Origin of the sequence: Comamonas fluminis (assembly GCF_019186805.1) — a bacterium.
GTDB classification, from domain to species: Bacteria; Pseudomonadota; Gammaproteobacteria; order Burkholderiales; family Burkholderiaceae_C; genus Comamonas; species Comamonas fluminis.
On sequence record NZ_CP066783.1, the window covers coordinates 3,558,597 to 3,614,728 of the forward strand.

Annotated in this window: 54 protein-coding genes and 1 riboswitch (1 of these 55 only partly in view); of the genes, 23 read left to right on the top strand and 31 right to left on the bottom strand. The window is 59.1% G+C overall.

Annotated elements, in window-relative coordinates; all coding sequences use genetic code 11:
• Positions 1-3: 3 nt before the first annotated feature.
• Positions 4-828 (bottom strand): DMT family transporter, encoded by an 825-nt coding sequence (locus JDW18_RS16510; protein ID WP_218243952.1) that lies wholly within the window; start codon positions 826-828, stop codon positions 4-6.
• Positions 829-1,061: 233 nt separating this feature from the next.
• Between JDW18_RS16510 and JDW18_RS16515 the strand changes: the two genes are divergently transcribed.
• Together JDW18_RS16515 and JDW18_RS16520 are read left to right on the top strand one after the other, a co-directional pair.
• On the top strand, positions 1,062-1,991 hold the full coding sequence (locus JDW18_RS16515) for a LysR family transcriptional regulator (protein WP_218243953.1): 930 nt from the start codon (positions 1,062-1,064) through the stop codon (positions 1,989-1,991).
• Positions 1,992-2,060: 69 nt separating this feature from the next.
• Positions 2,061-3,068, top strand: coding sequence for a DUF2931 family protein (locus JDW18_RS16520; RefSeq protein WP_218240497.1), 1,008 nt, complete (start codon positions 2,061-2,063; stop codon positions 3,066-3,068).
• A 417-nt stretch (positions 3,069-3,485) separates the two neighbouring features.
• Here JDW18_RS16520 and tenA read toward each other — a convergent pair whose 3' ends face one another.
• The 3 genes from tenA to JDW18_RS16535 all read right to left on the bottom strand — a co-directional run bounded on the left by tenA (position 3,486) and on the right by JDW18_RS16535 (position 6,499).
• A complete protein-coding gene (gene tenA, locus JDW18_RS16525; RefSeq protein ID WP_218240499.1) occupies positions 3,486-4,157 on the bottom strand; it encodes a thiaminase II in 672 nt (223 codons plus the stop codon).
• Positions 4,158-4,494: 337 nt separating this feature from the next.
• Complete coding sequence (locus tag JDW18_RS16530; RefSeq protein ID WP_218240501.1) at positions 4,495-5,469, bottom strand: Bug family tripartite tricarboxylate transporter substrate binding protein; 975 nt, start codon at positions 5,467-5,469, stop codon at positions 4,495-4,497.
• 10 nt (positions 5,470-5,479) lie between these two features.
• Positions 5,480-6,499: an aromatic ring-hydroxylating dioxygenase subunit alpha gene (locus JDW18_RS16535; RefSeq protein ID WP_218240503.1), complete on the bottom strand. Its 1,020-nt coding sequence runs from the start codon at positions 6,497-6,499 to the stop codon at positions 5,480-5,482.
• A gap of 170 nt (positions 6,500-6,669) precedes the next feature.
• Here JDW18_RS16535 and JDW18_RS16540 point away from each other — a divergent pair, with 170 nt between their 5' ends.
• Entirely contained in the window at positions 6,670-7,605 is a 936-nt protein-coding gene (locus JDW18_RS16540) for a LysR family transcriptional regulator (RefSeq protein ID WP_218240505.1), read from the top strand.
• A gap of 188 nt (positions 7,606-7,793) precedes the next feature.
• Here JDW18_RS16540 and JDW18_RS16545 read toward each other — a convergent pair whose 3' ends face one another.
• The 7 genes from JDW18_RS16545 to mhpA form a co-directional block, all read right to left on the bottom strand.
• A complete protein-coding gene (locus tag JDW18_RS16545) occupies positions 7,794-8,654 on the bottom strand; it encodes an alpha/beta fold hydrolase (RefSeq protein ID WP_218240507.1) in 861 nt (286 codons plus the stop codon).
• Between the two features lie 102 nt (positions 8,655-8,756).
• Entirely contained in the window at positions 8,757-9,788 is a 1,032-nt protein-coding gene (gene dmpG, locus JDW18_RS16550) for a 4-hydroxy-2-oxovalerate aldolase (RefSeq protein WP_218240509.1), read from the bottom strand.
• 11 nt (positions 9,789-9,799) lie between these two features.
• Complete coding sequence (locus tag JDW18_RS16555; protein WP_218240511.1) at positions 9,800-10,750, bottom strand: acetaldehyde dehydrogenase (acetylating); 951 nt, start codon at positions 10,748-10,750, stop codon at positions 9,800-9,802.
• A 19-nt stretch (positions 10,751-10,769) separates the two neighbouring features.
• On the bottom strand, positions 10,770-11,747 hold the full coding sequence (locus JDW18_RS16560) for a Bug family tripartite tricarboxylate transporter substrate binding protein (RefSeq protein WP_218240512.1): 978 nt from the start codon (positions 11,745-11,747) through the stop codon (positions 10,770-10,772).
• 90 nt (positions 11,748-11,837) lie between these two features.
• Complete coding sequence (gene mhpD, locus JDW18_RS16565) at positions 11,838-12,626, bottom strand: 2-keto-4-pentenoate hydratase (protein WP_218240513.1); 789 nt, start codon at positions 12,624-12,626, stop codon at positions 11,838-11,840.
• Positions 12,627-12,652: 26 nt separating this feature from the next.
• Positions 12,653-13,579, bottom strand: coding sequence for a 3-carboxyethylcatechol 2,3-dioxygenase (locus JDW18_RS16570; protein ID WP_246610009.1), 927 nt, complete (start codon positions 13,577-13,579; stop codon positions 12,653-12,655).
• Positions 13,580-13,620: 41 nt separating this feature from the next.
• A complete protein-coding gene (gene mhpA, locus JDW18_RS16575) occupies positions 13,621-15,408 on the bottom strand; it encodes a bifunctional 3-(3-hydroxy-phenyl)propionate/3-hydroxycinnamic acid hydroxylase MhpA (RefSeq protein WP_218240518.1) in 1,788 nt (595 codons plus the stop codon).
• Positions 15,409-15,634: 226 nt separating this feature from the next.
• On the opposite strand from mhpA, the gene JDW18_RS16580 reads away from it, so the two are divergent.
• Positions 15,635-16,456: a DNA-binding transcriptional regulator gene (locus JDW18_RS16580; RefSeq protein WP_218240521.1), complete on the top strand. Its 822-nt coding sequence runs from the start codon at positions 15,635-15,637 to the stop codon at positions 16,454-16,456.
• 96 nt (positions 16,457-16,552) lie between these two features.
• Here the strand turns inward: JDW18_RS16580 and JDW18_RS16585 are convergent, their stop codons facing one another.
• Positions 16,553-17,491 (bottom strand): LysR family transcriptional regulator, encoded by a 939-nt coding sequence (locus tag JDW18_RS16585; protein WP_218240522.1) that lies wholly within the window; start codon positions 17,489-17,491, stop codon positions 16,553-16,555.
• 195 nt (positions 17,492-17,686) lie between these two features.
• Here JDW18_RS16585 and JDW18_RS16590 point away from each other — a divergent pair, with 195 nt between their 5' ends.
• The 3 genes from JDW18_RS16590 (at position 17,687) to JDW18_RS16600 (ending at position 21,462) form a co-directional block, all read left to right on the top strand.
• Positions 17,687-18,877 (top strand): acyl-CoA dehydrogenase, encoded by a 1,191-nt coding sequence (locus JDW18_RS16590; RefSeq protein WP_218240524.1) that lies wholly within the window; start codon positions 17,687-17,689, stop codon positions 18,875-18,877.
• A gap of 251 nt (positions 18,878-19,128) precedes the next feature.
• A complete protein-coding gene (locus JDW18_RS16595; protein ID WP_218240525.1) occupies positions 19,129-20,379 on the top strand; it encodes a CaiB/BaiF CoA transferase family protein in 1,251 nt (416 codons plus the stop codon).
• A 114-nt stretch (positions 20,380-20,493) separates the two neighbouring features.
• Positions 20,494-21,462, top strand: a complete 969-nt coding sequence (locus tag JDW18_RS16600; protein WP_218240528.1) for a tripartite tricarboxylate transporter substrate binding protein BugE — start codon at positions 20,494-20,496, stop codon at positions 21,460-21,462.
• Positions 21,463-21,581: 119 nt separating this feature from the next.
• On the opposite strand, the gene JDW18_RS16605 is transcribed toward JDW18_RS16600, so the two are convergent.
• The 3 genes from JDW18_RS16605 to JDW18_RS16615 all read right to left on the bottom strand — a co-directional run bounded on the left by JDW18_RS16605 (position 21,582) and on the right by JDW18_RS16615 (position 24,733).
• Positions 21,582-22,631, bottom strand: a complete 1,050-nt coding sequence (locus JDW18_RS16605; RefSeq protein WP_218240530.1) for a porin — start codon at positions 22,629-22,631, stop codon at positions 21,582-21,584.
• Positions 22,632-22,729: 98 nt separating this feature from the next.
• The gene (locus JDW18_RS16610; protein WP_218240531.1) at positions 22,730-23,938 is read right to left on the bottom strand and encodes a sugar transporter; all 1,209 of its coding nucleotides are present in this window, start codon (positions 23,936-23,938) and stop codon (positions 22,730-22,732) included.
• Positions 23,939-24,073: 135 nt separating this feature from the next.
• Positions 24,074-24,733 carry an NAD(P)-dependent oxidoreductase gene (locus JDW18_RS16615; protein ID WP_218240533.1) on the bottom strand — a complete coding sequence of 220 codons (660 nt, stop codon included), beginning with the start codon at positions 24,731-24,733 and terminating at the stop codon, positions 24,074-24,076.
• A 122-nt stretch (positions 24,734-24,855) separates the two neighbouring features.
• Here JDW18_RS16615 and JDW18_RS16620 point away from each other — a divergent pair, with 122 nt between their 5' ends.
• On the top strand, positions 24,856-25,773 hold the full coding sequence (locus JDW18_RS16620; RefSeq protein ID WP_218240535.1) for a LysR family transcriptional regulator: 918 nt from the start codon (positions 24,856-24,858) through the stop codon (positions 25,771-25,773).
• A 164-nt stretch (positions 25,774-25,937) separates the two neighbouring features.
• Here JDW18_RS16620 and JDW18_RS16625 read toward each other — a convergent pair whose 3' ends face one another.
• The 3 genes from JDW18_RS16625 to JDW18_RS16635 all read right to left on the bottom strand — a co-directional run bounded on the left by JDW18_RS16625 (position 25,938) and on the right by JDW18_RS16635 (position 29,072).
• The gene (locus JDW18_RS16625; protein ID WP_218240537.1) at positions 25,938-27,074 is read right to left on the bottom strand and encodes a branched-chain amino acid ABC transporter substrate-binding protein; all 1,137 of its coding nucleotides are present in this window, start codon (positions 27,072-27,074) and stop codon (positions 25,938-25,940) included.
• A gap of 235 nt (positions 27,075-27,309) precedes the next feature.
• Positions 27,310-27,852: a 6,7-dimethyl-8-ribityllumazine synthase gene (locus JDW18_RS16630; RefSeq protein WP_218240538.1), complete on the bottom strand. Its 543-nt coding sequence runs from the start codon at positions 27,850-27,852 to the stop codon at positions 27,310-27,312.
• A gap of 89 nt (positions 27,853-27,941) precedes the next feature.
• A riboswitch (FMN riboswitch) is annotated at positions 27,942-28,113 on the bottom strand.
• Positions 28,114-28,412: 299 nt separating this feature from the next.
• Positions 28,413-29,072 (bottom strand): hypothetical protein, encoded by a 660-nt coding sequence (locus JDW18_RS16635; RefSeq protein WP_218240539.1) that lies wholly within the window; start codon positions 29,070-29,072, stop codon positions 28,413-28,415.
• 27 nt (positions 29,073-29,099) lie between these two features.
• Here JDW18_RS16635 and JDW18_RS16640 point away from each other — a divergent pair, with 27 nt between their 5' ends.
• The 5 genes from JDW18_RS16640 to JDW18_RS16660 all read left to right on the top strand — a co-directional run bounded on the left by JDW18_RS16640 (position 29,100) and on the right by JDW18_RS16660 (position 34,777).
• Positions 29,100-29,786 carry a DUF4124 domain-containing protein gene (locus JDW18_RS16640; RefSeq protein WP_246610011.1) on the top strand — a complete coding sequence of 229 codons (687 nt, stop codon included), beginning with the start codon at positions 29,100-29,102 and terminating at the stop codon, positions 29,784-29,786.
• Positions 29,787-30,007: 221 nt separating this feature from the next.
• Positions 30,008-31,753, top strand: a complete 1,746-nt coding sequence (kaiC, locus tag JDW18_RS16645; protein WP_218240540.1) for a circadian clock protein KaiC — start codon at positions 30,008-30,010, stop codon at positions 31,751-31,753.
• A gap of 2 nt (positions 31,754-31,755) precedes the next feature.
• Positions 31,756-32,109: a circadian clock KaiB family protein gene (locus tag JDW18_RS16650; RefSeq protein WP_218240541.1), complete on the top strand. Its 354-nt coding sequence runs from the start codon at positions 31,756-31,758 to the stop codon at positions 32,107-32,109.
• Positions 32,106-32,453, top strand: coding sequence for a circadian clock KaiB family protein (locus JDW18_RS16655; protein WP_218240543.1), 348 nt, complete (start codon positions 32,106-32,108; stop codon positions 32,451-32,453). Before JDW18_RS16650 ends, JDW18_RS16655 begins: the two co-directional genes overlap by 4 nt.
• Positions 32,450-34,777 (top strand): ATP-binding protein, encoded by a 2,328-nt coding sequence (locus tag JDW18_RS16660; protein WP_218240544.1) that lies wholly within the window; start codon positions 32,450-32,452, stop codon positions 34,775-34,777. The genes JDW18_RS16655 and JDW18_RS16660 overlap by 4 nt, the downstream gene beginning before the upstream one ends.
• Before the next feature lie 34 nt (positions 34,778-34,811).
• Here JDW18_RS16660 and JDW18_RS16665 read toward each other — a convergent pair whose 3' ends face one another.
• On the bottom strand, positions 34,812-35,765 hold the full coding sequence (locus JDW18_RS16665; RefSeq protein ID WP_218240545.1) for an SDR family oxidoreductase: 954 nt from the start codon (positions 35,763-35,765) through the stop codon (positions 34,812-34,814).
• Positions 35,766-35,876: 111 nt separating this feature from the next.
• Between JDW18_RS16665 and JDW18_RS16670 the strand changes: the two genes are divergently transcribed.
• Positions 35,877-36,923 carry a CDP-6-deoxy-delta-3,4-glucoseen reductase gene (locus tag JDW18_RS16670; RefSeq protein WP_218240547.1) on the top strand — a complete coding sequence of 349 codons (1,047 nt, stop codon included), beginning with the start codon at positions 35,877-35,879 and terminating at the stop codon, positions 36,921-36,923.
• Positions 36,924-37,043: 120 nt separating this feature from the next.
• Positions 37,044-38,012 (top strand): Bug family tripartite tricarboxylate transporter substrate binding protein, encoded by a 969-nt coding sequence (locus JDW18_RS16675; protein WP_246610013.1) that lies wholly within the window; start codon positions 37,044-37,046, stop codon positions 38,010-38,012.
• Between the two features lie 28 nt (positions 38,013-38,040).
• Here the strand turns inward: JDW18_RS16675 and JDW18_RS16680 are convergent, their stop codons facing one another.
• The 5 genes from JDW18_RS16680 to hda all read right to left on the bottom strand — a co-directional run bounded on the left by JDW18_RS16680 (position 38,041) and on the right by hda (position 43,370).
• Positions 38,041-39,495: an ArnT family glycosyltransferase gene (locus JDW18_RS16680; RefSeq protein WP_246610015.1), complete on the bottom strand. Its 1,455-nt coding sequence runs from the start codon at positions 39,493-39,495 to the stop codon at positions 38,041-38,043.
• Between the two features lie 332 nt (positions 39,496-39,827).
• Positions 39,828-40,349 carry a 2-amino-4-hydroxy-6-hydroxymethyldihydropteridine diphosphokinase gene (gene folK / locus JDW18_RS16685; RefSeq protein ID WP_218240549.1) on the bottom strand — a complete coding sequence of 174 codons (522 nt, stop codon included), beginning with the start codon at positions 40,347-40,349 and terminating at the stop codon, positions 39,828-39,830.
• Positions 40,342-41,913 carry a polynucleotide adenylyltransferase PcnB gene (gene pcnB / locus JDW18_RS16690; protein ID WP_218240552.1) on the bottom strand — a complete coding sequence of 524 codons (1,572 nt, stop codon included), beginning with the start codon at positions 41,911-41,913 and terminating at the stop codon, positions 40,342-40,344. Before pcnB ends, folK begins: the two co-directional genes overlap by 8 nt.
• Positions 41,910-42,614: an HAD family hydrolase gene (locus tag JDW18_RS16695; RefSeq protein WP_218240553.1), complete on the bottom strand. Its 705-nt coding sequence runs from the start codon at positions 42,612-42,614 to the stop codon at positions 41,910-41,912. Before JDW18_RS16695 ends, pcnB begins: the two co-directional genes overlap by 4 nt.
• Positions 42,615-42,671: 57 nt before the next feature.
• A complete protein-coding gene (gene hda / locus JDW18_RS16700; protein ID WP_218243955.1) occupies positions 42,672-43,370 on the bottom strand; it encodes a DnaA regulatory inactivator Hda in 699 nt (232 codons plus the stop codon).
• 357 nt (positions 43,371-43,727) lie between these two features.
• Between hda and purM the strand changes: the two genes are divergently transcribed.
• Entirely contained in the window at positions 43,728-44,780 is a 1,053-nt protein-coding gene (gene purM, locus JDW18_RS16705; RefSeq protein WP_218240555.1) for a phosphoribosylformylglycinamidine cyclo-ligase, read from the top strand.
• 36 nt (positions 44,781-44,816) lie between these two features.
• A complete protein-coding gene (locus JDW18_RS16710; protein ID WP_218240556.1) occupies positions 44,817-45,878 on the top strand; it encodes an AI-2E family transporter in 1,062 nt (353 codons plus the stop codon).
• 20 nt (positions 45,879-45,898) lie between these two features.
• Here JDW18_RS16710 and JDW18_RS16715 read toward each other — a convergent pair whose 3' ends face one another.
• Positions 45,899-46,747, bottom strand: a complete 849-nt coding sequence (locus tag JDW18_RS16715) for a SirB1 family protein (protein WP_218240558.1) — start codon at positions 46,745-46,747, stop codon at positions 45,899-45,901.
• A 104-nt stretch (positions 46,748-46,851) separates the two neighbouring features.
• Complete coding sequence (gene murJ / locus JDW18_RS16720) at positions 46,852-48,417, bottom strand: murein biosynthesis integral membrane protein MurJ (RefSeq protein WP_218240561.1); 1,566 nt, start codon at positions 48,415-48,417, stop codon at positions 46,852-46,854.
• A 252-nt stretch (positions 48,418-48,669) separates the two neighbouring features.
• Here murJ and rpsT point away from each other — a divergent pair, with 252 nt between their 5' ends.
• Positions 48,670-48,963 (top strand): 30S ribosomal protein S20, encoded by a 294-nt coding sequence (gene rpsT, locus JDW18_RS16725; RefSeq protein ID WP_218240562.1) that lies wholly within the window; start codon positions 48,670-48,672, stop codon positions 48,961-48,963.
• A gap of 279 nt (positions 48,964-49,242) precedes the next feature.
• On the opposite strand, the gene JDW18_RS16730 is transcribed toward rpsT, so the two are convergent.
• Positions 49,243-49,566 carry a DUF3579 domain-containing protein gene (locus JDW18_RS16730; RefSeq protein ID WP_218240563.1) on the bottom strand — a complete coding sequence of 108 codons (324 nt, stop codon included), beginning with the start codon at positions 49,564-49,566 and terminating at the stop codon, positions 49,243-49,245.
• A 251-nt stretch (positions 49,567-49,817) separates the two neighbouring features.
• Here JDW18_RS16730 and JDW18_RS16735 point away from each other — a divergent pair, with 251 nt between their 5' ends.
• From JDW18_RS16735 to JDW18_RS16750, 4 genes are all read left to right on the top strand, one after another.
• Positions 49,818-51,014, top strand: coding sequence for an aspartate aminotransferase family protein (locus JDW18_RS16735; RefSeq protein WP_218240564.1), 1,197 nt, complete (start codon positions 49,818-49,820; stop codon positions 51,012-51,014).
• A 20-nt stretch (positions 51,015-51,034) separates the two neighbouring features.
• Positions 51,035-51,958 (top strand): ornithine carbamoyltransferase, encoded by a 924-nt coding sequence (gene argF / locus JDW18_RS16740; protein ID WP_218243956.1) that lies wholly within the window; start codon positions 51,035-51,037, stop codon positions 51,956-51,958.
• A gap of 38 nt (positions 51,959-51,996) precedes the next feature.
• Positions 51,997-52,260, top strand: coding sequence for a hypothetical protein (locus JDW18_RS16745; protein ID WP_218240565.1), 264 nt, complete (start codon positions 51,997-51,999; stop codon positions 52,258-52,260).
• 124 nt (positions 52,261-52,384) lie between these two features.
• Complete coding sequence (locus JDW18_RS16750; protein WP_218240566.1) at positions 52,385-52,750, top strand: YkgJ family cysteine cluster protein; 366 nt, start codon at positions 52,385-52,387, stop codon at positions 52,748-52,750.
• Between the two features lie 183 nt (positions 52,751-52,933).
• Here JDW18_RS16750 and JDW18_RS16755 read toward each other — a convergent pair whose 3' ends face one another.
• From JDW18_RS16755 to JDW18_RS16765, 3 genes are read right to left on the bottom strand one after another with little or no spacing between them, the layout of a single operon-like run.
• Positions 52,934-53,122, bottom strand: a complete 189-nt coding sequence (locus tag JDW18_RS16755) for a hypothetical protein (protein WP_218240567.1) — start codon at positions 53,120-53,122, stop codon at positions 52,934-52,936.
• A 15-nt stretch (positions 53,123-53,137) separates the two neighbouring features.
• Positions 53,138-55,108, bottom strand: a complete 1,971-nt coding sequence (gene feoB / locus JDW18_RS16760) for a ferrous iron transporter B (RefSeq protein ID WP_218240569.1) — start codon at positions 55,106-55,108, stop codon at positions 53,138-53,140.
• Positions 55,105-55,467 (bottom strand): FeoA family protein, encoded by a 363-nt coding sequence (locus JDW18_RS16765; RefSeq protein WP_218240570.1) that lies wholly within the window; start codon positions 55,465-55,467, stop codon positions 55,105-55,107. Before JDW18_RS16765 ends, feoB begins: the two co-directional genes overlap by 4 nt.
• 222 nt (positions 55,468-55,689) lie before the next feature.
• On the opposite strand from JDW18_RS16765, the gene JDW18_RS16770 reads away from it, so the two are divergent.
• Complete coding sequence (locus JDW18_RS16770) at positions 55,690-56,010, top strand: YkgJ family cysteine cluster protein (protein ID WP_218240571.1); 321 nt, start codon at positions 55,690-55,692, stop codon at positions 56,008-56,010.
• 33 nt (positions 56,011-56,043) lie between these two features.
• On the opposite strand, the gene JDW18_RS16775 is transcribed toward JDW18_RS16770, so the two are convergent.
• Positions 56,044-56,132, bottom strand: partial view of a Stp1/IreP family PP2C-type Ser/Thr phosphatase gene (locus JDW18_RS16775; protein ID WP_218243957.1) — the 3' end only. The gene runs 649 nt beyond the window's last position; the window shows 89 of its 738 coding nt (coding positions 650-738); its start codon lies off the right edge, out of view; its stop codon occupies positions 56,044-56,046.

Below are 56,132 nucleotides of genomic sequence, written 5' to 3' on the forward strand. Positions count from 1 at the left end.
TTCCTATTTTTTAGGCCTGCGATAGGCCCAGACCGCCAGCAGAATCAGCACCATGCCCAGCGCCTGCACCGGTGCGGGGTGGTGGCCAAACCACAGCAAATCCACCAGCACCGCCACGACGGGGTAGATAAAGGACAGACCCGCAATGGCCTGCGCGCTCAGGCGCTGAAAGGCGGCGTACATCAGCGTGTACATCCAGGCCGTGTGCACCAGCCCGAGCACCACCACTGCCGCCCAGGCCTTGGCTGAAAACTGCGCGCTGGTGGCCAGCTGCCAGGCCGGTGCGGCCAGCGCCAGCACACCGATCACCATTTGCAGCATGGCAATCTGCGCCGGGGCCAGACGCTTGAGGCGCTGGGTGGCCAGCGTGGCCACGGCATACAAGGTGGCGGCAGCCAGCGTCAGCAGCACACCTGCCGCTGATGCAGCATGCCCGCCCTGCAGCAGCCCGCTGCTCAGCGTCACGCCTATCAGCGCCAGCAGCAACCAGGGCAGCTTACGCACAGGCAGCGCCTCTTGCCCCAGCATCGCCGCCAGCAGCAGCAAGATAAAAGGCTGCACGTGATAGACCACGGTGGCCACGGCAATCGAGCTATAGCCATAGGCCGTGAACAAACACACCCAGTTCAGCACCAGCGCCAGCCCGCCCACTGCCAGCCAGAGCGATTCCGCCCGCGTAGGCCGCAGCCACTGGCGCGAATACGCCACCCAGGCCGCCAGCCCCAGTGCGCCCAGCAAGCAGCGCAGCCAGACCACCAGCATCACGGGCAGGCCGCTTTCCACCACCAGCAGGCCGATGGTGCCCGACAGCAGCATGGCCAGCACCATGCGCCAGCTGCCGCCCCGGGGCGGAGCTGCGGAGAGAATAGCGGGTGCTACAACCTGCGGGGTGGCCTGCGGGATGGCCTGCGTGGCGGCAGCGCCTGGGGCTTGGGTGAGTGGTGGTGTGTTCATGGCGTAAGCGTCGCGTATTGCGCACCACGCATCAATGCGTCACCATGCAAATCACCGTTGCGCCGTATTCAACAAAAACCGCTTTCAAAGCTGCTTACCCTGCCCCCATGCTCACCGAACACACCTTGGTCCCCGAAATGCTGGTCTTCGCCAAAGTGGTGGAGCTGCGCGGCTTTGCCGCTGCGGCGCGCCAGCTGGGGCTGACCACCTCGGCCGTCAGCCGCAGCGTGGGCCGGCTGGAGGCGCACTGGGGCGCGCGCCTGTTGCATCGCACCACACGGTCTGTTTCGCTGACCGAACTGGGCGCCGAGGTCTATGCTGGTTGCGCCCAGATGGCCCGCCTGGCACGCGAGGTGCACGCCACCGCCGGCCACTATGGAGACACCCCGCGCGGCACGGTACGCATCAGCGCCCCGGTGGTGTTTGGCGACATCTGGCTGGCCCCGCAACTGCCCGCGTTGCGCCAGCGCTGGCCGGCCGTGGAAATCTCCATGCAGCTGAGCGACCGCATGGTGGACCTGACCGAAGAAGGGCTGGATCTGGCCATCCGCATCACCACGCCCGCCCAGTTGCCCCCCGGCTTGGTGGCACGCGCGCTGCGCCCCGTGCGCTACATCGCCGTGGCGTCACCCGCCTGGCTGCAGCAGTTGCCCAGCCCCCTCACCCACCCGCGCGATCTGGCCGATCTTCCTTGCATCACCCTGGGCTATGGCGATTTTCAAAACCAGCTGCGCTGGGAGCCGGTGGCGGCCCATAACCCAGCCCCGGTCGAGCTTGCCGTGCACACCCCCATCACCGTGGCCAGCAGCACCGGGATCGTCACCCTGGCCCTGCAACACCAGGGCGTGGGCATTGCGGCCGACTTTGCAGCAGAGCAGGCCCTGGCCGATGGCCGCCTGGTGCAACTGCTGCCCGGCTGGCAACTGTGCGGCGGCTATGCCGAACGCACGGCCTATGCGCTGTACCCGCCCACGCGCCATCTGCCGCTGAAAGTGCGAGCCTTGATTGACCATTTGGTGCAGGGAGAGGGAAATTGACAAAAATATGCTCATAAAAAATAATTTTTGAATCATCTTTAAAACTGGATGACAAAAAAGGATACGAGCATGCAGATACGGAAAGAAATGTTTTTAACTTTTCCCTTGCAATTTTTTCTAATATTAGGGTTAATGCTGAAACCAGCCATCGCCAGTGAATATCAAGTTGATATCGGTTGGGTGCCAGGGTTTATGTCTGAATACAATAATAAACAGACATATATTGCAGATGCATCCGGCAAGGTTATTACGCATTTCGGCGGTAGAAACATTGCAGGCGGAGAATTAGGCACCGGTGTGCAGAATTCTCCCAGATCGGATTTTCAAATACCAAGTTCCATGCTGGTCACATGGCTTTCTTTTCAAGATGGCAACTTTTGGCAAGCCCAAATAAATTTACCCAAAGAAGCCATATCCAAATTATTAAATGAGAAAATTCAAGGCGTTTTTGTTTCCAAGCCCTCTCAGAAAATTCGAAGATATGACCGAATTGTGGTGAATTCTGGACCGGAAGGAAAAGTTTATATTTTTCTCGGTGGTGCAGACATCAAATTCATTGGAGCGTATCAAGGACATAAAATAGATATTCCTTGGGAAACACATATACAACAGACTTGGTCCAATTCACCAGCACAAGCCATTACCAAAGATCAATATGTGACAAGGGTTAAGGCATCCCGTAAAAACGCCCTCAAAAAGGCCGAATCATTCAATGAAAAAATATTCCACCCCGTCCAATGGAAATTAAACACAAACTCACCAAAAAAATTGATTGCATATACTGCAAAGATGATGAATGGAGAAGATCAAACCGTTTTAAATAATGTGGATAGCACCACTTTAAACTATATCCCAAAACTATTTATATTGGATGTAAAAGAAGGATCGGTCAAATCACGTTACCGCGTCACATTGGATGCGGATATTGACTCAATTTTCCATGCAAATTTTAATGCTCAAGATCTTGTGAATTTCACTATAGATTTTTCCAGCCCCAATGAAGCCCATTTATATGTAGAACAAGGGGGCAAGAGAGTGGAATTTAAAAAAATAGATATTGAGGAAATGGGCCTATAAAACGGGTCGGAAGCCACCTGGGCGCCACTCCAGCACAGATACAGCCCCGCCATGCCCTGCTTCACCTTCACCATGTCCGGTTGTCCCCATTCCCCCTGCCCAAGCTTGTGGACAAGCGCGATGCGGCATCTGGATAAGCCTCCTAAGTCTTTGTTTCGCAATGACTTCGCAGTTGCCGCTTAAATTTTAGGCAAATCCACAATCCAGCGGACCCAGCCTGTGAACTATGCAATTCATAGCAGCTCACGCAATCTGGAAAAGCGCTGCAGACCAAGTTCTCCCCAATCCGGCGCTACAAGCTTGTGGACAAGCCCTCACCTTGGTTTGAATAACTGGCTTAAGCCATTGATTCCACGCAAAAAAGCCATGGCTGATTATTTTTTTATCAGCCATGGCTTCAGATACGCAAAAGACGACTTACTTCAGCGCACCCTGCCACTCGTCCAGGCGATAAGCGCTGTCCCAGAACATCCACTCCAGCCGCGCCGCATCCTTGTAAGCGGCGTGCATGGCCGCGCGTGTGGCGTCGTTGGCATCAGCAGCCAGGCGGTCCACCGTGGCACAGACCCCGCGCACAGCGGTGTGGAATTCCTCGCTGGCGTAGGTGTCCACCCAGGCCTGATAAGGATTGTCCTTGGCCGATCGCGCATGAATATCGCGCCCCACTTCGGCGTAAATCCAGAAGCATGGCAGCAGAGCCGCCACGGCCACTGGGTAAGGCTTGCTCCAGGCCGTAGACACGAGGAAGCTGGTGTAGTGGTGGCAGGCAGGCGTCAGCGGCGTGGCCGCGAACTGCTCGGCGGTAATGCCAAAGTCGCGCATAAAGCCGCCATGCAGGGCTCGCTCCACCACTACAGCTTCATTGGCCGCATTGGCAAACTGCACCACACCTTCTGCGTTGTCGGACTTGGCCGCCGTCACCGCAAGGGCGCGGCCATAGGCGACCAGGTAGTGCGCATCCTGAATCATGTAGTGGCGAAAGCGCTCCTGGCTCAAGGTACCAGCGGCCAGCTCCTGGTTGAAGGGCAGCTCCAGCGTGCTTTGAAACAGCGGCTTGTTGGCATCCCAGAGGCTTTGACTGAAAGACATGGGCAATATCTCCGATATTCAAATTCATAGCAGCCAGCGCATGCACTGGCTGAGGAACTTGGCATTCTGGTCGATATTTTCCGCACTGCGCCGCATGGCCGTTCAGCCCATGCCAGTATTGATTCAGATGCCCCGGGTGGCACAATTCACGAGGCACAGCAAACACTTCGCACCCAGCGCAGATCGCCTTCAATTTCCCGGAATATATGCTGCACACCCGCGCAATGCCGCATCGCTCTCAAGCAGCCACAGGTATCAGCAAGCGCATTGAAAAATCCCGCTTGCGCCTTCTTCTCGTTGGTGCAAGCGGGGCAAGCGGGACCGATGTCAGGCGCCCTCAATCCATCTTGATATTGGCAATCTTGACGTAGCGAGAGTAGCGATCTTTGTTAGCCTGCAGCAGGCCTTTGAGGAAGTCTCCGCCCGGCTTCTCAATCGGCTCCATTCCAGCGGGAATCAGCACTTTTTTCGTGAACTCGTCCGAGGCAACGATCTCCTTGATCGCATCTTCCAGTTGGGCCTGAACCTGCGCGGGTATGCCTTTGGGGGCAAACACCCCAAACCAGATACGGTTGTCAAACCCCGGCAAGCCTGCTTCGGTGAAGGTCGGCACCTCTGGCATCAGAATGCTGCGCTCCCGGCTCATGACTGCCAGCACCTTCAGACGGCCGCTTTTGACATGCTCATGAATGAGGGACGGCGACAAGATCAGAAACTGCACATCTCCGTTGATCAGTGCAGGCACCACTTCCGCCGAGCCTTTGTAGGGCACGTGATTGAAGCGGCCTCCAACCGATGACGCAATCGCTTCCGCAGCCAGGTGGGCGTTGCTGCCAATGCCGATCGAACCATAGTTGATGCTGTTACGCGGGTCTTTCGCGTACTGGATGAACTCCTTGAGCGAGCTCACCGGCAAAGATGAGTTGACGATCAAAAACTCTGGCGCATGCATGACCCCGCTGACCGGCACAAAGTCACGCGCAGGCTCGTAGCTCATCTTTTTATAGATCAGCGGGTTGATGGAGATAGTGGCATCCGTGGCATACAGCAGTGTGTACCCATCCGCCTTGGATTTCGCGACCAGATCTGCACCAATCATGGTGTTGGCCCCTGGCCTGTTATCCACCACCACGGACTGTCCCAGCTTCTGACTGAGCTTTGCCGCCAGTCCACGCGCCGTCGTATCGGCGGGCCCGCCCACAGGAAAAGGAACAATCAGTCGCAGAGGTCGCGAGGGAAATTTTTCCTCGGCCCATGTCCATCCGGCGCCGCAAGCCGCAACAGCCAGTGCAAGCAAGTTTCGTCTTTGCATGGTGTGCTCCTTATGCCTGCTCTTCGGCCAGCATGGCATCAATACGTCGACGTGCGCGCAATGCGCCTGAATCGCCAGCCAGGAAAATCGGCTTCATGTCCCAGAAACTCGTCTCTCCCATGGCTCGCTGCTGATGCTCCAAAACTGGCTTGTCCTCCACGGTGAAGGCTTTCTCAAAGCCATGACCAATCACGCGCGTCATCTCGCTGTCCTCCACGCAGTAGTCGCGGGACATGCTCCAGAAATAGTGATTGCTGGTTTCAGTCTCAGGGGTGACCAAATGCAGGCTGAAAGCCACCTTGCCGTCTTCGCGCCGACCGCCTGGCTCAGTCATCCCCATCTCGATCACCATATTGCTGGGCGGATACCAGGTTGTATCCAGCCACGAGTCCGCCAGACGATGCGCAAAGCCTCGGGACGCAGCGCTTAGTGGGGCCTGAAACTGGTTAGGCATCCAGCGCTTGAGCCGCAGATGCTCCGGCTTGTCTTCAATATCAGTCTTTACCGTCGCCAGGGCTTCAGACCCCAGCGTATCTGCATGCAGATAATTGGTATGCGTCAAGTCAAGAATATTATCAACCATCAGTTGATAGTTAGATTCTCCGCGTATATATCCTTTGACACTGGCCCAAGAGTCATCTTCAATATACCAAAAATCAGGAATTTTGCTTTCATCTGCTTTTTCAGGATCACCCATCCAGATATAGAGCAATTTCTGTTTCTCCACCAAAGGGTAACTTCGCACTTCGGCACCCCGTGGAATGGATTCACCACAGGGTGTTGCCGAGCATTTTCCCTGCGCATTAAAAACCAGCCCGTGATAGGCGCACTGCACGGTATTGCCTATTTTCTTTCCCAGATGCAAGGGAACGAATCGATGGGGACAGCGGTTCCTCAACGCGACAGCCACTCCATCCTCCTGACGAAACAACAGAATGGAATCACCAAGTATCGTTCTGTAAAAAAGGTTATCAGATCCAACCTCATCCGCCCAAGCTGCCACATACCACGCATTTTTAACGAACTTCATCGTGTCTCCTTAGTTTAATCATTGGATGAAATTGCCATTCAAAAGCCACCCCTTCAAACCCATGAAGGCTTCTTCAAAGATTGAAAATTAAATTTACGATGTGTGCTCAGCAGATGAAAGATACGTATGCTTATAATGCTTATCCAAAAAATGGATAACAAGGAGGCACGATGGATACGCGTTTGCTGACTTACTTTCTGCGAGTTGCCGAACTTGGCAGCATCAACAAGGCAGCCATTGATCTCAACCTGTCGCAGCCAGCCTTATCTCGCCATATGGCGGCGCTGGAACAGGAGATGGGGAATATACTTTTTCACCGCAGCAAAGGCGGGGTAACCCTGACTAATGCCGGTCAAATGCTGGCCGACCGCGTGCGTCCTCTGCTCAAGCAATTCACGGTTCTTAAAGAGCAAGTCAGTGAACAATCTTCGGGACAGTTAATCATCGGGTTTTCACCATCCTGGCACCATGTATTCACTTCTCGGTATGTGAAATCTTTGCTGGACGAGCGAATGCAATTGTCGCTACGTGTTTACGAGGATGTGAGCCATGTTCTGCGTGAGTACCTCTCCGCAGGGCTGGTAGACCTTTGCATTGCACCTTTTGATGCATCAGCGTCCCCCGCCTACCGCCAGACCCCTTTGGTGCGGGAGCCACTGGTTCTGATCGGCTCCAAAAGCAGCGGCCTGGATACCGAAAATGCATCATCGATATCCATCATTAAAGACAAAAAGCTGGTTCTTGCAGGAAAGTCCAATGCTCTACGAAATTATGTCGAACGACAGATACTTCGTAATGGATTCAAGCTGCAACTGGCCCTGGAAACCGACACCCTGACTTTTTGCCTGGATCTTGCGACGAGTGGTCGCGCATACACCGTCTTACCCGCAGGGGTTTTAGGTGATGCAGAGATTAATAAAAATCTTTCTTGGACACATCTGCGTGGAATGTATATCACCTGGAGTCTTTATGAAAACATGCGCAGCAGCCAATCTGACAGTGTCATGACCGCCAGAGACCTTATCTATAAAAATATCATGCAATGTGAATCAAATAAACAATGGCTAGGTGTCGAACTGCTTTATGGAAAGAACACCATTGAATAAATATTTCAAAAATAAATTACATGTAAAAAATATCCATAAAATGGATGAAGCCAAGAAATCCATAGATTCCTTAGCCTCTTCCTGAATTTAAAAATAAAATTCACACTCCAAAAAGACATTAAATACTCTGACAACTATTCATCATCAATAGCCAATGTATTTAATGAACTTCTCAGAATAATGTCAATTTATCTGGTCAAAAAGTCCTGAACCATTTTATTAAAAGCATCTGCATGCTCCCATTGCGCCCAGTGCCCGCACTGGTTAAAGACATGTAACTCCGCATTGGGAATACCCCAGATCAAGCGCAGACCAATATCCAGCGGAACAAAACGATCATCCCGTCCCCAGATTACCAATGTCTTGGCCTTTATCTCCGATAAGCGGGAGCTGTAATCACTGAACTGTTTGGGATTGATCTGCAGACTTTTGACAAAATTTTCCAGATGGTCACGGCGTGCAAGAATATTATTCAAGCGCTGCTGGTAAAGCTCTTCCGTCAAGCTGCTGGCGTCATATACAAACACGCTCATCATGCGCTTGATATTTTCCACCGTAGGATCGCGATACAGCGCACCAATCAACTTGATGCCTTCGGTGGGCATGGGCACAAAGCTGCTGGGCCCGCCAGTTCCCCCGCCCATCAAAATGAGCTTTCCAACCATCTCCGGGTTCGCCAGCGCAAAGCCAACGGCACTATGCCCGCCCATGGAGTTGCCAATGATGTGCACCTTGGCAAGCTGAAGCTCGTCCAGCACCGCCTTTAAACAACGCGCATTGAGGTCAGAGCGCGAGCCTGTGCTGACGATGGTGTCGCTCTTGCTCCAGCCCGGGCAGTCCAGCAAGATGACGCGGTAGCCTGCACTGACCAGCGGCTCGATATTGCGGTGAAAGTTGGCCCAGCCACTGGCGCCCGGCCCTGAGCCGTGCAGCATGACGACAACCTGCTCTCCACTGCCAACGTCGTTGTAATGCAGTTTGAGAGGCTTTCCATCTTCAGTAATGGTGACAAATCGGCTGGTTGATTCTTCAGTAATGGCGGTGTTCATATCCGTATTTCCGTGAGTGGAAAGCAGCTTGCGAAAAGATGCTCACGCAAGCGAGAAAAAGACTTTGAAGGGTGATTACCTTGATCTGACTGAGAGGCCTGGTCAGGCCGCCACGGCCCCCTGCTGGCGCAGCAAGTCCAGAGCCACGTCCACAATCATGTCTTCCTGGCCGCCCACCATGCGGCGCTTGCCCAGTTCGACCAGAATATCCACAGCTTTGAGGTTGTACTTGGCCGCAGCCACTTCAGCATGGCGAAGGAAGGAGCTATATACACCGGCATAGCCAAGCGCCAGGGTTTCACGATCCACGCGCACGGGGCGATCTTGCAGCGGGCGAACAATGTCGTCGGCAGCATCCATCAGCTTGTACAGATCGGTGCCATGGTTCCAGCCCATGCGGTCTGCAGCGGCGATGAACACCTCCAGCGGGGCATTACCGGCACCTGCCCCCATGCCAGCCAAGCTTGCATCGACGCGGTCGCAGCCCTCTTCCACAGCCACAATGGAATTGGCCACGCCCAGGCTCAGGTTGTGGTGGGCGTGCATGCCTGTCTGCGTTTCAGGTTTGAGCACATCCTTGAAGGCGCGAAAGCGATCACGCACATCCTGCATCCCCAGAGCCCCGCCAGAGTCCACGACATAGCAGACCGTTGCCCCATAGCTTTCCATCAGCTTGGCCTGTTGGGCCAGCCCTTGCGGAGTTTGCATATGGCTCATCATTAAAAAGCCCACGGCCTCCATGCCCAGGTGCCGGGCATACTCAATATGCTGGCGCGAAACATCGGCCTCGGTGCAGTGAGTTGCCACACGCACCACACGTACACCGGCATCGTAGGCAGCTTTCAGATCATGAACAGTGCCAATGCCCGGCAGCAGCAGCGTTGTAAGCTTGGCATGCTTGACCACGCTGGCAACCGCCTCAATCCATTCCAGATCCGTGTGAGCACCAAAGCCATAGTTGAAGCTGGAGCCTTGCAAACCGTCCCCATGCGCAACTTCGATGGAGTCCACTCTGGCTTCATCAAGTGCTCTGGCAATCTGCTGGACCTGATCAATGCTGTACTGATGGCGGATGGCATGACTGCCATCTCGCAAAGTGACGTCGGAAATATAAAGTTTCTTGTTCGCGTTCATAGCCGTCTTTCTCAGGCAGATGCATGCTCGGCAGCCAGCATGCGGGCTGCCATGTGCTCGGCAGTACGAAGACCCGCGCTGGTCATGATGTCCAGATTTCCTGCATAGGCGGGCAGGTAGTGAGCAGCGCCTTCCACCTCCAGAAACACCGAGGTTTTCAGACCTGTCATTGCATTGCCAACGCCGGGAATGCGAATGGGCGTGTCGATGCGGTCGAACTGCACTTTTTGCTTCAAGCGATAGCCGGGAACGTAAGACTGCACATCTGCCGCCATGCGCTCGACAGATTCGGCAATGGCGTCCTGGTCCGCAAAGTCACTCAAGGTGTAGACCGTATCGCGCATGATCAATGGCGGCTCTGCCGGGTTCATGATGATGATGGCTTTCCCCTTGGAGGCCCCGCCAACCACCTCGATGGCTTTCGATGTAGTTTCTGTGAACTCGTCAATATTGGCGCGCGTTCCAGGGCCTGCACTTTTGCTGGCAATCGAAGCCACGATTTCACCGTAATGCACCTTGGCAACCCGGGATACCGCGGCCACCATCGGAATGGTGGCCTGCCCGCCGCAGGTAACCATATTGACGTTCAGCGCATCCAGATGCGATTGACCATTGACGACGGGAATGCAGTAAGGGCCAATGGCTGCAGGCGTCAGGTCAATCATTCGAATGCCTGGCTTGAGGCCACGCAAGAACGCATCATTTTTGACATGGGCGCCAGCACTGGTGGCATCGAACACAAAGTCGATGTCAGCAAACTCAGGCATGCGAGTCAAACCCTCCACCCCTTCATGAGTCACTGCGACGCCCATGCGAGCTGCGCGCGCCAGTCCATCGGAGGCAGGGTCGATACCAACCATGGCGCCCATTTCAATGTTTTTGCCGTGGCGCAGGATCTTGATCATCAGATCAGTACCAATATTCCCGCTGCCAATGATGGCTGCCTTGAGTTTGCGTGTCATAGCAATATTCAGTGTGAAATCATTCGATAGAGGCGCCGCTGGCTTTAATCAGCGGTGCCCAGCGAGTCAGCTCGGACTGGATGAAAGCTCCAAACTGAGCCGGAGTAGAAGGGAAAGGCTGCATGCCTTGATCGGCAAAGCGCTTGAGCACTTCGGGATCTTTCATCGCCTTCAGCAGCGCTTCATTGAGGCGGTTGACAGTGGCCGCTGGCGTACCAGCCTTTGCCACAGCGCCAAACCACACGCCAGCGTTCACGCCTTGGATTCCGAGTTCGGCAAGCGTTGGCACATCAGGCATTTGCGGAGCACGCTTGTCTGCGGCAATGGCAAGCGGTTTGAGCTTTTTGCCTGCAATCAGGGGCGCTGTGCTGATGACGGGGTCAAACATGAAGTCAACTTGACCACTCATCACGTCTTGCAGCGCAGGTGCCGAGCCTTTGTATGCCACATGGTTGAAGGTGCCGCCCGTTTTGCCACGGAAGGTTTCACCCAGCAGGTGCCCAATGGAGCCCATGCCCTGTGAAGCGAAGTTCAGGCCACCCTTGCGGGTTTTGGCTTGCTGCACCACGTCGCTGACGCTGTTCATGGGGCTATTGACCCCAACCACCATCACCAGAGGTGAAGAGATCAGCGAAGTGATGGGCGTGAAGTCCTTCAGAGGGTCATACGAAAAGTTGCGAAACAACGTGGGGTTGATGGCAAACATTTCGGTGGCGCCCACGTAAATCGTGTGCCCATCCGCCGGTTGCTGGCGCACAAAGGCCGCCGCAATCTGGCCGCCACCGCCTGGCTTGTTATCGACAACCACAGGTTTGCCAAGTTGTTCGCTGACTTTGAGCGCCAGGATGCGCGCAATGGCATCCGTGATTCCGCCTGCAGGAAATGGCACGACCATGGTCAGTGAGCGGCTGGGAAAGCTCGCCTCCGCCCAGGCAGGTGCAGCAGTGGCTGCAATGGCGAGAGCGCTAAGGCCTAGCAGGTTACGTCGATTCCACATGCGATTGTCTCCGTTGTAGTAAGTCGGTTTCCGGGGTGAAAAATGGCAAATTCGTGAGGCTTGCTGGCTAGTGCCAGTCTTGGTGCCTCTTCAAATCTGGCCGAACTGGGCGCGAACAGAGCCGACGCCACTGATATGGGCTTCGAAGCGGTCTCCCGCCTGAACAGGAACCATGGGGCCCAAGGCTCCTGTCAGCACAAGATCACCTGCGCGCAAAGGCTGACCCAGCTGTGCCAGCTTGCGGGCTAGCCAGACGGCGGCATTGAGAGGATGGCCAAGGCAAGCCGCACCTGTGCCGGTGGATACCGCCTCGCCATTGCGCTCCATTCGCATATCGCACAGCTTCAAATCCAGCGCGTTCAGCCGCGTTGGCACTGCGCCCAGCACGACGAGGCCGCTGGATGCGTTGTCTGCCACGGTATCGATGAAGCGAATATTCCAGTTGGCAATACGGCTGCCCACGATTTCTATCGCGGGCAATACATAGTCGGTCGCGTGAATGACGTCGACCAGCGTGGCATCTTTCAGATCCAGATCACGCGCCAGAACCAGCGCCACTTCTGCCTCTACTTTGGGCTGCAAAGTGCGTGACAGAGGTACGACTTCATCGTCGCCGTAAACCATGTCCGCAAACAAAGTGCCAAAGTCAGGTTGATCCACACCCAGTTGCTTTTGCACCGCCAGCGAGGTCAGACCAATTTTGCGACCGATGATGCGGCGCCCCTGTGCCTGCGCATGCTGCACGTTGGCAAGCTGCACGGCATACGCAGTCTCGTTGTCAAGGATTTCATCGCGCAGTGGAGCAATCGGTGTAGATGTCGCTTCCGCCTGGCGAAGACGTTCTGCCCACTGGGCAATAGGGAGGTTGGATTCAGACATGGTGTTCTCGTGCTGGTTATTGAGGGTTATTGCTGGGTGTGCATCAACATCAATCCATAACCTGCAATCAGGGCAGGAATGGCGCGGTAGGCCCGCACGGTGCAGGGCAGTTCTGTGTTCAATGGCAATGCGCTGCGTGCAACCAGCCAGGTTTTTGATTCGTGTGCAGAGTTACCCGCCGCTTCAGCAATGGATGCTTCGCTCATGGCACACAGACTCGACAGCTCGCCTCGTGCCAGCGCTTCCATCCACTGCAGATCCCACTGAGGATTCAAGGGTTTCATCCAGTCTTCGCCATTGGCCAGCGCCATGCCTGCCGCTTTGACGCGTTCGGTTTTTGCAGCCCGCTCCTGCACGGTCGGCATCTGCTTGACCGTAATGCGTTCGCGCACGGCGGGATCTGGATGCTGCAGGGTCGGGACCGGTGGCTCGTGCGACAGCCCCCCAGATCCAATGAGCAAAGTACGCTGGGGCAAGGTATCGAGGAACTTGCCAATGGCCTGACCCAGCTCCACACAGCGAGACATGCGCGCTATGGTCGGCTGTGCAACTGCATTGAGGAAGATGGGTATGACTGGCGGTGTCTTGAGGTCATCACCCCACAGCACCTGCAGCGCCTGAGAAAAACCGTGGTCCACCAGCATGCGCCTGGAAACAGCCATATCAAAATGGGCGTCCATCAAGTGCTCGGCCAGCGCAACCGCTGTATCACTGGGAACATTCAGTGGACCTGCGGGAGAGAGGTAGTCCCCTACGGCAGTCACTTCGCTGCCGACGCAGAACGTGGGCATCAGATCATTGAAGAATCCGTTGTAATGGTCCGGGCCAATCAGGATGATGAGCTCGGGATCAAAGGCATGAACAGCAGCCCTCGCCTGTTCCACCGCGCAGTCGAGGGCGTTCTGATCCTCTTCGCTGACAGGGTTCAGCCCCAGCAGCGGAGAGTGAGACATGCCCAAAAATGCGCGCTTCGCATTCTGAAGTGCGACCTCAATCATGCGAGCACCTGCGCTGCAGCGGGCAATTGCGCATGAAGCACACCTGCCAGTTGTCTTGTGATGCTCGACACCTCCTGCGGAGACGCCAGTGCGGCCACAAAGCGGTCCGGGCGAACGAACACAATCGATTTGGTTTGTGCCCCGAACCAGTCCTTGATACGCCCCTGCGCATCACCAATCGTCAGCACACCATCATTCGTTGACGAGGCGTGCGCAAGCTGACCTGTTGGCATCACTCGAATGAAGCGGGCTCCCAGCCCTTGCCAGAACGCACGTGCTCTGTCATCCATGCCATAGCTTGGATCGGTGCCCCAGGCGATGACGGCGAAGTTCAGGCCAATCAGGTCATCCAGACGGACTGTTTCCCCTTGTGCAGTCAGCACTCTGGGCTGAATGAACATGCGCCCGACGGGGCTGGGCTGCGGGGCTTCCAGGCCATGCACCAGACGGCCAAACAGAGACTCTTTTTTCTCGGCCATCAAGCCTAACAGTCGACTCAGAGGCGTGTCTCCGGAGCGGTCCAGCAAACCGGCCAAGGGAGTTTTTTGTCCCTGGTTGCTGGTTGCGCTCTGATGCAGAACCACGCCTTGCTCATAGCGCGGCATGGGTTTGAAGCGCATCTCCGCAAAATACTGCTTCACCGGGGGAACAGCGTTCAGCGCCAGCATCACGGTGTCACGCACCTTGGCTGCGGTATGGCTCTCCGGCGCAAAAATGTCTCCCGCAACTTCAGACAGGTGAATCATGCTGCGGGCATGGCTTCGGCGCTCTTGTTCATAACTGTCAAGCAGGCTGGAGCCCGCCTGGCCTTTGACAACCATTGCCAGCTTCCATGCAAGATTGCTGGCATCGCGCATGCCGCTGTTGTAGCCCTGACCTTGCCAGACCGGCATGATGTGCGCGGCATCTCCCGCCAGCAAAATACGGTTCACACGAAACTGATCCGCCAGACGGGCGTTGTGGGTGTAGACGCGCTTACGGATGTAATCCACCTTGTCAGGGTCTGCCACCACCTTGCGCATCAACTGGGCCAGGTTCTCAGGCTTGGAGAGTTCCTCCTCAGTTTCGCCGGGCATGACCATGAATTCAAAGCGACGAATTCCGTGAGGCAGTGCTGCCGAGACATAGGGGCGCTCGGGATCGCAGTGCATGCCGATATGCGGCGTGCCCAGCGGGTCATTGCGCACGTCAACCACAATCCACTGGTTGGGCTTGGTCCGGCCTTCAAAGCCGATGTTCAACGTGCGGCGAATCATGCTGTTGCCACCGTCGCAGGCCACCATGTATTTAGCCGTCAGCGTGCGCACCTGACCACTTCCACTTTTAATTTCTGCACTCACGCCAGAGTCTGTCTGGGAGAACTTTTGAAGCTCTTGGCCCAGCAACACCTGAACCTTGGGAAAGCGCTGAAGCCCCTGGTAGAGGATGGCATCGACCTGCGGCTGAATGAACGCGTTGCGACGTGACCAGCCAAACTCGTCTGTACGTGGCTCAATGGAAGCAAAGCACTGGCCCGATGCCGTGTAAAAGCGCATCCAGTGATCTGGCGTGATGTGCGCCTGCACTTGCTCCGACAGCCCTGCCGCCTGCAAAGTGCGCAGGGACTCGTCATCAATACCGATAGCGCGTGGGTAGTCGATGATGCTGTCGAGCTTTTCAATCACCAGCACGCTCACCCCGGCAAGGCCCAGGGTGTTGGCCAGTGTCAGGCCCACAGGCCCTGCGCCAACTATCAAAACATCACATTCGTTGATTTCAACTTGTCGTTGATCTTGGGCATTCATGGCGTTGTCTCCAATGTCGCTTCAGCACGTATTTCTTGCTGTTTTGATCATTCTCAACATCAATGCCAAAATCCCGAACCATGTGCACGTGGTGCACATATTTGCTCGTAAATACCCTTAACCCTAGAGTCAAAAGCCCGGGATCACCCTCATCAAAAACGGTCTGATCGCTCCAGCGTCTTTGGGTCATCAAGGGACTTGAACCATTTTTTCACCATGGATTGCCATGAAACCTTCAGACACCGCATCAACCGGCAATGACTACAAGGATGTGCGCAGCCTTTCTCGTGGGCTGGCATTGCTGCAGGCTCTCAATCGAGCGCCTGGCGGCATCGCCACAACCACGGCCCTTGCGCAAAGCTGCAATATCCACAGAACTACCGTCAAGCGTCTGCTGGAGACTCTGCGTGCCGACGGCTATGTCCGTCAGGGAGAAAAAGAAGGCCAGTACTACCTGACCTTTGCCGTCCGAGGATTGAGCGAAGGCTTTGTCGACGATGACTGGGTGGAGCAGATTGCCTTGCCACTCATGCGTGCGGCCATACCCGATCTGCTCTGGCCCTGTGATCTGGGAACACTGGAAGGTGGATTCATGGTGGTGCGAGAGAGCACTCACCGGTTTAGTCTTCTCTCTCAGCACCGCGGAAAAATAGGCGAAAAGCTGCCGCTGTTTTTTACTGCCATGGGGCGTGCCTATTTAAGCGCTTGCTCTGATTCCGAAAGGGAAGGACTGCTGACCCTGCTCGGACAACGAACTGACGAAGTGGGGAGCATGGCGCGAGATGTCAAAGCGGTAGAGCGCTTAATCACTGAAACGCGCACACGTGGCTATGCAATGAATGATGGCGACTGGGATCGAGAGCATGCCTTTGCGGCCATTGCGGTGCCAGTGGTTTCGCGTGGCCAGTTGCACGGCGGTATCAACCTTGTGTTCCCCAAAGCTGCGATCAATGTCACGGAAGTGGAAAAACGCTACCTTCCTCGCCTGAAGCGCCTTGCCCAGCGCATTGGCAAAGATATTCAGCCATGGATGAACAGGGGCAATTGAGACCAAGCCGCAGCAGGCTTCTGGCCAGTGCCTCGCTGCAATGCCGCACGAGATCTCTCACTGACTACGCATGGCCCCAATCCCGGTAGCTGTGCATCAGTCACCCTTCGCTCGGCTCTGCAGCCATGCGCTGAAAATGCGCAATGCTGGGCTCTGCTGGGCATCCGCCGCCAATTCGGGCGTGACCAAGTAATACGCCCGGTTGCCGCGCAGCGGCTGGGGGCAGGCAATGATCAGGTCGCCGCGCGCAAGCTCTTGCTCAATCAGCATAGGCGGCATCAGCGCTACGCCCAGACCCTGGCTGGCAGCTACGGCCAGCATGGAAAACAGCTCCAACCGCATGCCGTCCAGCGCACGCGGGGCATCGACGTTCATGGCCTCAAACCACTGCCTCCAGCCCTGCGGGCGCGTGCTTTGCTGCAGCAGTGGCAGGCGGGCAATCACCTCCGGCCCCACGGGCAGCCAGGCGCGGCCCGGGTCGCGCTGCTGGGCGGTGGCCAGCAGTTGCGGGCTGCAAACGGGCACGACTTCTTCATCCATCAGCCACTGGGCCTGCACGCCGGGCCAGCGCGCCACCTGCTCGGGCGTGCCCGCGTAGATGGCGGCGTCAAACACGGTATCGGCAAACAGAAAAGGCCGGGTCTGCACATCGATGTGCACGGTGATGTCCGGGTGCTCGCGCGTGAGCTGGGGCAGGCGCGGCAGCAGCCAGCGGGTGGTGAAGGTGGGCACTGCCGCCAGGTTGATGGGGCCGCCCTCGCCCTGGTGGCTCATCAAATCCAGCGTGTCGCGCTCCAGCCCCTGCAGCCAGCGGCCCACCTGCTTGGCGTAGTGCTGGCCTGCATCGGTCAGCAGCACTCCATGGCGCGTGCGCTTGAACAGGGCCACGCCCACAAACTCTTCCAGCGCAATGATCTGGCGCGAGACGGCGCTTTGCGTCAGCGACAACTCCTGCGCCGCCTTGGTATAGCTGATGTGCCGGGCGGCCGATTCAAAGCAGGCCAGCGCCTGGGTGGAGGGAAGAACTCTACGCATATATCTTGTGCTTAAAACGCATGGATTAAGCTAAAAACAACGGGATAACCCTGATTAATGCATCTATACATGCATTTTACTCATCCATAGATGATTAATCATCGTTTGCCTCGCTAGGTTTGGCAAACCTAATATGTGTGCAAGCACTCAGGCAGCAGGCCTGCAACTCAACACTTTCGCATTCAGGAGATGAACATGGCCAATGGTTACCAGTGGGACGATTGCTTGCAGCTCGACCAGCAACTGACAGAAGACGAGCGCATGATCCGCGACGCCGCACGCGAGTACTGCCAGGACAAGCTCAAGCCCCGCGTGCAAGCCATGTTCCGCAATGAGTCGGTTGATCTGTCCATCTTCCGCGAGATGGGCGAGTTGGGCCTGCTGGGCCCCACCATCCCCACCGAATACGGCGGCGCAGGCCTGAACTATGTGAGCTACGGCCTGGTGGCACGCGAGATCGAGCGTGTGGACTCCGGCTACCGCTCCATGGCGTCTGTGCAATCGTCTCTGGTGATGGTGCCCATCAACGAGTTCGGCACCGAAGCGCAGAAGATGAAATACCTTCCCAAGCTGGCTTCTGGCGAGTTCATTGGCTGCTTCGGTCTGACCGAGCCTGACCACGGCTCTGACCCCGGCAGCATGGCTACCCGCGCCTATAAGGTGGACGGCGGCTACAAGCTCAAGGGCAACAAGATGTGGATCACCAACAGCCCCGTGGCGGATGTGTTTGTGGTCTGGGCCAAGGAAGTGGCCGAAGACGGCACCGTGGGCCAGATTCGCGGCTTTGTGCTGGAAAAGGGCATGAAGGGCCTGAGCGCGCCCGCCATTCACGGCAAGGTGGGCCTGCGCGCCTCCATTACCGGCGAAATCGTGATGGACGATGTGTTCTGCCCCGAAGAAAACGCCTTCCCCGATGTGCGTGGTCTGAAAGGCCCGTTCACCTGCCTGAACAGCGCCCGCTTCGGCATTGCCTGGGGCGCGCTGGGTGCCGCCGAAGACTGCTGGCACACCGCCCGCCAGTACACGCTGGACCGCAAGCAGTTTGGCCGCCCTCTGGCCGCCAACCAGCTGATCCAGAAGAAGCTGGCCGATATGCAGACCGAAATCACCCTGGGCCTGCAAGCCGCGCTGCGCGTGGGCCGCATGAAGGACGAGCACCAGAACGTGATCGAAATCACCTCGCTGATCAAGCGCAACAACTGCGGCAAGTCGCTGGACATTGCCCGCATGGCGCGTGACATGCTGGGCGGCAACGGCATCAGCGACGAGTTCGGCGTGGCCCGCCATCTGGTGAACCTGGAAGTGGTGAATACCTACGAAGGTACGCACGATGTCCACGCCCTGATTTTGGGCCGTGCGCAAACTGGCATCGCTGCATTTAACTGACACCCCCTGAGCGGCTTCGCCGCGAGGCGGCGGGGCCGCCTAGGCTCTTGCTTGCTGCCCTCACCTTGGGGCGGTGGCGCAGGTCACTGGCACTGGTTCAGGTATGGCCGCTTCATCTGATTTGCTATCCATTTGTTAGCTAGTACCTCTTTATTTGAATGGGTTTTGAATCACTTTTTATTCAAAATTCATACCAATACAGCGCAAGCAGCTTCTGTTTTCATAGCTCCCCGTTTCTGGACTCCTCTGACATGAACGCATCGACAACCACTTCCACTGGCGCACTGGCTGGCATCAAGGTGCTGGATCTGTCGCGCGTGCTGGCGGGGCCCTGGGCCACGCAGATGCTGGCTGACCTGGGCGCCGATGTGATCAAGATTGAGCGACCCGTGGCTGGTGACGATACGCGGCACTGGGGGCCTCCGTTCTTGAAGGACGATGCGGGCAACGACACACGTGAAGCCAGCTACTTCACGGCCTGCAACCGCAACAAGCGCAGCATGACTGTGGACATGGCCCACCCCGAAGGCCGCGCCCTGCTGCAGCGCATGGCGGCTGAGGCCGATGTGGTGGTGGAGAATTTCAAAACTGGCGGGCTGGCCCAGTACGGGCTGGAGTATGACAGCCTGAAGACCGCCAACCCGCGCCTGATTTACTGCTCCATCACCGGCTTTGGCCAGGACGGCCCCTATGCCGAACGCGCCGGCTACGACCTGATGGTGCAAGCCATGTGCGGGCTGATGAGCATTACCGGCCATGCCGATGGTGAGTCCGGTGGCGGCCCGCTGAAAGTGGGCGTGGCGGTGATCGATGTGTTTACCGGCCTGTATGCCAGCAATGCCATCCTCGCCGCACTCAATGCGCGCCACTCTACCGGCGCAGGTCAGTACATCGACATGGCGCTGCTGGACGTAGGCATGGCCGTGCTGGCCAATCAGGCAGCGGGCTTTCTGGCCACGGACAAGGCCCCGGGCCGCGCCGGCAATATTCACCCCAGCCTGGCTCCATATCAGGACTTTCCCACGCTGGACGGCAATGTGCTGCTGGCCATTGGCAACGACGGCCAGTTCGCCCGCTTTTGCGCCGCCATCGGTCAGGACGGCTGGGCGCAGGATGCGCGCTTTGCCACCAACACCGCCCGCGTGCAGAACCGCGCTGCACTGCTCGACCTGATGAAGCCGCAAATGCTGCTGCGCAGCACGACGGACTGGATTGCGCTGCTGGAAGACAAGGCCGTGCCCTGCGGCCCCATCAACACGATTGCCGAAGCGTTTGAAGACCCCCAGGTCAAGGCGCGCGGCATTCAGAAGACCTTGCCGCGCCAGGCAAGCGACGGCATCAGCCACGTTTCCACCGTAGCCAGCCCCATGCGCCTGTCGGCCACGCCCGTGACTTACCGCAGCGCCCCGCCAGCGCTGGGCCAGCACACGGACGAAGTGCTGCGCGAGATGGGGCTGAATGCCGAGCACATCGCCGCGCTGCACCAACAAGGGGTTGTTTGAAGCCACACACCCGGCCAGAACCACTTCATTTCAAGAGGGCTAAAGCCCCGGAAAACGGCAGACCGCTTTCACAAAAAGCGCTGTTCTGCACATCACATTAGCAAGGAGACAAATATGTTCAAGTTCACAGCCACCGTGCTCGCCGCCCTGGCGTTTTGCGGCGCCGCACAAGCACAGGCCAGCTACCCCAACAAGCCCATCCGCCTGCTGGTGCCCTTTGCCGCTGGCGGCACAACGGACCTGATCGCCCGCATCATTGCAGAGCCGCTGTCCAAGGAACTAGGCCAGTCCGTGGTGGTGGAAAACAAGGGTGGTGGTGGCGGCAGCATTGGCGCGGCAGAAACCGCACGCGCCAAGCCCGATGGCTACAACCTGGGCATTGCCACTGTGTCCACCACGGCCACCAACCCGGCCATCAACCCCAAGATTCCGTACAACGTTGCCACCGATTTCACGCCAATCGTGAACATCGCCGCCACCCCCAACATCATTGCGGCCAACCCAAAGTTCGCGGGCAAGGATTACAAGAGCTTTCTGGCTGAGGTCAAGAGCAACCCCGGCAAGTACTCCTATGCATCGCCCGGCCAGGGCTCCATCACCCACCTGATGATGGAAATGTTCAAGCTGGAGACCAAGACCGACATGACCCACGTGCCCTACCGTGGTTCGGGCCCGGCGCTGAACGACGCGGTTGCCGGTCAGGTTCCGCTGATTTTTGACAACTTCCCTTCGACCCTGCCCTTTGTGAAGGAAAAGCGCCTGACCGCCATCGTGGTGGCCGCGCCCCAGCGTCTGGCCGTGCTGCCTGATGTACCCACCTTCAAGGAAATGGGCCTGCCCCAGGTCAACCGCATGGCGTACTACGGCATCGTCGGCCCCAAGAATCTGCCCAAGGAAGTGGTGGACAAGGTCAACGCCGCCGTGCGCAAGGCCGTGCAGGACCCTGCTGTGAAAAAGCGCATCGAGGAAAGCGGCTCCATCATCATGGCCGACACCCCCGAAGCCTTTGCCAAGCAAATGGCCGAAGAGCTGGCCGTTTACAAGAACGTGGTCGTCAAGCAGAACCTGAAGATGGACGAGTAAGCGTCTTCAATTCATAAGCAAAGTCCTCGCCGGCATGCACGCTGGCGAGGACTTTTTTCATCTCGCTTCATGCACAAGCAAGGTGCCCATGCATGAAACTGGTGCAAGCACCTGGGCCATCAGAAGCGGTGACGAATACCCACCACAGCGCTGGTGCCAGACTTGTTGGGAATGTCCATGCTCACGCGGTCATACATGGCCACGGCATAGACATCGGTGCGCTTGGACAGGAAGTGGTCATAGCCCAGGCTGACGGTGGTGCGCGTACCACTGACACTGCCCACCTCAGACTTGGTGCGCGCAGCCGCTGCCTTGAAGGTACCGGGCGTGCCACTGACGGGAATGTCCAGCCCCAGCGAGTAAGTCGTGTTCTCGCGGTCCTGATCTTTGATTTTGGCCTGACCGTAGGTGGCATAGAGCTTGGCCACGCTGAAGTCATAGCTGCCACCCACCATCCAGTTGCTCTTGGTGGGCATCACCGCCAGCGATACGGGGTTGTTGATCTGCGCACGCTCGTAGAACGCGGTCAGGCTCAGCGGGCCGCCCGAGTACATCAGGTTCAGGCCCACATTGTTCTTGCTCTTGTTGCCGCTGCTGGTCTGCTCACCAAACTGGTAATGCACATTGGCTCTGACGCCGCCAAAGCTGGGGGTGGAGTACAGAATCTGGTTGCTCCAGCCCGTGTTGGAAGCGGTGGTCAGGCTGTCATTGCCCCAGGCGGCGGTCGTCATATTGGCATGCAGCACCAGCGGCGAGACGGTGAAGGAATCGCCAAACGGATTGGTCAGCACCGTGGGCAGAAAGTTCGGCGCCAGACCGCGTCCCAGGCTTACGCGGCCAAAGCTGCCAGCCAAACCCACATTGGCATCACGCGAGAAAAAAGGGTCGGCATCAAAACGACCAGGGGCTCCGGTATCGGCGCGAAAAAAGCTGGTGATATTGAAGTCGGCCTTGAGACCGCCGCCCAGATCCTCCACGCCCTTCACGCCCCACCAGGAAGTGGTCATACCGCCAGAGCCGACCGAGGCCACACGCTCCTGGCCCGCCATCTTCACGGAGCCGACATAAGCATCCACAGTGCCCGTCAACTGCACCGAGCTTTGCGCCTGGGCCGACAGGCTGGCTGCAGCCAGTGCGATGGTGGTGAAAGTTGCGGCAATTGCTTTCATGGGTGATTTCCTCTCTAAAAAATTTGAGACGAAGCACTCATGCAAAAGTCGGGCCAGTTCTCCGGCCCCGACTTTTCAGGCCAATGGTTAAAGCTGAATCAGGGCTTCAAACGAAAGCTGTCGGCCAGCTTCAGCATCATCCAGGCGCAGCCTGCCGCGCCCAGCGCTACCAGCGTGCCGCCCACCCAGCCAATCTGACCCATGCCCCAGTGGGTGCTGACAATGCTGCCCAGCAGCGCACCACCGCCAATGCCGATATTGAAAATGCCCGAGAACATGGACATGGCCACGTCCGTGGCATCCGGCGCCAGCCTCAGCACCTTGGACTGCATGGACAGCGCAAAGCAAATCATGGCAATGCCCCAGATGGCGCTTTGCAGATACAGGCTCCAGACATGGGCGCTGCTGGCCACCAGCAGCAGCAAGCTCAGCGCCAGCACCGCAATGGCCGCCACCAGAAAACCGCGCGGAAACTTCATGCCCAGCCAGCTAAACAGCACGCTGCCCACAATGCCCATGCCGCCGTACAGCAGCAGCACTGCGGTGGTGACATTGCCTTCAAAACCAGCGATGTCCTGCACAAAAGGCTCGATATAGCTATAGGCCGTGAACTGCCCGGTAATCACCACCACCAGCAGCACATAAATGCCCACCAGCGCCGGGCGCCTGAACAGCACGGGCACGCTGGACAGAGAGCCCGCGTTCTCGCTGGGCAGCAATGGCAGCAGCTTGCCCAGCACCAGCATCACCACCGCAGCCACGCCGCCAATGGCCCAGAACGTCATGCGCCAGCCCAGCCATTCGCCCACCACGCGCCCCAGAGGAATACCCAGTACCATGGCCACCGATGTTCCCGTGGCCAGCAGGCTCAGCGCCATCGCCTTTTTGCCCGGTGGTGCCACCCGCACGGCCAGCGATGCCGTAATGGACCAGAAGATGGCATGCGACAGCGCAATACCGATGCGGCTGATGACCAGCGAAGCAAAACTCCAGGCCACACCCGACAGTGCGTGGCTGAGCACAAACACCGCAAACACCCACATCAGCAGCTTGCGCCGCTCCATCTGCCGCGTCATCAGCATGAAGGGCAGCGAAGCCAGCGCCACCACCCAGGCATAGATGGTCAGCATCAGGCCCACCTGCTCTACCGGCATGCCGAAGCTGGCACCAATGCCGCTGAGCAGGCCCACAGGTACAAATTCGCTGGTATTGAAAACAAAAGCGCCCAGCGCCAGCGCAATGACGCTGAGCCAGGCCTGGGTGGACGATCTCGTCGGAGGAATGGATACGGTAGAGGTTTCTGTCATGCCAAAAAAGCGGGCTGGCGCATGGCGCCGCAAACCCGAAATTGTGCGCGTGCACCATGACAGATCGCAGACTGCCCCATCTTTCCCCATCAAACATTAGGGCTGGGCAGCCTTTAAGCCCTTATCCATTCACCATCAATAGGCAACCGTAAAGCGGGCCTGGATATGCGCGCTCTGCTCCAGCGCATCAATCAGCGCCACGGCCAGATCCTGCACCGAAATATCGCCGGGTTGGCCGCCAGCCTGCATCAGCGGTTCATCCTTACCGCTGCGATAGTGGCCAGTTCGCCCCTTGGCCTGTGCCGCCGATCCGCCATGGAAGCCCACCGCTGGGCTAAGCACGGTCCAGTCCAGATCACGCTCTTTTTGCAGCTCAGTGTACATATCGCGTGCGGCTGTAGCTCCTGGTTTGATAGCGGCAGGAAATTCTGGCGAATCCACCAGTTGCTGCCCATTCACATACAGGCTACCTGCACCGCCCACGACCAGATAGCGCTTGATGCCCGCGGCCTTCACGCCCTGCACGATGGCGCGTGAGCCGCTCATGAAATCGTCATAGATATTGGGGTTGGTCCAGCCCGCGTTATAGGCGCTGACCACGGCATCGACACCCGCGACTGCGCGCTTGACTTCATCGGCGTGCTGCACATCCGCCTTGATGATCTGCACATGCTCGCGCACCGGAAACTTTTCGGGGTGGCGCACCAGCACCACCACCTCATGGCCGCGCTGCAGCAACTCTTCCAGCACGCTTGCACCCACAAAACCTGTAGAACCGATCAATGCCACTTTCATTTTCCAACTCCTTGTATTCGCAACCGAAAATTTGCAACAGGGCTAAAGAATAAATCGCATCAAACCGCAGAAAAAGCCCTTTCAGCCCCATTAACTTTGAAGTACAGCTTCACAATCACCCCATGGAAGATTTCAGACGCATGGCTATTTTTGCCGCCGTGGTGCAAGGCGGCTCCATGAGCGCGGCGGCCCGCCAGCTGGATATGACACCCTCGGCCGTCAGCCAGCATATTCGCCAGCTGGAGAAAGACGCGGGCATCAGCCTGCTGCACCGCTCCACCCGCCAGCTCAGCCTGACGGATGCGGGCCAGCGCTTTTATACCCAGTGCGCTGCCATGTGCGAAGCCGCAGACCGCGCCAGTGCAGAGCTGGCTGCCGAGCGCCAGCAACCCAGCGGCGAGCTGCGTCTGTCTGCACCCGCAGGCTTTACCCAGCACGCCGTGCCCGCGCTGGGCCAGTGGCTCAGCCAGCACCCGGCGCTGCGCCTGCGCCTGCTGATGGATGACGCCCCCATTGATCTGATTCAGGCCCGCGTGGACCTGGCGCTGCGCTTTGGCCATCTGCCGGACTCCAGCTGGGTGGCCCGCCCGCTGGGCCGCAGCACCACCGTGCTGTGCGCTGCGCCGCAGTTGCTGGCGCAGCGCAGCCACCTGCCGCAGCATCCGCGTGATCTGGATGGTCTGCCCTGGCTGGACATGAGCCGCAGCGAGCCGCCACAGATCAACGCCCTGTGGCAGCACCCCCACAGCGGCGAGAGCTTTCAGCTGCAGGCTGCGCCGCAGATGAGCAGCAACCACCGCGCCGCCGTGCAGCAGTTCTGTGAAGCCGGGCTGGGCCTGGCCTTGCTGTCCGCCCACGACGTCACCGCCAGCCTGCGCGAAGGGCGACTGCTGCGCCTGCTGCCGCAGTGGGACATGGGCCAGCTTGATATCTGGGCCGTGACCGCCCAGCGCGATGCACTGAGCGCCAAGGTGCGTCAGGCTATCGAAGTGCTGCGCCAGTACTTCGCGCGGCTGGAGGGCATGCAGCAGTCGCTATGAATTTCAAAGCTGCGAGCGCACGTTATTCATAGAATTTAAAGATATATCACTTGAAATATGAGCTGCAGAAAGCGCAAACAGCTCTGTTTTCAGGAGTATCCAGTTTGCGTTGGGCATGAAAAAGGCCTGCCAAAAGGCAGGCCTTTGAGTGCAGCAAAACGCAATCAGTTCAGATCGATAGGCGTCTTGGCACCGTTCACATAGCGGCTCAGCGTGTAGCTGGGGTTCTTCATTTCGCCATTCTTCTCGAAGGCGATCTTGGAGGTCACGCCCGCGAAATCCGACTTCTGCAGGAAGGGGATATAGACCTTGGGGTCCCAGGAATTGGCACGCTTCATGGCATCAGCCAGCAGCATGGTCGCGTCATAGAAATACGGGCTGTAAACCTGGAACTGGCCGGGATACTTGGCGTCGTAGCGCTTCTTCCATTCCGTGCCGCCAGGCATCTTGGCAATCGAAGCACCGCCGTCCGCGCAAACCACGTTCTCCAGCGGTTTGGCACCAGCGGCCACCTTGGCCAGCTCGGTCACGCAAATGCCGTCGCCGCCAAACATCTTGACGTCGTTCATGCCCAGCTGAGCCATCTGGCGCAGCATGGGGCCAGCCTGGCCGTACATGCCGCCGTAGAAGATGGCGTCGGGCTTCTTGGCCTTGATCGAGGTCAGAATGGCCATGAAGTCCGTGGCTTTGTCATTCGTGAACTCGTTGGCCACGATCTTGATGCCCTGCTTTTCAGCGTCTTTCTTGAACACGCTGGCCAGACCCTGACCGTAGGCCGTACGGTCGTCAATGACGGCCACGTTCTTGAGCTTGAGGTTCTTGGCCGCATAGGTTGCCAGCGCAGCGCCCAGCGCGTTGTCGTTGGCAATCACGCGGTAAGTGGTGTTCCAGCCGGGCTTGGTCAGATCAGGGTTGGTGGCCGCGCCGGTAATCATGGGAATGCCGCAGTCCTGGAACACCTTGGACGAAGGAATCGCCACACCGGAGTTCACGAAAGCGACAGCACCTGCCACCTTGTCATCGCACAATTTCTGCGAAGCTGCGGTGCCCTGCTTGGGGTCTGCCACGTCGTCTTCTGCCACAAGGACGAACTTGACCTTCTTGCCGCCAATTTCCAGCTTCTTGGCGTTGATGTCCTCAATCGCCATGCGCACGCCGTTTTCATCATCCTTACCGAAGTGAGCCTGAGGACCTGAAACCGGGCCAATGTGGCCAATCTTGATGACCTGTTCCTGGGCCATTACTGCCGTGCCCATACCAGCTACTACCGTCGCGATACACAGCTTGCCAAAACTCTTCATTGCGCACTCCACTCGGTTGAGATAAGCCGCAACCTTATTCTTCTGTTGCACCAGTTGGCAATGTCGCAATCGCCTAGGCATCGTCACTGCAACAAGGGCACAACAATCAGCGTTTTCATGGATCGGCAAGCCGCTCCAGCTGTGCTTAATGCTGTTGCACCCAGCATGCAGCAGCCATAAAAAAAGCGGGATGCCCCTTGCACAGCACCCCGCTGACTGTTTTCAGGCAACCGCTTCAGGCGGCCTTGGCATGAAGCCAGGCATCCACCTTGGCATGCTGATCCAGCGTTGCCAGGCAGGCATGGGCCACTTCCACGCCCTTTTTCACAAAATGCTGTCGGAAAAACTCCACGTGATCGCCGTGCTCGTGGAAGTCACGTGGCGTCAGCACCGCAGAGAACACTGGCACTTCGCTATCGAGCTGCACGCGCATCAGACCGTCGATCACCGCCGTCGTCACAAACTCGTGACGGTAGATGCCGCCGTTGACGATCAGCGCCGTGGCAATCACCGCGTCAAAGCGGCCACTTTGCGCCAGCTTCTTGGCCAGCAATGGAATTTCCAGTGCGCCAGGCACGCTGAAATGGGTAATGTTGCCAGCCGCAACGCCTTGCGCCTGCAGCTCTGCCTGCGCGGCATCACGCGCCTGGTAAACCACTTCCGTGTGCCAGCTGGCACTGATGATGGCAATGCGGCTGCGGCCCGCAGTAGCCTTCCAGGGCGTACCTTCGGAAGTAGCGTGGGTTTCAAAGTTCATGGAGATAGGGGTCTGATTCATGGTGGTTTTTCCAAAAATTCCAATGAATCAGGGCGTGCGCAAAAACGCCTGCCCATGCAGCAGCAAACACTGCGTCAAAGGCCAACGCTGCGCGATCTCTTTCATCCGGACTATGACCGTCGGCTCTGGCATCTCACCAGATCTGCTGACCCTGCAAGCCTCAGACGAGGATCGCAGGCGCTCGCGGGCTGCTGCCATCCATGCCTTTGCATGTCTGCAGATACCGCCGGTGGGGAGTTTCGCCCCGCCCTGAGAACGCTGCTTTGCAGTGAAGCTTGATTCACCACAAGACAAAGTCATTCTAGCGACGGTTTGACACGACTTTTGCCAAAAGGGTCACCCAGGCGTCATCAAAAAAACAAGGCAAAAACGGCTGAAGCGCTTATTCAACAAGCGATGAAAGCTATCAATACAAGAGCTTCGATTAACAGCGCGGTCAACCCATCCCAGGCTTCCCCCGTTAAAACCTGACTCGCCTGAACTTGCCGCCCTGCGGCACAGCCTCACAAAAATCAAGGAAGACCATGAAAACTGCGGCATTGCACACCTTTCTGCGCCACTCATCCCGCTGGGCCGGCATGGGCGCGCTCGCCATCCTGTGCACCGCCTGCGTAACCATGGAAGAAGGCTATGGTGGTGGTTATGGCGGCGGATACGGCGGAGGCTATGGCGGCGGCAGCTATGGCTACCCTGCTACGCCCGTCTATGGCGCGCAGCCGGTCTATCCAGGCTACGGCTACGACCGTGGGGATTGGGGCGCCCGCGAACGCGAACGTGTGCGCCTGCAGCGCGAGCGCGAGTACAACCAGCAAATGCGCGACCAGCAACGCCAGGCCCGGGAACGCGATCAGTGGCAACAACAGCAGCAGCGTGAGCGCGAGCAGCAAATGCGCGACCAGCAACGCATGCAGGATCAGCAGCGCCGCGACTGGCAGCGCCAGCAAGAGCAAAATCGCCGTGATCAGGATCAGGCCAGACGCGATCAGGAGCGCAACCAACAGCAGCAAATGCAGCAGCGCGAGCGTGAACGTCAACAGGCTGACCGTCAGCAACAGCAACAGCGGCAACAAGATCGCCAGCAACATTGGCGCGATCGTCAGCAACAAAATCCTGATCAGCGTCAGCAACGCCGGGAATTTGAACGAGGCAGCTGAAGCAAACGGCAAGTTGACTGACAGGGCTTCTGATTTTTCGCACGACACCGCATAATTTGCGAGCATCAAAGCTATAAGCAACAAGGAGCAGCCATGAACCAGCGATCACCGTCATTCCTTTCGCTGGTGAAATCTGCTGCTTTGCCTGCCCTGACGGCATGCACTCTGCTTTTGTGGGGCATGGATGGCAATGCCCAAATCATGCGCTGCACCGATGCAAAAACCGGCGAGGTCACCTACACCAACGGACGTTGCCTCGGCGGCGAAGCATCCGCACAGATCCGCCCTGCGCAAAGCCCTGATGAAATCGCCCAGGAGCGCGATGCTGCCGCCAAGGCGCGCGAGTTGAGCAAGGCCCAGATGTCTCGTGACGAAGCCCAGAGACGCCAACGCGAAGAGGCTGAACGCAAAGAGCGAGAAGCCGCTGAAAAAGCCCAGGCCCGGGCTGGCGGCAACCTTCAGAACACTGCGGCCTGCCGACAGGCTCGGGAACGCCATAACGCCATCCTGGCCGAAGCCAATCCCGACCCCGCTACCTGGGGAGAGCGCAGCCAGGCCGCACAGGCTCAGATGGAAATGAGCTGCCTGGGTGCCACGGCCTACCAGCAACTGCAGCAGACCCGTGCGCTTCAGCCCAACGCCATCAACCGCCCGCAGTGGGGCTATGGCCAAGTTCACCCTCCTGTAGTTCGCCCCCTGCCCCAGCCCCCAGCCAAGATCGTCAACTGCAATGTCTTTCGCTGCTATGACAACCGGGGCGGCGTGCACCCCATACCTTGACCCGAGGTCTAAACACCTAGCCTGCTGAGATTCAGGAAAACGCCGCAGATGCCTCCTGAAACAGCACCTCTTCGTGCTTGGGCAACGCTTTCGACAGCCTCTCACGTTAGCTCCTTACCTACAGGCTGCTCGGACAGCAGCACCTAGCATTGAACCTCCTATTGAGCCGAGCCACTTCACCAGGTGGCTTAGCCCTGTTTCTGCACGGAAGTTCTCTGTTTATGCGCCCTAAACAACAAAAAGCGGCCATCGCTTCATCGCCAGCTACCCTCGGGAAATCGCCCTCCGGAATCAAAGGTCTGGATGAAATCACGGGCGGTGGCCTGCCCACCGGGCGCCCTACGCTGATCTGCGGCGCAGCAGGCTGCGGCAAAACCTTGATGGCGGCCGAGTTCGTCGTGCGCGGCGCGGCGCAGTACAACGAGCCTGGCGCCATCATCCTGTTTGAAGAGACGGCCGAGGAGCTGACGGCCAATATGCGCTCCATTGGCTATGACCTCGATGCCATGCAAAGCCAGGGCCAGCTGGCGCTGGACTTCATCCGCGTAGATCCTGCCGAGCTGATTGAAACCGGCAGCTACGACCTGGAAGGCCTGTTCATTCGCATTGGTCACGCCATTGACTCTGTCGGCGCCAAGCGCGTGGCGCTGGACACGATTGAAACCCTGTTCAGCGACATTGCCAACCATGCCATCTTGCGTGCCGAGCTTCGGCGCCTGTTTCGCTGGCTCAAGGACCGTGGCGTCACCGCTGTGATCACCGGCGAGCGCGGGGAAAAAGCCCTGACTCGCTATGGACTGGAAGAGTATGTGGCCGACTGCGTGATCCTGCTCGATCACCGCATCGTCGATCAGGTATCCACGCGCCGGCTTCGCGTTGTGAAATACCGCGGCTCTGCGCACGGCACCAACGAATACCCGTTCCTCATTGGCGCACGTGGTATTTCCGTCCTCCCCATTACCTCGCTCACGCTGGACCACGAAGTATTCAGCGAACGTGTCTCCACCGGCATCAACGGCCTGGACATGATGCTGGGCGGCGCTGGCGTGTATCGCGGCAGCAGCCTGCTGATTTCGGGCACACCCGGTACCGGCAAAAGCAGTATTGCCGCAGCCTTTGTTGATGCAGCCTGTGCACGGGGCGAGCGCGCCATCCTGTTTGCCTATGAGGAATCACGCAACCAGCTGGTGCGCAATATGCAGTCCATCGGCATCAAGCTGCAGCGCTGGATTGACAAGGGCCTGCTGCAGATTGAAGCCACCCGCCCCACCCTGCAGGGCCTGGAGCAGCATCTAGTGCATATGTACAACCTGGTGAACGAATTCAAGCCCAGCGTGGTTGCCGTAGACCCCATCAGCAACCTGACCAGTCACCAGAACGATGCCGACCTGTCGCTGACCCTGATGCGCCTGATTGACTTTCTGAAGACCCAAGGCACCACGGCACTGTTTACCAGCCTGAATGCAGAAAGCACAAACACCCCCGGCTCGCAACTGGGCGTGTCGTCCCTGATGGACAGCTGGCTGTGGCTCAACAATATCGCCTTCAATGGCGAACGCACGCGCACGCTGCAAGTCCTTAAATCGCGCGGCATGCCTCACTCCAATCAGGTGCGTGAGTTTGTGTTCTCCAACCACGGTGTGGACCTGATCGATGTCTATATGTACGGCGACCAGGTACTGACTGGCACGGCACGCGTGGCACACGAAGCCCAGGTGCAGGCCACATCCGCGCTGCGCGAGCGAGACCATGAGCGACGCATGCGCGACCTGACCGACAGGCGCAAGGCTGTTGACGCGCAGATTGCCGCGCTCAATGTGGCCGAGCAAGAGCGCGAAGGTCAGGTCAAGTTCGAAATTGCCCGCGAAAAGCTGGAGGCAGAAGGTGCGCTCAATCGTGCCCGCGTCATCTCGGCGGCCCGCAGCGCTGCCTCGAATGAGAAACGCAAGAAACAGGACAGGAGATAGCCATGACTGCCTCTTCCTCCCCGCAAGACTACGACGGCGCAGCTGTGGCCGAACCCGAGTGGTTCTTGCGCCTGTATATCGCGGGCAAAGCCGCACGCGCTGAAACCGCGCTGCAAAACCTCAAGCGCCTGTGCGAGGAGCATCTGGCAGGCCGCTACAGCATTGAAGTGATAGATCTTCTGAAAACCCCAAAACTGGCGGCTGGCGACCAGATTCTGGCCGTACCCACCGTGGTGCGCAAAGTGCCTGAACCCATGCGCCGCATTATTGGCGACCTGTCAGACCGGGAACGCGTGCTGGTTGGACTCGATATTCAGCCCGTTTCGACGGATGGCCGATCGGCAGGCACGCTATGACACACCAAGACCAGGCCGATACCCTGTCCGGATGGGATTCGCCCGACTGCAGTGATGTGTGCGAAATGGCGGAGTTTCGGCTGTACGTGAGCACGGTATCCCCACTGTCTTCGCGTGCCATCGTCAATGCACGGCAGTTTCTGAATGCGCACCTGCCTGGCTCCTATCAATTGACGGTGCTCGATATCGCCAAACATGTTCTGGAAGCCAAGCGCGATCAGGTGATTGCCTCGCCCACGCTGGTGCGCAGCTCACCCTTGCCCAGTCGCCGCGTCGTCGGCGATCTTTCGGATGTTGTGCGCATGCGCGACTGGTTCTGCCTGCAAGCCCCCTCGACTCCATGATGTATCCCGGAACTACCGCGAAGGCTGCAGCCTCCCCCGATATCGCTGCACTGACCTCCGAGAATCAGGAACTACGTCTGCGTCTGCGCGAGCTGGAAGACACGCTGGGCGCCATCCGCGCCGGCGAAGTAGATGCACTGGTGGTCAACGACGACATCTTCATTCTGGAAAGCGCCAGCGCCACTGGCAATCGTCTACGCCAGGATGTGCTGCTGCAGATGAAAGATGCGGTCTTTGCATTTGACTGCGATGACCAGCTCATTTTTTTGAACCAGTCTGCCGAGCAGCTCTATGGCCTGAAGGCCAATGAAGTTCTGGGCTGCTGCAAAGCCAGCCTCTACACCGAACTGCAGGACAAGGGACATCCCCCTCAGCCAGAGAGGCGGATGAAGCCAGTGGCCGAAAGCGAGTCAGCAGCCCCCCCGCAGCGCTTTGACAGCTTTGCCATTCACCGCTTGCACAATGGCTCATCGCTGTATGTGGAGCAAAGCATCTCCATGCTGCTGGACAAGGCCCAGCAGATTTTTGGCACGCTGATTGTGGTGCGTGATGTCACAGAGTCACGCCAAGCCGCCATTCGCCGGGATGCTTTCGCTCGCCTTGGCGAATCTCTGCGCGACCTCGACACCCCTTTAGATGTGGGCTACCGCTCGGCCCAGATGCTTGGCGAAACACTGGGCCTGCTGCGCGCGGGCTTTGTACGGTTTACGCAACCAGACAACTCCTTGCTCGTAGCCTGCGAATGGCTTTCTGCAGAGGCCAGCTCTATTGTCGGGCGCATTTTTGCTGACGATTTTGTGGACCTTATCGCTGAACTGGAGCACCGCGCCACCATCAGCATCAACGATGTCAGCACCGACCCTCGCACCCGCCATGTCGCCCCCATGCTGGCAGACATGAGAATCGGTGCCATGGTGTGCATTCCCTACCTGCACAACGGTCAGCTGTACGCGGTTCTCTTTCTTCACGATACCCAGGTGCGCAACTGGACGGATGCAGAACTGTCCTTTATCAACGAAGTGGCCGAACGCACGCAGATTGCCGTGGAACGTGTCAACAGCGCCACCGCATTGCGCTACAGCGAAGCGCGGCTGCGCGAAGTCAACGAGAGTCTGGAAGCGACCGTACAGGCACGCACACAGGAGCTGATCGGAGCACAGGAAGCTCTGCGCCAATCCCAGAAAATGGAGGCCGTTGGGCAACTGACCGGCGGCATTGCCCACGACTTCAACAACCTTCTCGCAGGCATGAGCGTGAGCCTGGAGCTGGTTCGCCGCCGCGTGCAGCAGGCCCGTTATGGTGATATCGACCGCTATCTGGACATGGGCAGCGAAGGCATCAAGCGTGCGGCATCGCTCACCCAGCGGCTGCTGGCCTTTGCGCGCCGACAAACGCTGGACCCAAGACCCACCGACATTAATCGCCTGGTCTCGGGAATGCAGGAACTGATAGAGCGCTCCATCGGCCCCAATGTCTCACTCGCTGTGGCCGGTGCGCAGGACTTGTGGATCACCCGTATCGACGGGCCGCAGCTGGAAAATGCCCTGCTCAATCTCTGCATCAATGCCCGCGATGCCATGGCCCCCGCAGGTGGAAAACTGGTCATAGAGACCAGCAACAAACACCTGGACAGCCTGGCCGCGGCCACCCACGAACTGCAGCCAGGTCAGTATGTGGCACTGAGCGTGACCGATACCGGGGTGGGCATTCCCAAGGATTTGATCAACCGCATCTTTGATCCGTTCTTCACCACCAAGCCTACAGGTCAGGGCACAGGTCTGGGCCTATCGATGGTGTACGGCTTTGTGCGTCAATCAGGCGGCGAAATACGCGTGTACTCCGAGCCCGGACAGGGCACGACGATGCGCATGTACTTTCCGCGCCATTTCAGCGAGGACGATTTTATGGAGAACACCCGCAACACCAGCGTTGTGCCAGATGGAGCAGGCAAGCGCATCATGCTCATTGATGACGAAGCCACCATCCGCACGCTGATTGCCGAAGAACTGCGCGATGCAGGCTATGTGGTCACGACCGCCGAAGACGGCCCATCTGCGCTGCGCATTCTGGAAGGGCCGATCGAGATCGACCTGCTCATTACCGACGTGGGCCTGCCCGGTGGCCTGAACGGCCGTCAAGTGGCAGATGCCGCGCGCGTCAAACGCACCGATCTGAAAGTGCTGTTCATCACCGGCTATGCAGAGACCGCCGCCGTGGGCAATGGCCTGCTGGCCCCTGGCATGCATGTGCTGACCAAGCCGTTCGAAATTGCCGAGCTGGCTGACAAGATCAAGGTATTGATCAGCGATGACAGCCCGCAGTGAGGTCGTGACACAGCAAACTTGCCAGCACACCCACTCAATGCGGCTGAGCCAGCCCCTCTCTCACCGTGGGGTAGTTCAGCTGCAGCTTCAGCTCTCGCTTGAGTCGCTGGTTGCTCAGGCGGCGTGACTCGCTCATGAAGCTCAGCAGCATCGCAGGCAGCTCTGCGACAGCCTGTTGCCTGCTGATACGCGCTGGCCTGGCCAGCCCATAGAGATCAGCGGCCAGATCAAAGTAATCTCCCATCTTCATCTGCGTATCGTCACTGGCGTGATAGATGCGCTGCGGCTTGCCGCGCCATAAGGCCCTGATACAGATTCTGGCCAGGTCTTCCGCATGAATATGGTTGGTGTAAACATCATCCTGCGTCTGCAGCACTGGCGTGCCACGTAGCAGCCTGGCGCGCGGCGTGCCCCCTTCACGGTCCGGGGCATAAATGCCGGGAATGCGCACAATGCTGGCCACCTGCCCCTTCAGCCCTGCGTCTCTCATGCGCTGCTCGGCATCCACCCGGCGCAATGCTCTGGGTGTCGCCGGTGCCACGCTACGGGTTTCATCAATCCATTGCCCCTGGCAGTCCCCATAGACCCCGGATGTGGAGGCATAAACCAGACTGCGCGGCAGCCGCCCAAGTAGCAGGGAAGCGAGCAAGAACCGGCTTCTGTCATCACGCTGCCAGCCAGCCTCGCCTTCCTGCAAACTGGGAGGAGGCGCCAGATACAGCACCCGCGTGGCCACACCGGCCAATCTGCGCAGGCTGCGCGGCTGATCCAGATCACCCCATAGTGGCTGCACACAAGAGGCTTGCAGAGCAGAAAAACGGCTGCGATCACGCACCATTGCCAGCACAGCCAGGGAGCCACCTCCCGAAGCGGCGCTGGTCAATCTGCGTGCAATGCGCCTTCCTATGTCGCCATAACCGACGATCAGCACACGTTCACGACGAAAGCGCGCTGGTAGCGCGCCCAATGGGCTTTGGTTTGAGGGCAAAATCGGGGCCTGCTGCGTACACGGATAGAGGGGGCATTCACGCGCTGCTGCCAGCTGCAGCCACGCCGGGTAATGCCTCCCAGTTACGCCTTCAAGGATAACCAAAACGTCATGACCGAGATTGCCAACGCTTCGTTTGAAATTACCGTCCTTCCCAGTGGACGTGCTTTTGCCACGCAAGGCGCAGAGACCATTCTGTCCGCAGCCATTCGCACGGGCGTAGGCCTGCCCTATGGCTGCAAGGATGGCGCTTGTGGCTCCTGCAAATGCAAAAAGCTCAGCGGCGAAGTCAGCCACGGCACGCACTCCGACAAGGCCCTGAGCGCCGAAGAAGAAGCCAGCGGCTACGTGCTGACTTGCTGCGCCACCCCGCAAACAGATGTGGTGCTGGAATCGCGCCAGGTGACGGACGCCAGCTCTTTTCCCATCAAGAAGATGCCTGTGCGCGTCGCTGCACTGGAAAAGAAGTCGCATGACGTAATGCAAGTGCGCCTGCAACTGCCCGCCAGCGAAAAGTTCCAGTACCACGCCGGTCAGTATGTGGAATTCATTCTGCGCGATGGCTCTCGCCGCGCATACTCCATGGCCACGGCACCCCATGTGCAGGAAACCGCGCCCGGCGTAGAGCTGCACATCCGTCACATGCCCGGCGGCAAGTTCACCGACCATGTCTTTGGCGCCATGAAGGAAAAGGAAATTCTGCGTGTGGAAGGCCCGTTCGGCAGCTTCTTCCTGCGCGAGGATTCCGACAAGCCCATCATCATGCTGGCATCCGGCACCGGCTTTGCCCCTATCAAGGCACTGATCGAGCATATGCGCCACAAGGGCATCCACCGATCCATCACCCTGTACTGGGGCGGCCGTCGCCCTTCCGACCTGTACTACGCCGACTGGATTGCCGAGCAGGCCGCCGCCATGCCGCAGCTGACCTATGTGCCCGTGATCTCCGATGCCCAGCCTGAAGACGCCTGGACAGGCCGCACCGGCTTTGTGCACCAGGCGGTTCTAGATGACTTTGCCGACCTCTCCGGCCACCAGGTCTATGCCTGTGGCGCCCCTGTGGTGGTGGACTCGGCTCGCGCCGCTTATACCAGCGAGCGAAGCCTTCCTGCAGAAGAGTTCTACGCTGACGCCTTCACTTCCGAAGCGGACAAGTAATCAGCAATAGCGAGGTAAACCGGGGTGAAATCTGCCACTCACTCGGGTTTACACGCAATTTTCCTGTTTCAATAACTTATAGCTCAGGCTGGGCTGCAATTTTTTGCACAATAGTCGGCTATGAACCGTAGAAACAGCCTTCTCTCGGTCATGGCGGCCGCTGCTGCCTTGGCCTCCCCCCTGTCCCAGGCCCAAGAACCCATCCGTCTGATCGTGCCTTATGCGCCCGGTGGTCCTCTGGACATCACCTCGCGCGCCCTAGCCGAGCGAGTGCGCGACTCTCTGGGCACCGTCATCATTGACAACAAGGCGGGCGCTGGCGGCAATATCGGCGCCGATGCCATTGCCAAGGCAGCCCCGGATGGCATGACCATCGGTCTGGCAGCCACCGCCACCCATGCCGTCAACCCCTGGCTCTACACCAAGATGCCCTACGACGCAGGCAAGGACTTTGCGGGCATCACCCAGATGGTTCGCGTGCCCAATGTGCTCGTCATGAACGCAGCCCGTGCCGAACAGCTCAAGATTCACAGCGTGGCAGACCTCATCAGCTACGCCAAGAGCCACCCCGGCAAGCTGAACTACGGCAGCGGCGGCAACGGTTCTGCCGGTCACCTGGCCGGTGAAATGCTCAAGCAAAAAGCAGGCATCTTTGCACTGCACGTGCCCTATCGCGGCGCCAACCCTGCGCAGCTGGCACTGCTGTCCGGCGAAGTGGATTTCAACATCGACAACCTGGCTGCGGCGGCCCCCAACATCAAGAGCGGCAAGCTTGTAGCCCTGGCGGTGACGTCTCTGAATACCACCCCTTTGCTGCCCGGTGTTCCCGCTCTGTCCAAGACCTTCCCCGGCTTTGCCATTGACACCTGGTGGGGTCTGGTCGCACCCGCGGGCACCCCCAAGCCCGTGCTGGACAAGCTGAGCAAGGCTTTCAACGACGCGCTGCACGCGCCCGAAACCAAGACCCGCTTCAGCGCACTGATGGCCGAACCCGTTGGCTCCACACCTGCCGAGTTCGACAAGTTCATGGCCGCCGAGCGTGCCAAGTACCAGCCCATCGTCAAGGCCTCTGGCGCCAAGGTGGACTGATAAAAAGTGAGCAGGAAGCCATTGCTATTCAATGGCTTCCCGCCACTTTGCATTCAAGTGCTTCCGTTTTCTGTGCGCTGATGCGCCAAAGCACCTGTCCATGGCTGACCGCCACCTGTTCAGCCTGAGCCAGAAACGGAAAGTCTTTTTCCGCATCGCTGCGCCCCACGAGCCAGGCCACAGAGTCCTGGCAGAGACTGGCGCGCACAGCATCCACCGGCAGCAATGTGGCCTGCGCCAGTACGGGGTTGAAAGCGGCTGCATCCAGCAGCTCTGTGCGCCAGTTGTCACGATGACTCTGCCGCGCCTTCTGCCACTCATCTGCCACCTTCACGGGCCGCTTCAGCTGGGCATAAAAAGGCAGGTCGTACACATATTCCTTGAGCATATAGACCGGCTCGTTCTGTCTGACTTGCTGCAAGGCCAGACCCAATGACCGGGCGGAATATTTCTGATTGACTGTCAGAGCGCCCACCACCACCAGTGCCATGAATGCGCTGCACAGCACCGAGATACGCCACCATCGGCGCGCACGCTCAGACCCCATGAGTTCCAGACTCAGATCGGCCATCAGCCATGACAAGGCAGGCACCGCAGGCATGATGTAGCCAATCAGCTTGGACTGCGGCAGCGAGAAGAACAGAACAATGCAGATGACCGTCAACCCCATCAGCAGGCGCACATCGGTCAGTACCTGGTCAGCGCTGCGCCAGTAACTGCTGGCAGGCAGCTTCTTGATCCACAACAGGCAAGGCAGGCTGCAAACTGCCAGGGCGGCCGGATAGAACCAGAACGGCTCGACGTTGTTGAAGCCCCCGGCAGCAAAGCGCTGAAAGTGCTGCACGATAAAAAAGTAGTGCAGAAAGCCATCAAACCTTTGCTGCATCACCACAAACCAGGGGGCTGCAACCATCAAAAACAGCAGCAGGCCCGGCAACGAGATCAGCATCCACAAACTGCGCCAGCGGCGACGCAATACCAGCCACAGCAATATCACCATGGCGGGCAGCACAAAGCCAATCAAGCCTTTAGCCAGGACACCCAAAGCTGCCAGCAGATACGACAGAAGCAGTGTTTTGCTATAGTCCTGCTGCGACTCAAAACACAACACCGTATGGGCCAGGCACAGAATCGTGGCCGTAATACAGCCCGCAACCAGAGTGTCCAGATTCGCGAACTGCGCCCCCAGAAAAAACAGTGGCTGCGCCAGCAGCACCAGCAAGGCCCGGCGCGCCCTGACCGGACCGCACCAGCGCACGGTAAAAAGGTAGAGCGCAAAGGCGCCCAGAATGGCCCCCACCAGAGATCCTGCTCTTGCGGCCAAAGCGGTGTGCCCGGTCAAAGCCATGGCGGCGCCAGAGATCCAGTAGAACAGGGGCGGCTTGTGAAAAAAAGGCAGGCCGTTGAGCGTTGGCGTCAGCCAGTCGCCCGTAGCCAGCATTTCCCAGGCAACCGTGGCATAACGCCCTTCATCCGGCAGCATCAAAGGCCTGATCCAGGCGGTGCAGCACAAGCACAAGGCAATGAGCAGCAAGACTCTCCCCTTGCTCGCAAACAGTGCCTGATAAAACTTGGTCATTCTTCACCTCGCATCGACGAGACGAGGAGCAGTCATGACCATGCACCGGCCACAGAGCATTCGGTATTCAGCAACTCTGCCCTCGTCAATATGAGGCGCAGTATTCACACCGTGTCTGAAAAGAAGCTGAACGGGCAAAGCACGGAAAACTTTGCTGGTTTGAAAATTTCAGAAAACAAAAAAGCCCAAGAACAGATGAATCATGTCTTGGGCTTTTCAAAGACACACCAGTACCTTCAGGCTGGTGTCTTGGGCTGCCGCCACCACTGCGGCCCCTCGCTTTGCACAATGCCCTGGCCCTGCACTTGCTGCAACTGTGTAGAGCCTACGCACTGGGGTGCTATCTCAGCCAGCGGCACCAGCACAAAAGCGCGTTCCCACATGCGGGGATGAGGAACGGTCAGCTCTGCGGCATCAGACTGCCAGCCTCCCCACAGCTCAATATCCAGGTCCAGCGTACGCGGCGCATTGCGGTAAGGGCGCTCGCGCCCGGCCTGCAATTCAATGGCCTGCAGCGCGTGAAGAAACTCCAGCGGCTTCTGCTGCGTCTGCACCAGCGCCACGGCATTCAGATAATCAGGCCCAGATGAGTCTATGGGGCTGGTGCTGTAGAGCGAGGACACATCCAGCAACTGCCCCCCTGGCAGCGCCGCAATCGTCTGCACCGCCCAGGCCAGAGTGCCACGCGCATCGCCCAGATTGGCTCCCAGGCCAATAGCCACCACATTGGCAGCCAGGGCAGCAGCGTGATTACTCATTGCCGCCAGCAGCCGGCGCACCACCTGCAGCGGGCTTGCGGCGGCGACGGCGGCGCTTCTTGGGAGCTTCGCCACCTTCCGCCTCACCAGCGACCTGATCCAGTGGGCTGCTGTCGCCCTCGGCTTCCGCCTTTTTCTTGGCGACACGGTGTACTTTGGGTGCCGCCTGCTGCTGGCTGCGCTGGCGAGCCCGCTGCTCATCCCGCGCCTGGGCAATCAGATCATCGCGGCGGGCATCGTCGGCCTGCGAGAACTCCTGCCACCAGCTGGCCATGCTTTCCTCCACCTCACCAATGTCGGCACGCAGGCGCATGAAGTCAAAGCCTGCGCGAAAGCGCGGCTGGGCCACCATGGAATAAGGCGTGGCACCGGTGCGCTTTTCAAAGCGCGGCTGCATGACCCAGATCTCGCGCATATCGGCTGCCAGCTTGCCACGGCCCGAAACATCGCCAATGCGCTGGTCAAACACCTCGTCAATCGACTCCTGCAGCGCGGGGAAGGGGTGATAGCCCTTGCCCAGACGCTTTTCCCAGCCAGCTTTCACGTCCTGCCACAGCACGCAGGCCAGTAAAAAGCTGGGCGCCACGGGCTTGCCTTCGGCTACACGGCGGTCGGTATCCATCAGCGCGGCCTGCACAAACGGATGGTCAGCGCGCTCCATCACCACATCCAGCAGCGGATAGATGCCGCGCGACAGGCCCAGCTCCTGCAGTTGCTTGACCGACGCAATGGCGTGCCCGGTCTGCAGCAGCTTGAGCATTTCGTCAAACAGGCGGCTTTGCGGCACTTCATGCAGCAAAGGTTCGCACTCCACCAGCGGCTTGGCTGTCTTGGCTTCCAGCTTGAAGCCTTTTTCATGCAGTTTGGCCGCAAAACGCACAGCGCGGATGATGCGCACCGGGTCCTCGCGGTAGCGAGTGGCCGGGTCGCCAATCATGCGCAGCACCTTTTTCTTGGCGTCTGCAATACCGCCGTGATAGTCGACCACGATTTGCGTCTCGGGGTCGTAATACATGGCGTTGATGGTGAAGTCACGGCGCGTGGCATCCTGATCCTGCGGGCCCCAGACGTTGTCGCGCAGCACGCGGCCGCTGGCATCCACGGCATGCTTCATGCCGGCCAACTGGGCCTTGCTGGTGCGTTCATTGCCGCTGACCTGCTCTGCCGCGCTGTTATCCAGAAAAGCACGGAAGGTAGAGACTTCGATGACTTCGTTTTCGCGGCCACGGCCATAGACCACGTGCACGATGCGAAAGCGCTTGCCAATGATGAAGGCACGGCGAAACAGGTTCTTGACCTGCTCGGGCGTGGCGTTGGTCGCCACGTCAAAGTCCTTGGGACGCAGGCCCAGCAGCAGATCGCGCACGGCGCCGCCCACGATATAGGCCTCAAAGCCCGAGCGCTTCAGGGTCTGCACCACGTCGATGGCGCGGCGATCCACCAGATTCGGGTCAATGCCGTGCACCTGCACTGCCACTTCATCACGTTTGCCGAACTTGGGCTTGCGCGAGCGGGGGGCTGCGGGCGCCTTGCCCAGCAGCTTGTCAATAATGTTCTTGATCATGGTGCTTCGCTAAATAGGTCCACGATGCGCCAGCCGCGTTCCTCGGCCAGGGCACGCAAGCGCGCATCGGGGTTGGTGGCCACCGGGTGATCCACTTTTTCAAGCAGGGGCACATCGTTCATGGAGTCGCTGTAGAAGGTCGCTTCCACATCCTCCCAGCGCAGGCCCTGGGCGTTCAGCCACTCGGTCATGCGCACGACTTTGCCCTCGCGCATATTGGGAATGCCTGCAATCTCACCAGTAAACCAGCCACTGGCATCTCGCGCCAGCTCCGTCGCCAGCAAATGCTGCACGCCGAAAGCCCTGGCAATGGGCGCCGTCACAAACTCATTGGTCGCCGAGGTGATGACCACGGTATCTCCTGCATCCAGATGCTTTTGCACCAGCTCGATGGCGGCAGGCTTCATCGCAGGGCGAATGACCTCATCCATGAAACGCTGGTGCGCGGCTGCAGATTCCGCCTCGCCACGCTCAACCACGGCTGCCGTGGCAAAGCGCACGTAATCGGGGATATTGAGCTGGCCTGCCTGGTAATCGGCAAAGAAAGCATCGTTTTGACGACCAAAAGCTTCGCGGTCGCACCAGCCAATGGCGATGGAGAACTCGCCCCAGCCGTGGTCAGAGTCCAGCGGCAGCAGCGTATGGTCCAGGTCAAACAGCGCCAGCTTTGGCTTGTTTGGCGATTCAGAAGAAGTCGACATGCAAATCCAACAAAAAGTGCTGTGGCATGGCCATAGCAGGGAGTGAGGCGCTCGGCTTCACTCGGTTTCCAGCATGGTCTTGAGCAGCGGAATAGTGATTGCTCGCTTGTTGCGCAGTGCAAAGCCGTCCAGCATGTCCAGCAATTGCATCAGACTGCCCAGGTCACGCGAAAAGCGCCTGAGCATATAGTCCATCACTTCGTCGCTCAGGAACACGCCACGGGCATCGGCTTCCTGACGTAGCACGGCACGGCGTGCCGATTCGTCCAGCAGATGCAGTTGAAAGACATGGCCCCAGCCCAGGCGGGTGCGCAGGTCTTCACGCAGCTTGAGGTCCGCCACAGGCAACTGCCCCGCAGCCAGCACCCAGCGCGGCAGGCCGGTGGCGGGACTGGTGGCATTGACGAACCAGTTAAAGGCGCGTGCTTGCTGAAACGGCGTGTAGATGTCCACATCGTCCATCAGCACAGCCACCCAGCGCTCGTCAAACTCTGGCGGGAATGGGGTCGAAGCATCCATCCAGCCGACCATGGCCCCCTGCTCACGCAAGGCTTCACGAACGGCTTTGAGCAAATGGGTCTTTCCAGAACCCGCCTCACCCCACAGATAAGTGGGCACTGGCGTTCTGGTTTGCCGAGCCTGACCATCGCCCACCCAGTGACGCAGATGGTCAATCAGGGCTGCATTGGGGCCGACAAAGAACCGCGACAGCGTCGGGCCGGGCGCCATGCTGATATCCAGAGCCAGCTGCTTCATCTGCGACATATGCGCAGCGCCCCCTTTCCTGGGTGCTCAACAGCCCATGCGGCGAAATCTGGCAGGAGATTCATCAGCATCAATGTGGAAGATACAAAGCCCGGACGCGCGTTCAGATCAGGCCTTGCAGGAATGCAGCAGCGCGATCACTCGGTAACAAAAGCGCTAATTTTAGTCTGCAGTGGCGGCCTTCGGCCCCGTCATGGATGATTTTGCCTACTGCTGATGTTGCAGGCAGGCCATGATTGCCCTGCAAAACCCTTTGTTCCGAGGCAAGCACGCCCGCTGGACGGATGGGGGCCGTAGAATCCCGGGGTTTCCCGCCCATGCTGGGCGCACCCTGCACCGGATCCATCGATGAGCTCTTCTGCATCCTCCTCTACTCCCATTTCCTACAAAGACGCTGGCGTTGATATCGACGCGGGCGACGCCCTGGTCGAGCGCATCAAGCCGCTGGCCAAGAAAACCATGCGCGAAGGCGTGATGGCCGGTATCGGTGGTTTTGGCGCACTGTTTGAAGTGCCCAAGCGCTACAAGGAGCCCGTGCTGGTTTCCGGCACCGACGGCGTGGGCACCAAGCTCAAGCTGGCGTTTGAATGGAATATGCACGACACCGTGGGCATCGATCTGGTGGCCATGAGCGTCAACGACGTGCTGGTGCAAGGCGCCGAGCCCCTGTTCTTCCTGGACTACTTCGCTTGCGGCAAGCTGCATGTGGACACGGCTGCTGCCGTGGTGGGCGGCATTGCCAAGGGCTGCGAGCTGTCTGGCTGCGCACTGATCGGCGGCGAAACCGCTGAAATGCCCGGCATGTACCCCGATGGCGAATACGACCTGGCAGGCTTTGCCGTTGGCGCCGTGGAAAAGTCCAAGATTCTGACCGGCCAGAACGTCAAGCCTGGCGACGTGGTGCTGGGTCTGGCCTCGCACGGCGTGCACTCCAACGGCTTCTCGCTGGTGCGCAAGTGCATCGACCGCGCTGAAGCCAATGGCACGATTCCCGCCACTCTGGATGGCAAGCCTTTCAAGGCCGCCATCATGGAACCCACACGTCTGTACGTGAAAAACGTGCTGACCGCGCTGGAAAAGCACCCCATCAAGGCGCTGGCCCACATCACCGGTGGTGGCCTGCTGGAAAACATTCCTCGCGTACTGCCCGAAGGCACTGCCGCTCACCTCAAGGCCGGTAGCTGGCCCCAGACCGAGCTGTTTGCCTGGCTGCAAAAGACAGCGGGCATTGACGATATCGAAATGAACCGCACGTTCAACAACGGTATCGGCATGGTGGTCGTAGTGGCTGCAGAAGATGCCGCCGCCACAGCCGCCACACTGGCCGAACTGGGCGAAAAGGTCTACACCATTGGCGCGATCACCGAAATCGGCTCTGGCAAACCGGTTGAAGTGCGCTAATCTAGCCACTTATCGCATTCGCTCTTTTCAGCTTGCATGACGCAGCACCTGCCCGCTCCCATCGCCCCCCAGCCCCCAGCCCCTTCCAGCAAGGTCATTCTGGCGAGCTATTTACTGATGGCAGCGGCGCTGCTGCTGGTCATGCACCAGGGGATTCTTCCCGGCCTGCTCTGCGTCTGCGTCGGCTTTTTGCTGACCCGTGCGCTGACCAGGCTGCTGAGCCGCGCTGACAAGCGCCCCCGCCCAACGGCTGTGTTACCGCGCTGGGCACAGGTGGTTGCCACCACCATCATCATTCTGGCGCCGCTGGCCTTGCTCAGTGGCGCGCTGTCCCATACCCGCGCCTACATCACGGAAGCTCCTGCTCAGTACAAGGAACTGCTGGACTACCTTTCCAGCACAGTGCTGGAACTGCGCGACAAACTGCCTGCCGACATGGCAGCCCAGTTGCCCGAAGGCTCTCAGGAAATTCAGCGGCTGCTGTCCCACTATCTGGCAACCAAGGCCGGCATATTGGCCAATGCAGGCCGCACCTGGCTGACGGGCCTGCTCTACGCCTATGTGGGCATCATCATTGGTGCGCTGGCGGCTGTGCGCCCTATTTCCCTGCGTCGCCCCCCGCTGGTGGCCGCGCTGAATCAGCGCATTCTGTATTTTGGCGAGGCCTTCCGCCAGATCGTCGCAGCCCAGTTCTGGATTGCCGCGTTCAATACCGCACTCACCGCCATCTTCCTGCTGCTGGTGCTGCCCATCTGGGATCTGAGCCTGCCCTATACCCCGGCACTGATTACGCTGACTTTTTTTGCCGGCCTGATTCCCATCGTCGGCAATCTGCTGTGCAACACAGTGCTGACCATTGTGGGCCTGTCTGTCTCGCCCGTCGCAGCCGCCGCTTGCCTGGCGTTTCTGATCCTGATCCACAAGGCCGAATACGTCATCAACGCCAAGGTGGTTGGCACGCGCACCCATATGGGCGTGTGGGAACTACTGGCCGTGATGTTTGTGGCCGAATCTGTCTTTGGCCCCGCCGGTCTGGTGGCTGCACCGCTGTTTTACGCCTACCTCAAGAAAGAACTGGAAGCCGTCAAGCTGGTGTGAGCGGCCCAAGCCCTCAAAACCTATAGCACCTTACGCAAATTGTTCATGGTTTTTTCCAGAAAACCATATTCAGAATCAGGTGCAACCAGCGCATAGCGCTCCAGATCGGAGAGCGCCCTGTCATTGATGCCCGCCTGCGCATAGGCCAGACCTCGCTCGCGCAGCAGCTCTGACTTCGCGGGCTGCAGCAGCATCAGACGGTTGATGACTGCCACCAGCATGTCCCAGTCGCGCTGGGACTGGTGAATTTCCTGCAGATTGCGCAGCATGCGCTCCACAATGTCACGCGGGCTGGCGGCCTGCAGATACAGTCCCAGTGGCGCTGCCTCATCAGCAGAGATACCCGCCTGATCGAGAAAAGGCTGCAGACGTTCGGCCAGCGCATTGGCCGAATGCGACTCCCCCGTCAAAGGATCCAGCACCACCTGCCCCTGCGGCAGCAGCGCCTTGACCATGAAGTGCCCCGGAAAACTGATGCCTTCCACCGCCAGACCCAGACTGCTGGCCAGCTCCAGCCAGATCAGCGCCACGCTGATGGGAATGCCCCGCCGCGTGTTGAGCACATGGTGGATGTAGCTATTGCCCGGGTCGTAGTAGTTGTTGAGATTGCCCGCAAAGCCCAGCTCGCCATAAAAGAATTTATTGAGGGCGCTGAGCTGGCGCAACGGGTCTGTCTCGCCCGACAGGCGCTGCTTCAGCCGCACCTGCAGGCGGTCCAGCTCGGCCATCACGGCCTGCAGATCAAGGCCTGGGGCCGCATCCTGGGCAATGCTGATGGCGGCCTCGGTCAGCGCAAAGTTTTCATCACTCTGAACCAGAGAGGCAAAGTACTGCAGGGCGGTGGGGTGCTCGTCAATCGTCCAACTCATAAGCGGCTTTGTAAGCCGCCTGCGCCGTAATGACAAGCGAAATACCCCTGATGCGTAGGCAGAACCTGCGCTAGCCGCTCATTTTTTTGAGTGAAACCGTGCTTTTAGCGGCGCAGCAACTGGCGAAGATTCAAGCCCGAGAGCCGCAGCACGCCAAAGTACAGCACAGCCGCCCCCGCCATCATGGCGGCCAGCAGGCCCGCGCGCAGCAGGCTCTGGCTGCGCAGGCCCACCCAGTCAAAGTGCTGGCTGCCCCACAGCAGCAGCACAGCAAGCAGCACACTGGCCGCCAGCACCTGCACGATGAACTTGAGCCAGCCCGGCTGGGGCTGGTAGACGCCACGGCGCAGCAGCCCAGTCAGCAGCCAAGTCGCATTGACCAGCGCCGCCAGACCAATCGACAGCGCCAGGCCTGTGTGCTTGAGCCAGGGCACCAGCACCAGATTCAGCAACTGCGTGATGACCAGCACCACGATAGCGATCTTGACGGGTGTGCGAATGTCCTGGCTGGCGTAATAGCCAGGGGCCAACACCTTGATGGCCACCAGGCCCAGCAGGCCTGCGCCATAGCCCATCAGCGCCAGCGAGATCTGGCCCACATCGCTGTCATGCAGGGCACCGCGGTGGAACAGCGTGGCCACCAGCGGCGTGGCAAAAGTCAGCAGGCCCACGGCGCAAGGCACGGCCAGCAGCACGACCAGGCGCAAGCCCCAGTCCAGCATGTTCGAGTAACGCTGCGCATCGCCCGCCGCCTTGGCCGAGGCCAGTTGCGGTGTCAGCACCACACCCAGCGCCACGCCCAGCAGCGAGGTGGGAAACTCCATCAAACGGTCGGCATAGAACAGCCAAGTCACGCTGCCCGGCGCCATGTACGACGCGATCTGGGTGTTGATCATCAAGGAGATCTGCGCCACACCCACACCCAGCAGGGCTGGCCCCATCAGCGCCAGAATGCGGCGCACACCGGCTTCATTCCAGGCTTCCCGAATGGCAGATGGCGAAAAGCCAATGCGCGGCATCAAACTCATGGCGCGCAGTGCGGGAATCTGCACCCCCAGTTGCAGCACACCGCCCAGCATCACCCCGCCAGCCATGGCATAGATGGGCTCAAAGCCATGCTTTTGCAGCCAGGGCGCACCCAGCAGCGCCGCCACAATCATGCTCAGATTCAGCAGCACCGGCGTGGCCGCTGGCACGGCAAACTTCTTCCAAGTGTTGAGAATGCCCGCCGAAAGCGCCACCAGCGACATAAAGCCGATGTAGGGGAACATCCAGCGCGTCATCACCACGGCAGCGTGGTAGCCGTCCGGTGCCTGGCGCATGCCGCTGGCCAGCAGCCACACCAGCAAAGGCGCGCCGATCACGCCCAGCACGCACACCACAATCAGCGCCCAGAACAAAATGGTGGCCACATGGCTAATCAGCTTGTGCGTGGCCTCTTCCCCATGCTGGGTCTTGCTGGCAGCCAGCACCGGCACAAAGGCCTGGCTAAACGCCCCTTCGGCGAACAGGCGCCTGAAAAGATTGGGAATTCTGAAGGCGACATTGAAAGCATCCGTCAGGGCATTCGCCCCGAACATGGAAGCCATGAGCAGATCGCGCACCAGCCCCGAAATACGGGAGGCCAGCGTCAGAAGGGATACGGTGGAGGCGGCTTTGAACAGTGACACGCTGCGAAGTGTATGCGTTCACGCCCACGCCCGCTTGCCAAGATCGCACGCTTTGCACTCTGTAGCACTCGTCAATCAGGCATGCCCTAACACCAGGACAGCAAGCAAGCGCCGCCGCGCAGCGAGGCTGTCGTCCCCCTCCCCTAGCGCGCAGCGCGTAGAGAGAGGGGTGAAGCCGCGCAGCGGCACAGGGGGTGTGCTAGAATCCGTGGTTTTGCTGACATCATCCTCAGACACCTAAGGAAATAAATCATGGCAACTAAAGCCAAAAAGAACCCCCGCCTGGCTTCCGGCCGCAAGCGCGCCCGCCAGAACGTCAAGCTGAACGCTGCGAACACTTCGCTGCGTTCCAAGTACCGCACTGCTGTCAAGAATGTCGAGAAGGCTGTTGTGGCCGGCGACAAGACCAAGGCAGCTGAACTGTTTGCCAAGGCTCAGTCCGTGATCGACACGATCGCTGACAAGGGCATCTTCCACAAGAACAAGGCAGCTCGCGATAAGAGCCGCCTGTCCGCCAAGGTCAAGGCCCTGGCTCTGGCTGCTTAAACCCAGCCTCCCTCAAGCACGGATGACTTCGGTCATCTGCCGTTTGTAACGGGTGCGCTGTCAGCAAAAACATCAAAACCGCCTTCGGGCGGTTTTTTTGTGGGTGAATGAATCCCCCCTGAGGCGCTTTGCGCCTTCCCCCCAGGGGGACGACGCCTTCGCCGCGAGGCGGCTCTTGCTCGGCGTCTCTGGCTTGGGGCATGCCTTATCGGCGCGCAGCGGGCATAAAAAAACGCACCTTTGTGCGTTCATTCGTCTGGATTTGAGAAAAGAAAGCGCTCAGGCTTTCTTTTTGACTTCGTCGGGGATCAGGCAGGCTTCGGCCACTTGCAGGTCATTGTCCTTGGCGAAGTTCAGGCAGAAGTCCCAGGCCATGGGTTCGTAGTCGCGCAGGTCGCGGTTGATGACCACGCATTTGGTGCCATTCATCACTGTGGGCACGCACCAGGGAGAGTAGCTCAGGTGACTGCCTGCACAGGCTCCGCCTGGTCGAAACTGGCTCATGACTCCAGCCAGGCGCTCGGCCCAGTCGCTGGGTCGGAACGTTTTGCCGGCCTGAGTCATACCCAGAATGAACAGTTCTTTGCTGGAAGGGGTAACCATCAAATATTCGCCAAAAAAATCCGGGGCGACCGGGCGGGATCTCCACCAACATGCCCAATGAATCATTCTAGCTCTTATATAAGAGCTAGGGTTAGTCTGCAGATGTCAACCCCAGTATGACGTAGGTTCATTGCATGGCAGCGATGCGCAATCCGCAATGTTGGGGTTATCAGGGGCATCTAGAATCAAGCCTCGCATTTTTTCAAGGTGTCCTGTGCACCGCCAACCGTCCTGTTGAGGAGATTCCTGCAATGACCGTTTCCACCGAGGTTGTCCAGCCCCACGTGATGTCCACCTATGGCCGCGTCCCTATCGCTCTGGAGCGAGGTCAGGGCTGCCGCCTGTGGGATGTCAACGGCAAGGAATACCTCGATGCACTGGGCGGCATCGCGGTCAACACACTGGGTCACAACCACCCAAAGTTCGTGCCTGCGATTCAGGACCAGGTGGCCAAGCTGATCCACTGCTCCAACTACTACAACGTGCCCGGCCAGGAAGAGCTTGCCAAGCTGCTGACCGAGCGCGCCAAGATGGACAAGGCCTTTTTCTGCAGCACTGGCCTGGAAGCCAACGAAGCCGCCATCAAGCTGGCACGCAAGTTTGGCGTGGACAAGGGCATCGCCAACCCCGTGATCGTGGTCTATGACCATGCTTTCCACGGCCGTTCGCTGGGCACCATGAGCGCCACCGCCAACCCCAAGGTGCGCGAAGGCTTTGGCCCGCTGCTGGAAGGCTTTATCCGCATTCCCGCCAACGACATCGAAGCCCTGAAGAAAGCCACCGCAGGCAACCCCAACATCGTCGGCGTGATGATGGAGCCCATTCAGGGCGAAGGCGGCCTGCACCCCATGCGTGCCGAATACATGCAGCAAGTGCGCGCCCTGTGCGATGCCAATGACTGGCTGATGATTCTGGACGAAGTGCAATCCGGCATGGGCCGCACCGGCAAGTGGTTTGCCCACCAGTGGGCAGGCATCGTGCCTGATGTGATGTCTCTGGCCAAGGGCCTGGGCTCTGGCGTGCCTGTGGGCGCCATCGTGGCCAAGGGCAAGGCAGCCGAAGTGCTCAAGCCCGGCAACCACGGCACGACCTTCGGTGGCAACCCCCTGTCCATGCGCGCTGGTATCGAAACCATCCGCATCATGGAAGAAGATGGTCTGCTGGCACACACCACCAAGGTTGGTGCGCACCTGAAGGCCAAGCTGCAGCAAGAACTGGGCAGCCTGCCTGGCGTGGTGGACGTGCGCGGCGAGGGCCTGATTATCGGCATCGAGCTGAACAAGCCCTGCGGCGTGCTGCTGGGCCGTGGCGCCGAAGCGGGCCTGCTGTTCTCCGTCACCGCCGATACCGTGGTGCGCCTGGTGCCTCCGCTGATCATGACGGAAGCCGAAGCTGACGAAGTCGTGGCACGCCTGAAGCCACTGGTGCAGCAATTCCTTGCCGAATGAAAGTTTTGTCGATGACAGCCATCAAACACTATCTGCAGTTTTCCGATTTTTCGGCTGACGAATACGACTACCTGCTCTCGCGTGCCACCCTGATCAAGAAAAAGTTCAAGGGCTACGAAAAGCACCACACGCTGAGCGACCGCACCATGGCCATGATCTTCGAGAAGGCCAGCACCCGCACCCGTGTGAGCTTTGAAGCCGGCATGTACCAGCTGGGTGGTTCCGTGGTTCACCTGACCACGGGCGACAGCCAGCTGGGCCGCTCCGAGCCCATCGAGGACAGCGCCCGCGTCATCAGCCGCATGACCGATCTGGTCATGATTCGCACCTTTGGCCAGGACAAGATCGAGCGCTTTGCCGCCCACTCTCGCGTGCCCGTCATCAACGGCCTGACCAACGAGTTCCACCCCTGCCAGATCCTGGCCGACATCTTTACCTTCATCGAGCATCGCGGCTCGATCAAGGGCAAGGTGGTGGCCTGGGTGGGCGATGGCAACAACATGGCCAACACCTGGCTGCAGGCTGCTGACCTGCTGGGCTTTACCGTCCATGTCAGCACCCCCGGTGGCTACGAAGTGGACGAAAAGCTGGCCTTTGGCGGCAAGACGCCCCGCGAAGGCTGCTACAAAGTCTTCAAGGACCCGCTGGAAGCCTGCAAGGGCGCCGATCTGGTCACCACCGATGTGTGGACCAGCATGGGCTACGAAGCTGAAAACGCTGTGCGCATGAAGGCCTTTGCCGACTGGTGTGTGGACGAAGAAATGATGCAGGCTGCCAAGCCCGAAGCCGTCTTCATGCACTGCCTGCCCGCCCACCGTGGCGAGGAAGTGACTGCCGAAGTCATCGACGGCCCACAGTCCGTCGTCTGGGACGAGGCAGAAAACCGCATGCACGTGCAAAAGGCACTGATGGAATACCTGCTGCTGGGCCGCCAGCCAGGCTGATTCACTACGACCTGGCTCATCTGCATACCTCCACACCCATGCACCTGAGCCACATCACATCTCCAGACCGCCAGCGGGCTTTGCGCCAGCTGGCGGTTTTCTTTTGCCCGCTGCGCCCTGCCATGGGCGATGCACGCTACGGGCAATGTGGTGGCCAGCGCGCCCTGCGCCAGCCGCATATGGCACGCCACACACGCGTGCCTTCCTACTTCGGGCCGCGCAAGCCATTTGCCGCCCGCGTGCGTGCGCTGTATGTGCGCATCCACACCTTTTATCTGAAGTTTCTTCAAGGCCACACCTAGTGGCTCAGGCCTTCGCCCGCTGTGCGCTTTGCCGCGCCGGGCTTGCTGATCTCTCTTTTCACAGCCATCCCCTGCATGAGGAGGACGGCGTGACCGCGATGCCTGAACTTTTGAAGAACCCACGATGCCCTCCCCCATCCACCCCTGCCTGACCTGCGGCGTGTGCTGCCAGAACTACCGCGTGGAATTTTCCGTCTATGAACTCCAATCCATGGGCGGCACCGTGCCCGATGAACTGGCCCATGAGGTGCCCGGCAAGGGCAACCGTGCCCGCATGAATGGCACGCAGTTGCACCCAGTGCGCTGCGTGGCCCTGCGCGAGCTGCCTGAAGTCGGCGAAGGCTGCATAGGCTGCGGCATTTACGAGCAGCGCTCACGCCCCTGCCGCGACTTTCCTTTTGCCTCCTATGGCTGCCATGACACCCGCGCCAAGTTCGGCCTGCCGGAACTGGAGGAAGAAGACGTCACACATTGGCTGGAAGCGGCCTGAAGCTCTGTACCAATTTGATAGCAGCTAGCGCATGTAAAACCTACGCCTGGGCTTCATAACTCCTCAAAGCCCCAGCCAAATCTGGCGCAGGCCGCCGCGGTTTGTAGTGCATGACAGCCAAACAAAAGGCCTGAGGCCCATTCACGGGGCACTCAGGCCTTTTGCATTCAAGTGCTGAAAAGCTCAGGTCTTCTTGGGTGCGCAGCTATCGCCTTCACAGGCGCTGCAGCTGCCGCAGCCACTTTCCTTGCCCAGCCCCGACAAGGCTGGGTGACTGGCTGCAACCTTGCGCTTGAGGTTTCCCGGCATCAGCCGCCAGACCAGCGCCACGGCAGCCACGGCCACAATCACGCCCACAATCATTTCTTGCATGGAAAACTCCTTTCCTTAACCCCAGCCCAGCGCAACCGCAATGCGATAGGTGATAAAGCTGCACAGATAGGCCAGACCAAACAGATAGCCCAGCATGATCAGCGGATAGCGCCAGCCATTGGTCTCACGCTTGACCATGGCCAGCGTGGAGACGCACTGAGGCGCAAAGATAAACCACACCAGCAGCGACAGCGCCGTGGCCAGCGACCAGCTGCTGGCAATCAGCGGGCCCAGTTGCTGGGCCATGGCATCGTCACTGCTTGCGGACAGCGCATACACCGTGCCCAGTGCACCCACGGCCACTTCGCGTGCAGCCATGCCGGGCACCAGCGCAATCGCAATCTGCCAGTTAAAGCCGATGGGCGCCAGAATCACTTCCAGCATGCGGCCCAGCTGGCCTGCATAGCTGTAGCGAATGGCGGCCTCTGCACCTTCCGGCGCAGCAGGGTAGCTGGCCAGGAACCACAGCACAATGCTCACCGTCAGGATGATGCCGCCCACGCGGCGCAGGAAGATGATGGCGCGCTCGTACAGGCCCAGGGCCAGACTGCGAATGCTGGGCCAGCGGTAGGCGGGCAACTCCATCATCAGCGGCGTGCGGGTCTTGTTGGTGCGGAACAGCTTGGCCACCCAGGCCACGGCCATGGCACTGACAATGCCGCCCACATACAGCGCAAACAGCACCAGTCCCTGCAGATTGAACAGGCCACCCACCTCACGGTCAGGGATGAAGGCCGCAATCAAGAGCGCATAGACCGGCAGACGTGCCGAGCAGGTCATCAGCGGCGCAATCATGATGGTCAGCAAACGGTCACGCCAGCTGGAAATCGAGCGCGTCGCCATGATGCCCGGCACCGCGCAGGCAAAGCTGGACAGCAGCGGAATAAAGGAGCGCCCCGACAGGCCAACCGTGCCCATGATGCGGTCCAGCAAAAAGGCCGCACGTGGCAGATAGCCCGAGTCTTCCAGCACCAGAATGAAGAAGAACAGAATCAGAATCTGCGGCAAAAACACCAGCACAGCGCCTGTGCCGGCAATCACGCCATCGACCAGCAGGCTGCGCAGCACACCATCGGGCATGACGGCGGCAACCCACTTGCCAAAGCTGGCCACGCCGCCTTCAATGCCCTCCATCAGCGGCGCAGCCCAGCTGAACACCGCCTGGAAGATCAGGAACAGCGTCACCAGCAGCAGCAAGCTGCCCCAGACGGGGTGCAGCACCACGGCGTCGATACGGTCGGCGCGCTGGTGATCCACCTGCGGCTCCTGCACCGCCTGGCGCATGATGTCTGCCACCTGCTGGTGCAGGCTCAGCAATTGCTCCTTGGCGCCCTGGCCTGCCTTGGGCTGCCAGTGGCCTTCCATCGAAGGCGCTTTGAGGCTTCGTGCCTGCTCGCTGTCCAGCCAGTTCAGCAGTTCCTTGCCGCCATCCAGACGCACGCCCACGCTCTCAATCACGGGCAGGCCCAGCGCCTGGCTGAGCTTGGCCTTGTCCACCACAATGCCCTGGCGCTTGGCCATGTCGCTCATATTGAGCACCAGCACCATGGGCAGCCCCAGTGCACGCGCCTCCAGCACCAGGCGCAGGTTCAGGCGCAGGTGGGTAGCATCGGTCACGCAGATCAGCAGCTCGGGCGGCGCTTCTCTGTCGTGCAGGCCGCTGACGATGTCGCGTGTGATGCGTTCATCTTCGCTGTGCGCATGCAGGCTGTAGGTGCCCGGCAAATCCAGCAGGCGCACGCGGCGCTTGGCGGGCGTGTTCAGCCAGCCTTCCTTGCGCTCTACCGTCACGCCTGCGTAGTTGGCCACTTTCTGGCGTGCGCCAGTCAGCAGGTTGAACAGCGCAGTCTTGCCGCAGTTCGGGTTACCCAGCAAAGCGGCGCGCAGGGGCGCATTCTGGTCAGCAGCCGCAGTGCCGGAGTTCAGGTTCTGGATGGAGATGTTCTGCACAGAAGACTTCAGGGACGGGTTCTCACGCGCGTTCATGGCTTGGCCTCCGGCACTACCAGCACGCGTGACGCCTCATAGCGGCGCAGGGCAAACGTTGCAGCACCTACACGCACCGCCAGCGGATCAGGGCCGGGAAAGCCTGTTGCCACAATGCGCACACGCTCGCCGGGCAGAAAGCCGATTTCCATCAGGCGCAGCATCAGCTCCTGCTCTTCCACATTGCTGGCACTGACAAGGTCCAGCACATGCGCAGGAATATTGAGCGCCAGCTTGTCGAGGCTGATCGCAGCCTGCGCGCTCACTGACGACGGTGTGGCCCCTGCCACATCACCGGACGCTAAAACAGTGGCCGCGCTACCCGAGGCCGAGGACTGCAAGATACTCATGGACGCCATTTTATTGAGTTTAATTCTCATTATGGTTATCAAGACTTCAGAGTCCTAGCGCGCCAAGCCGGCATAGTGCCAGCGCGGCAGGGCTGAAGTCTGCGTTTGCTTTGGGCAAGGGCCGCCCTCGCCTGCTGTTTCCGTGTAGCGCACTCGGATTTTTACAGCTTGCGCTCATGCGGCATCAGGCGCCAGAGAAAATTCCGCCCCAGCTCTTTTTCTGGCCTTGCCATGACCCATCCCTGCCTGACCTGCGGTGCCTGCTGCGCATCATTTCGTGTGGATTTCTCCGTCCATGAATCTCAGGAACAAGGCGGGCGTGTACCTGCAGGCCTGATTGAAGAAGTCACCGACTACACCTGCCGCATGCGCGGCACGGACTGGGCACGCCCGCGCTGCGCGGCGCTGGTGGGCAAGGTGGGTGAAAAAGCATCCTGTGGCATTTATGAATGGCGGCCTTCGCCCTGCCGGGAGTTTGCAGCAGGCTCGGATGCCTGCAACCGTGTGCGCCTGCGCCATGGCATGCAGTCGCTGGAAACCGGTTTACTGTAAAAACAATAGCTGAAAGCGCTTTATTTATAAAGGCTAGCGGCCGAAATCGGCTTCCATCAGCACCACCCCGATATTGTCTTTGCCGCCAGACTCATTGGCGGCAGCAATCAGGCTTGGCAGCA

Bases quoted from the DNA above. Each gene is read 5' to 3' on its own strand.
- JDW18_RS16510 (WP_218243952.1), bottom strand. From the start codon at position 828: ATGGTGCTGGCCATGCTGCTGTCGGGCACCATCGGCCTGCTGGTGGTG.
- JDW18_RS16515 (WP_218243953.1), top strand. From the start codon at position 1,062: ATGCTCACCGAACACACCTTGGTCCCCGAAATGCTGGTCTTCGCCAAA.
- JDW18_RS16520 (WP_218240497.1), top strand. From the start codon at position 2,061: ATGCAGATACGGAAAGAAATGTTTTTAACTTTTCCCTTGCAATTTTTT.
- tenA (WP_218240499.1), bottom strand. From the start codon at position 4,157: ATGTCTTTCAGTCAAAGCCTCTGGGATGCCAACAAGCCGCTGTTTCAA.
- JDW18_RS16530 (WP_218240501.1), bottom strand. From the start codon at position 5,469: ATGCAAAGACGAAACTTGCTTGCACTGGCTGTTGCGGCTTGCGGCGCC.
- JDW18_RS16535 (WP_218240503.1), bottom strand. From the start codon at position 6,499: ATGAAGTTCGTTAAAAATGCGTGGTATGTGGCAGCTTGGGCGGATGAG.
- JDW18_RS16540 (WP_218240505.1), top strand. From the start codon at position 6,670: ATGGATACGCGTTTGCTGACTTACTTTCTGCGAGTTGCCGAACTTGGC.
- JDW18_RS16545 (WP_218240507.1), bottom strand. From the start codon at position 8,654: ATGAACACCGCCATTACTGAAGAATCAACCAGCCGATTTGTCACCATT.
- dmpG (WP_218240509.1), bottom strand. From the start codon at position 9,788: ATGAACGCGAACAAGAAACTTTATATTTCCGACGTCACTTTGCGAGAT.
- JDW18_RS16555 (WP_218240511.1), bottom strand. From the start codon at position 10,750: ATGACACGCAAACTCAAGGCAGCCATCATTGGCAGCGGGAATATTGGT.
- JDW18_RS16560 (WP_218240512.1), bottom strand. From the start codon at position 11,747: ATGTGGAATCGACGTAACCTGCTAGGCCTTAGCGCTCTCGCCATTGCA.
- mhpD (WP_218240513.1), bottom strand. From the start codon at position 12,626: ATGTCTGAATCCAACCTCCCTATTGCCCAGTGGGCAGAACGTCTTCGC.
- JDW18_RS16570 (WP_246610009.1), bottom strand. From the start codon at position 13,579: ATGTCTCACTCTCCGCTGCTGGGGCTGAACCCTGTCAGCGAAGAGGAT.
- mhpA (WP_218240518.1), bottom strand. From the start codon at position 15,408: ATGAATGCCCAAGATCAACGACAAGTTGAAATCAACGAATGTGATGTT.
- JDW18_RS16580 (WP_218240521.1), top strand. From the start codon at position 15,635: ATGAAACCTTCAGACACCGCATCAACCGGCAATGACTACAAGGATGTG.
- JDW18_RS16585 (WP_218240522.1), bottom strand. From the start codon at position 17,491: ATGCGTAGAGTTCTTCCCTCCACCCAGGCGCTGGCCTGCTTTGAATCG.
- JDW18_RS16590 (WP_218240524.1), top strand. From the start codon at position 17,687: ATGGCCAATGGTTACCAGTGGGACGATTGCTTGCAGCTCGACCAGCAA.
- JDW18_RS16595 (WP_218240525.1), top strand. From the start codon at position 19,129: ATGAACGCATCGACAACCACTTCCACTGGCGCACTGGCTGGCATCAAG.
- JDW18_RS16600 (WP_218240528.1), top strand. From the start codon at position 20,494: ATGTTCAAGTTCACAGCCACCGTGCTCGCCGCCCTGGCGTTTTGCGGC.
- JDW18_RS16605 (WP_218240530.1), bottom strand. From the start codon at position 22,631: ATGAAAGCAATTGCCGCAACTTTCACCACCATCGCACTGGCTGCAGCC.
- JDW18_RS16610 (WP_218240531.1), bottom strand. From the start codon at position 23,938: ATGACAGAAACCTCTACCGTATCCATTCCTCCGACGAGATCGTCCACC.
- JDW18_RS16615 (WP_218240533.1), bottom strand. From the start codon at position 24,733: ATGAAAGTGGCATTGATCGGTTCTACAGGTTTTGTGGGTGCAAGCGTG.
- JDW18_RS16620 (WP_218240535.1), top strand. From the start codon at position 24,856: ATGGAAGATTTCAGACGCATGGCTATTTTTGCCGCCGTGGTGCAAGGC.
- JDW18_RS16625 (WP_218240537.1), bottom strand. From the start codon at position 27,074: ATGAAGAGTTTTGGCAAGCTGTGTATCGCGACGGTAGTAGCTGGTATG.
- JDW18_RS16630 (WP_218240538.1), bottom strand. From the start codon at position 27,852: ATGAATCAGACCCCTATCTCCATGAACTTTGAAACCCACGCTACTTCC.
- JDW18_RS16635 (WP_218240539.1), bottom strand. From the start codon at position 29,072: ATGCTCGCAAATTATGCGGTGTCGTGCGAAAAATCAGAAGCCCTGTCA.
- JDW18_RS16640 (WP_246610011.1), top strand. From the start codon at position 29,100: ATGAACCAGCGATCACCGTCATTCCTTTCGCTGGTGAAATCTGCTGCT.
- kaiC (WP_218240540.1), top strand. From the start codon at position 30,008: ATGCGCCCTAAACAACAAAAAGCGGCCATCGCTTCATCGCCAGCTACC.
- JDW18_RS16650 (WP_218240541.1), top strand. From the start codon at position 31,756: ATGACTGCCTCTTCCTCCCCGCAAGACTACGACGGCGCAGCTGTGGCC.
- JDW18_RS16655 (WP_218240543.1), top strand. From the start codon at position 32,106: ATGACACACCAAGACCAGGCCGATACCCTGTCCGGATGGGATTCGCCC.
- JDW18_RS16660 (WP_218240544.1), top strand. From the start codon at position 32,450: ATGATGTATCCCGGAACTACCGCGAAGGCTGCAGCCTCCCCCGATATC.
- JDW18_RS16670 (WP_218240547.1), top strand. From the start codon at position 35,877: ATGACCGAGATTGCCAACGCTTCGTTTGAAATTACCGTCCTTCCCAGT.
- JDW18_RS16675 (WP_246610013.1), top strand. From the start codon at position 37,044: ATGAACCGTAGAAACAGCCTTCTCTCGGTCATGGCGGCCGCTGCTGCC.
- JDW18_RS16680 (WP_246610015.1), bottom strand. From the start codon at position 39,495: ATGCTGCCGGATGAAGGGCGTTATGCCACGGTTGCCTGGGAAATGCTG.
- folK (WP_218240549.1), bottom strand. From the start codon at position 40,349: ATGAGTAATCACGCTGCTGCCCTGGCTGCCAATGTGGTGGCTATTGGC.
- pcnB (WP_218240552.1), bottom strand. From the start codon at position 41,913: ATGATCAAGAACATTATTGACAAGCTGCTGGGCAAGGCGCCCGCAGCC.
- JDW18_RS16695 (WP_218240553.1), bottom strand. From the start codon at position 42,614: ATGTCGACTTCTTCTGAATCGCCAAACAAGCCAAAGCTGGCGCTGTTT.
- hda (WP_218243955.1), bottom strand. From the start codon at position 43,370: ATGAAGCAGCTGGCTCTGGATATCAGCATGGCGCCCGGCCCGACGCTG.
- purM (WP_218240555.1), top strand. From the start codon at position 43,728: ATGAGCTCTTCTGCATCCTCCTCTACTCCCATTTCCTACAAAGACGCT.
- JDW18_RS16710 (WP_218240556.1), top strand. From the start codon at position 44,817: ATGACGCAGCACCTGCCCGCTCCCATCGCCCCCCAGCCCCCAGCCCCT.
- JDW18_RS16715 (WP_218240558.1), bottom strand. From the start codon at position 46,747: ATGAGTTGGACGATTGACGAGCACCCCACCGCCCTGCAGTACTTTGCC.
- rpsT (WP_218240562.1), top strand. From the start codon at position 48,670: ATGGCAACTAAAGCCAAAAAGAACCCCCGCCTGGCTTCCGGCCGCAAG.
- JDW18_RS16730 (WP_218240563.1), bottom strand. From the start codon at position 49,566: ATGGTTACCCCTTCCAGCAAAGAACTGTTCATTCTGGGTATGACTCAG.
- JDW18_RS16735 (WP_218240564.1), top strand. From the start codon at position 49,818: ATGACCGTTTCCACCGAGGTTGTCCAGCCCCACGTGATGTCCACCTAT.
- JDW18_RS16745 (WP_218240565.1), top strand. From the start codon at position 51,997: ATGCACCTGAGCCACATCACATCTCCAGACCGCCAGCGGGCTTTGCGC.
- JDW18_RS16750 (WP_218240566.1), top strand. From the start codon at position 52,385: ATGCCCTCCCCCATCCACCCCTGCCTGACCTGCGGCGTGTGCTGCCAG.
- JDW18_RS16755 (WP_218240567.1), bottom strand. From the start codon at position 53,122: ATGCAAGAAATGATTGTGGGCGTGATTGTGGCCGTGGCTGCCGTGGCG.
- feoB (WP_218240569.1), bottom strand. From the start codon at position 55,108: ATGAACGCGCGTGAGAACCCGTCCCTGAAGTCTTCTGTGCAGAACATC.
- JDW18_RS16765 (WP_218240570.1), bottom strand. From the start codon at position 55,467: ATGGCGTCCATGAGTATCTTGCAGTCCTCGGCCTCGGGTAGCGCGGCC.
- JDW18_RS16770 (WP_218240571.1), top strand. From the start codon at position 55,690: ATGACCCATCCCTGCCTGACCTGCGGTGCCTGCTGCGCATCATTTCGT.